The sequence below is a fragment of the Curtobacterium sp. ISL-83 genome (genome assembly GCF_018613895.1).
Lineage (GTDB): Bacteria > Actinomycetota > Actinomycetes > Actinomycetales > Microbacteriaceae > Curtobacterium.
In genome coordinates this window covers 56,544-112,107 of the sequence record NZ_JAGGPH010000006.1, presented here as the reverse complement: position 1 = coordinate 112,107, position 55,564 = coordinate 56,544, and the positions used below count along the sequence as shown (strand labels likewise).

Annotated in this window: 57 protein-coding genes and 1 pseudogene (2 of these 58 only partly in view); 24 read left to right on the top strand and 34 right to left on the bottom strand. The window is 70.6% G+C overall.

Going from position 1 to position 55,564, the window contains the following annotated elements; all coding sequences use genetic code 11:
• The 4 genes from J7E22_RS04375 to J7E22_RS04360 all read right to left on the bottom strand — a co-directional run.
• Positions 1 to 510: the 5' portion of an ABC transporter ATP-binding protein gene (locus J7E22_RS04375; RefSeq protein ID WP_214979314.1), read on the bottom strand. 372 nt of this gene lie to the left of the window's left edge; 510 of the gene's 882 nt are visible here — the first part of the coding sequence; it begins with the start codon at positions 508 to 510; the stop codon falls past the left edge of the window.
• 203 nt (positions 511 to 713) lie between these two features.
• A complete protein-coding gene (locus J7E22_RS04370) occupies positions 714 to 1,400 on the bottom strand; it encodes a response regulator transcription factor (RefSeq protein ID WP_214979312.1) in 687 nt (228 codons plus the stop codon).
• Entirely contained in the window at positions 1,382 to 2,662 is a 1,281-nt protein-coding gene (locus J7E22_RS04365; RefSeq protein WP_251008715.1) for a sensor histidine kinase, read from the bottom strand. Before J7E22_RS04365 ends, J7E22_RS04370 begins: the two co-directional genes overlap by 19 nt.
• A 49-nt stretch (positions 2,663 to 2,711) precedes the next feature.
• The gene (locus J7E22_RS04360; protein WP_214979310.1) at positions 2,712 to 3,230 is read right to left on the bottom strand and encodes a MarR family winged helix-turn-helix transcriptional regulator; all 519 of its coding nucleotides are present in this window, start codon (positions 3,228 to 3,230) and stop codon (positions 2,712 to 2,714) included.
• A gap of 120 nt (positions 3,231 to 3,350) precedes the next feature.
• On the opposite strand from J7E22_RS04360, the gene J7E22_RS04355 reads away from it, so the two are divergent.
• Positions 3,351 to 4,142, top strand: a complete 792-nt coding sequence (locus tag J7E22_RS04355; protein WP_214979308.1) for an SDR family NAD(P)-dependent oxidoreductase — start codon at positions 3,351 to 3,353, stop codon at positions 4,140 to 4,142.
• 63 nt (positions 4,143 to 4,205) lie between these two features.
• Here the strand turns inward: J7E22_RS04355 and J7E22_RS04350 are convergent, their stop codons facing one another.
• Both J7E22_RS04350 and J7E22_RS04345 read right to left on the bottom strand, forming a co-directional pair.
• On the bottom strand, positions 4,206 to 4,817 hold the full coding sequence (locus J7E22_RS04350) for a hypothetical protein (RefSeq protein ID WP_214979306.1): 612 nt from the start codon (positions 4,815 to 4,817) through the stop codon (positions 4,206 to 4,208).
• A 147-nt stretch (positions 4,818 to 4,964) separates the two neighbouring features.
• A complete protein-coding gene (locus J7E22_RS04345; protein ID WP_214979305.1) occupies positions 4,965 to 6,248 on the bottom strand; it encodes an MFS transporter in 1,284 nt (427 codons plus the stop codon).
• 197 nt (positions 6,249 to 6,445) lie between these two features.
• Between J7E22_RS04345 and J7E22_RS04340 the strand changes: the two genes are divergently transcribed.
• Complete coding sequence (locus tag J7E22_RS04340) at positions 6,446 to 6,784, top strand: YciI family protein (RefSeq protein WP_214979303.1); 339 nt, start codon at positions 6,446 to 6,448, stop codon at positions 6,782 to 6,784.
• 27 nt (positions 6,785 to 6,811) lie between these two features.
• Here the strand turns inward: J7E22_RS04340 and J7E22_RS04335 are convergent, their stop codons facing one another.
• Positions 6,812 to 7,993, bottom strand: a complete 1,182-nt coding sequence (locus J7E22_RS04335; protein ID WP_214979301.1) for an MFS transporter — start codon at positions 7,991 to 7,993, stop codon at positions 6,812 to 6,814.
• A 29-nt stretch (positions 7,994 to 8,022) separates the two neighbouring features.
• Between J7E22_RS04335 and J7E22_RS04330 the strand changes: the two genes are divergently transcribed.
• Positions 8,023 to 8,571, top strand: a complete 549-nt coding sequence (locus tag J7E22_RS04330; RefSeq protein ID WP_251008730.1) for a TetR/AcrR family transcriptional regulator — start codon at positions 8,023 to 8,025, stop codon at positions 8,569 to 8,571.
• A gap of 67 nt (positions 8,572 to 8,638) precedes the next feature.
• Complete coding sequence (locus J7E22_RS18110) at positions 8,639 to 9,532, top strand: alpha/beta hydrolase-fold protein (RefSeq protein WP_214979297.1); 894 nt, start codon at positions 8,639 to 8,641, stop codon at positions 9,530 to 9,532.
• A 75-nt stretch (positions 9,533 to 9,607) separates the two neighbouring features.
• Here J7E22_RS18110 and J7E22_RS04320 read toward each other — a convergent pair whose 3' ends face one another.
• Positions 9,608 to 10,090 carry a RimK/LysX family protein gene (locus J7E22_RS04320; RefSeq protein WP_214979295.1) on the bottom strand — a complete coding sequence of 161 codons (483 nt, stop codon included), beginning with the start codon at positions 10,088 to 10,090 and terminating at the stop codon, positions 9,608 to 9,610.
• A gap of 79 nt (positions 10,091 to 10,169) precedes the next feature.
• Between J7E22_RS04320 and rimK the strand changes: the two genes are divergently transcribed.
• Genes rimK through J7E22_RS04300 form a run of 4 tightly spaced genes read left to right on the top strand, consistent with a single transcriptional unit; the run spans position 10,170 to position 16,162 of the window.
• Positions 10,170 to 11,348 carry a 30S ribosomal protein S6--L-glutamate ligase gene (gene rimK, locus J7E22_RS04315; RefSeq protein WP_214979293.1) on the top strand — a complete coding sequence of 393 codons (1,179 nt, stop codon included), beginning with the start codon at positions 10,170 to 10,172 and terminating at the stop codon, positions 11,346 to 11,348.
• Between the two features lie 58 nt (positions 11,349 to 11,406).
• Complete coding sequence (locus tag J7E22_RS04310; protein WP_308159149.1) at positions 11,407 to 12,489, top strand: 3-oxoacyl-ACP synthase III; 1,083 nt, start codon at positions 11,407 to 11,409, stop codon at positions 12,487 to 12,489.
• The gene (locus J7E22_RS04305; protein WP_214979291.1) at positions 12,486 to 15,191 is read left to right on the top strand and encodes an alpha/beta fold hydrolase; all 2,706 of its coding nucleotides are present in this window, start codon (positions 12,486 to 12,488) and stop codon (positions 15,189 to 15,191) included. The genes J7E22_RS04310 and J7E22_RS04305 overlap by 4 nt, the downstream gene beginning before the upstream one ends.
• Complete coding sequence (locus J7E22_RS04300) at positions 15,188 to 16,162, top strand: NAD(P)-dependent oxidoreductase (protein WP_214979289.1); 975 nt, start codon at positions 15,188 to 15,190, stop codon at positions 16,160 to 16,162. The genes J7E22_RS04305 and J7E22_RS04300 overlap by 4 nt, the downstream gene beginning before the upstream one ends.
• A 206-nt stretch (positions 16,163 to 16,368) precedes the next feature.
• Here the strand turns inward: J7E22_RS04300 and J7E22_RS04295 are convergent, their stop codons facing one another.
• From J7E22_RS04295 to J7E22_RS04260, 8 genes are all read right to left on the bottom strand, one after another.
• The gene (locus tag J7E22_RS04295) at positions 16,369 to 17,208 is read right to left on the bottom strand and encodes a hypothetical protein (protein ID WP_214979286.1); all 840 of its coding nucleotides are present in this window, start codon (positions 17,206 to 17,208) and stop codon (positions 16,369 to 16,371) included.
• A complete protein-coding gene (locus J7E22_RS04290) occupies positions 17,198 to 17,740 on the bottom strand; it encodes a sigma-70 family RNA polymerase sigma factor (protein WP_308159148.1) in 543 nt (180 codons plus the stop codon). Before J7E22_RS04290 ends, J7E22_RS04295 begins: the two co-directional genes overlap by 11 nt.
• A gap of 211 nt (positions 17,741 to 17,951) precedes the next feature.
• A complete protein-coding gene (locus tag J7E22_RS04285; RefSeq protein WP_214979284.1) occupies positions 17,952 to 18,125 on the bottom strand; it encodes a CsbD family protein in 174 nt (57 codons plus the stop codon).
• An 87-nt stretch (positions 18,126 to 18,212) separates the two neighbouring features.
• A complete protein-coding gene (locus J7E22_RS04280; protein ID WP_214979282.1) occupies positions 18,213 to 18,776 on the bottom strand; it encodes a hypothetical protein in 564 nt (187 codons plus the stop codon).
• Complete coding sequence (locus J7E22_RS04275; RefSeq protein ID WP_214979280.1) at positions 18,773 to 19,348, bottom strand: DUF6286 domain-containing protein; 576 nt, start codon at positions 19,346 to 19,348, stop codon at positions 18,773 to 18,775. The genes J7E22_RS04280 and J7E22_RS04275 overlap by 4 nt, the downstream gene beginning before the upstream one ends.
• A 9-nt stretch (positions 19,349 to 19,357) precedes the next feature.
• Positions 19,358 to 19,672, bottom strand: coding sequence for a hypothetical protein (locus J7E22_RS04270; protein ID WP_214979278.1), 315 nt, complete (start codon positions 19,670 to 19,672; stop codon positions 19,358 to 19,360).
• Positions 19,669 to 19,860: a DUF2273 domain-containing protein gene (locus tag J7E22_RS04265; RefSeq protein ID WP_214979276.1), complete on the bottom strand. Its 192-nt coding sequence runs from the start codon at positions 19,858 to 19,860 to the stop codon at positions 19,669 to 19,671. The genes J7E22_RS04270 and J7E22_RS04265 overlap by 4 nt, the downstream gene beginning before the upstream one ends.
• Entirely contained in the window at positions 19,857 to 20,297 is a 441-nt protein-coding gene (locus tag J7E22_RS04260) for an Asp23/Gls24 family envelope stress response protein (protein ID WP_214979274.1), read from the bottom strand. Before J7E22_RS04260 ends, J7E22_RS04265 begins: the two co-directional genes overlap by 4 nt.
• 168 nt (positions 20,298 to 20,465) lie before the next feature.
• On the opposite strand from J7E22_RS04260, the gene J7E22_RS04255 reads away from it, so the two are divergent.
• The 4 genes from J7E22_RS04255 to pgi all read left to right on the top strand — a co-directional run bounded on the left by J7E22_RS04255 (position 20,466) and on the right by pgi (position 25,271).
• Positions 20,466 to 20,768, top strand: coding sequence for a metal-sensitive transcriptional regulator (locus tag J7E22_RS04255; RefSeq protein WP_214979353.1), 303 nt, complete (start codon positions 20,466 to 20,468; stop codon positions 20,766 to 20,768).
• Between the two features lie 32 nt (positions 20,769 to 20,800).
• A complete protein-coding gene (locus J7E22_RS04250; protein ID WP_214979272.1) occupies positions 20,801 to 21,019 on the top strand; it encodes a heavy-metal-associated domain-containing protein in 219 nt (72 codons plus the stop codon).
• The gene (locus tag J7E22_RS04245; RefSeq protein WP_214979271.1) at positions 21,016 to 23,256 is read left to right on the top strand and encodes a cation-translocating P-type ATPase; all 2,241 of its coding nucleotides are present in this window, start codon (positions 21,016 to 21,018) and stop codon (positions 23,254 to 23,256) included. The genes J7E22_RS04250 and J7E22_RS04245 overlap by 4 nt, the downstream gene beginning before the upstream one ends.
• Before the next feature lie 308 nt (positions 23,257 to 23,564).
• Positions 23,565 to 25,271: a glucose-6-phosphate isomerase gene (pgi, locus tag J7E22_RS04240; protein WP_214979269.1), complete on the top strand. Its 1,707-nt coding sequence runs from the start codon at positions 23,565 to 23,567 to the stop codon at positions 25,269 to 25,271.
• 105 nt (positions 25,272 to 25,376) lie between these two features.
• Here pgi and J7E22_RS04235 read toward each other — a convergent pair whose 3' ends face one another.
• Positions 25,377 to 26,303, bottom strand: coding sequence for a LysM domain-containing protein (locus J7E22_RS04235; protein ID WP_214979267.1), 927 nt, complete (start codon positions 26,301 to 26,303; stop codon positions 25,377 to 25,379).
• A gap of 118 nt (positions 26,304 to 26,421) precedes the next feature.
• On the opposite strand from J7E22_RS04235, the gene J7E22_RS04230 reads away from it, so the two are divergent.
• Positions 26,422 to 26,937 carry a hypothetical protein gene (locus J7E22_RS04230; RefSeq protein WP_214979265.1) on the top strand — a complete coding sequence of 172 codons (516 nt, stop codon included), beginning with the start codon at positions 26,422 to 26,424 and terminating at the stop codon, positions 26,935 to 26,937.
• Between the two features lie 121 nt (positions 26,938 to 27,058).
• Positions 27,059 to 28,519: a sugar porter family MFS transporter gene (locus J7E22_RS04225; protein WP_214979263.1), complete on the top strand. Its 1,461-nt coding sequence runs from the start codon at positions 27,059 to 27,061 to the stop codon at positions 28,517 to 28,519.
• A gap of 69 nt (positions 28,520 to 28,588) precedes the next feature.
• On the opposite strand, the gene J7E22_RS04220 is transcribed toward J7E22_RS04225, so the two are convergent.
• The 5 genes from J7E22_RS04220 to J7E22_RS04200 form a co-directional block, all read right to left on the bottom strand.
• Entirely contained in the window at positions 28,589 to 29,563 is a 975-nt protein-coding gene (locus tag J7E22_RS04220) for a zinc-binding dehydrogenase (RefSeq protein WP_214979351.1), read from the bottom strand.
• A gap of 27 nt (positions 29,564 to 29,590) precedes the next feature.
• Positions 29,591 to 30,013, bottom strand: a complete 423-nt coding sequence (locus tag J7E22_RS04215) for an organic hydroperoxide resistance protein (RefSeq protein WP_065962896.1) — start codon at positions 30,011 to 30,013, stop codon at positions 29,591 to 29,593.
• A gap of 155 nt (positions 30,014 to 30,168) precedes the next feature.
• Positions 30,169 to 30,633, bottom strand: coding sequence for a MarR family winged helix-turn-helix transcriptional regulator (locus J7E22_RS04210; RefSeq protein ID WP_214979261.1), 465 nt, complete (start codon positions 30,631 to 30,633; stop codon positions 30,169 to 30,171).
• A 36-nt stretch (positions 30,634 to 30,669) separates the two neighbouring features.
• Positions 30,670 to 32,232, bottom strand: coding sequence for a Mur ligase family protein (locus J7E22_RS04205; protein ID WP_214979259.1), 1,563 nt, complete (start codon positions 32,230 to 32,232; stop codon positions 30,670 to 30,672).
• Between the two features lie 271 nt (positions 32,233 to 32,503).
• Positions 32,504 to 34,117, bottom strand: coding sequence for a DHA2 family efflux MFS transporter permease subunit (locus J7E22_RS04200; protein WP_214979257.1), 1,614 nt, complete (start codon positions 34,115 to 34,117; stop codon positions 32,504 to 32,506).
• Positions 34,118 to 34,257: 140 nt separating this feature from the next.
• Here J7E22_RS04200 and mvk point away from each other — a divergent pair, with 140 nt between their 5' ends.
• Genes mvk through J7E22_RS04175 form a run of 5 tightly spaced genes read left to right on the top strand, consistent with a single transcriptional unit; the run spans position 34,258 to position 39,571 of the window.
• Positions 34,258 to 35,235 carry a mevalonate kinase gene (mvk, locus tag J7E22_RS04195; RefSeq protein WP_214979255.1) on the top strand — a complete coding sequence of 326 codons (978 nt, stop codon included), beginning with the start codon at positions 34,258 to 34,260 and terminating at the stop codon, positions 35,233 to 35,235.
• Positions 35,232 to 36,260, top strand: coding sequence for a diphosphomevalonate decarboxylase (mvaD, locus tag J7E22_RS04190; RefSeq protein WP_214979252.1), 1,029 nt, complete (start codon positions 35,232 to 35,234; stop codon positions 36,258 to 36,260). Before mvk ends, mvaD begins: the two co-directional genes overlap by 4 nt.
• A complete protein-coding gene (locus J7E22_RS04185) occupies positions 36,257 to 37,351 on the top strand; it encodes a phosphomevalonate kinase (RefSeq protein WP_214979250.1) in 1,095 nt (364 codons plus the stop codon). Before mvaD ends, J7E22_RS04185 begins: the two co-directional genes overlap by 4 nt.
• Entirely contained in the window at positions 37,344 to 38,408 is a 1,065-nt protein-coding gene (locus J7E22_RS04180; protein WP_214979248.1) for a hydroxymethylglutaryl-CoA reductase, read from the top strand. Before J7E22_RS04185 ends, J7E22_RS04180 begins: the two co-directional genes overlap by 8 nt.
• Positions 38,405 to 39,571, top strand: coding sequence for a hydroxymethylglutaryl-CoA synthase (locus J7E22_RS04175; protein WP_214979246.1), 1,167 nt, complete (start codon positions 38,405 to 38,407; stop codon positions 39,569 to 39,571). Before J7E22_RS04180 ends, J7E22_RS04175 begins: the two co-directional genes overlap by 4 nt.
• Before the next feature lie 75 nt (positions 39,572 to 39,646).
• Here J7E22_RS04175 and J7E22_RS04170 read toward each other — a convergent pair whose 3' ends face one another.
• Both J7E22_RS04170 and J7E22_RS04165 read right to left on the bottom strand, forming a co-directional pair.
• The gene (locus J7E22_RS04170) at positions 39,647 to 40,633 is read right to left on the bottom strand and encodes an SRPBCC family protein (protein WP_214979244.1); all 987 of its coding nucleotides are present in this window, start codon (positions 40,631 to 40,633) and stop codon (positions 39,647 to 39,649) included.
• A gap of 32 nt (positions 40,634 to 40,665) precedes the next feature.
• Positions 40,666 to 41,079: a helix-turn-helix transcriptional regulator gene (locus J7E22_RS04165; protein ID WP_214979242.1), complete on the bottom strand. Its 414-nt coding sequence runs from the start codon at positions 41,077 to 41,079 to the stop codon at positions 40,666 to 40,668.
• 563 nt (positions 41,080 to 41,642) lie between these two features.
• On the opposite strand from J7E22_RS04165, the gene J7E22_RS04160 reads away from it, so the two are divergent.
• A complete protein-coding gene (locus tag J7E22_RS04160; protein ID WP_214979240.1) occupies positions 41,643 to 41,816 on the top strand; it encodes a hypothetical protein in 174 nt (57 codons plus the stop codon).
• Positions 41,817 to 42,128: 312 nt separating this feature from the next.
• Here J7E22_RS04160 and J7E22_RS04155 read toward each other — a convergent pair whose 3' ends face one another.
• Genes J7E22_RS04155 through J7E22_RS04140 form a run of 4 tightly spaced genes read right to left on the bottom strand, consistent with a single transcriptional unit; the run spans position 42,129 to position 45,745 of the window.
• Positions 42,129 to 43,265: a Gfo/Idh/MocA family protein gene (locus J7E22_RS04155; RefSeq protein ID WP_251008712.1), complete on the bottom strand. Its 1,137-nt coding sequence runs from the start codon at positions 43,263 to 43,265 to the stop codon at positions 42,129 to 42,131.
• A complete protein-coding gene (locus tag J7E22_RS04150; RefSeq protein ID WP_214979238.1) occupies positions 43,258 to 44,220 on the bottom strand; it encodes a PD40 domain-containing protein in 963 nt (320 codons plus the stop codon). Before J7E22_RS04150 ends, J7E22_RS04155 begins: the two co-directional genes overlap by 8 nt.
• Positions 44,217 to 44,690, bottom strand: a complete 474-nt coding sequence (locus J7E22_RS04145) for a heme-degrading domain-containing protein (RefSeq protein WP_214979237.1) — start codon at positions 44,688 to 44,690, stop codon at positions 44,217 to 44,219. The genes J7E22_RS04150 and J7E22_RS04145 overlap by 4 nt, the downstream gene beginning before the upstream one ends.
• 11 nt (positions 44,691 to 44,701) lie before the next feature.
• A complete protein-coding gene (locus tag J7E22_RS04140) occupies positions 44,702 to 45,745 on the bottom strand; it encodes a Gfo/Idh/MocA family protein (RefSeq protein WP_214979235.1) in 1,044 nt (347 codons plus the stop codon).
• 123 nt (positions 45,746 to 45,868) lie between these two features.
• Here J7E22_RS04140 and J7E22_RS04135 point away from each other — a divergent pair, with 123 nt between their 5' ends.
• A complete protein-coding gene (locus J7E22_RS04135) occupies positions 45,869 to 47,134 on the top strand; it encodes an MFS transporter (protein WP_214979233.1) in 1,266 nt (421 codons plus the stop codon).
• Positions 47,135 to 47,168: 34 nt separating this feature from the next.
• Here the strand turns inward: J7E22_RS04135 and J7E22_RS04130 are convergent, their stop codons facing one another.
• The 3 genes and pseudogenes from J7E22_RS04130 to J7E22_RS04125 all read right to left on the bottom strand — a co-directional run bounded on the left by J7E22_RS04130 (position 47,169) and on the right by J7E22_RS04125 (position 48,957).
• Positions 47,169 to 47,969, bottom strand: a complete 801-nt coding sequence (locus J7E22_RS04130; RefSeq protein ID WP_308159147.1) for a substrate-binding domain-containing protein — start codon at positions 47,967 to 47,969, stop codon at positions 47,169 to 47,171.
• A 60-nt stretch (positions 47,970 to 48,029) separates the two neighbouring features.
• Positions 48,030 to 48,152 (bottom strand): annotated as a pseudogene (locus J7E22_RS18390) (helix-turn-helix domain-containing protein); the annotation flags it as partial.
• Positions 48,153 to 48,288: 136 nt separating this feature from the next.
• Positions 48,289 to 48,957: a TetR/AcrR family transcriptional regulator gene (locus J7E22_RS04125; RefSeq protein WP_214979229.1), complete on the bottom strand. Its 669-nt coding sequence runs from the start codon at positions 48,955 to 48,957 to the stop codon at positions 48,289 to 48,291.
• 110 nt (positions 48,958 to 49,067) lie between these two features.
• Between J7E22_RS04125 and J7E22_RS04120 the strand changes: the two genes are divergently transcribed.
• The 3 genes from J7E22_RS04120 to J7E22_RS04110 all read left to right on the top strand — a co-directional run bounded on the left by J7E22_RS04120 (position 49,068) and on the right by J7E22_RS04110 (position 53,579).
• The gene (locus J7E22_RS04120) at positions 49,068 to 50,357 is read left to right on the top strand and encodes an MFS transporter (protein ID WP_214979227.1); all 1,290 of its coding nucleotides are present in this window, start codon (positions 49,068 to 49,070) and stop codon (positions 50,355 to 50,357) included.
• Between the two features lie 42 nt (positions 50,358 to 50,399).
• Positions 50,400 to 52,637, top strand: a complete 2,238-nt coding sequence (locus tag J7E22_RS04115; protein WP_308159146.1) for a glycoside hydrolase family 3 C-terminal domain-containing protein — start codon at positions 50,400 to 50,402, stop codon at positions 52,635 to 52,637.
• Between the two features lie 201 nt (positions 52,638 to 52,838).
• A complete protein-coding gene (locus J7E22_RS04110) occupies positions 52,839 to 53,579 on the top strand; it encodes an SDR family NAD(P)-dependent oxidoreductase (RefSeq protein ID WP_214979225.1) in 741 nt (246 codons plus the stop codon).
• 91 nt (positions 53,580 to 53,670) lie between these two features.
• Here J7E22_RS04110 and J7E22_RS04105 read toward each other — a convergent pair whose 3' ends face one another.
• The 3 genes from J7E22_RS04105 to J7E22_RS04095 all read right to left on the bottom strand — a co-directional run.
• Entirely contained in the window at positions 53,671 to 54,114 is a 444-nt protein-coding gene (locus J7E22_RS04105) for a nuclear transport factor 2 family protein (protein WP_214979223.1), read from the bottom strand.
• A 65-nt stretch (positions 54,115 to 54,179) separates the two neighbouring features.
• Entirely contained in the window at positions 54,180 to 55,196 is a 1,017-nt protein-coding gene (locus J7E22_RS04100; protein ID WP_214979221.1) for an aldo/keto reductase, read from the bottom strand.
• Between the two features lie 12 nt (positions 55,197 to 55,208).
• A protein-coding gene (locus J7E22_RS04095) for a helix-turn-helix transcriptional regulator (RefSeq protein WP_214979219.1) crosses the window boundary here: on the bottom strand, positions 55,209 to 55,564 show its final stretch. It continues 535 nt past the right edge of the window; only the last 356 of its 891 coding nucleotides appear in the window; the start codon falls outside the window, past its right edge; the stop codon is at positions 55,209 to 55,211.

The window sequence follows — 55,564 nt, the reverse complement described above, 5'->3', positions numbered from 1 at the left end:
CGTCAGCACGGTGTCGACCGCCATCGGGTCGAGCCCCGAGAACGGTTCGTCGAGCACCAGGACCTCCGGCTCGTGGGCGAGCGCCGCGGCGATCTGCACGCGCTGCTGGTTGCCGAGCGACAGCTTCTCGACCGCGTCGTCCGCGTGTGCGGTCAGCTCCAGCCGTTCGAGCAGCGCGGCCGTCCGGTCGACCGCCGCCCGCTTGCCGACGCCGTGCAGCCGCGCCAGGTACGTGATCTGCTCGGCGACCGGCATCTTCGGGTAGAGCCCGCGTTCCTCGGGCATGTAGCCGAAGCGCCGCCGGTCCGCCGGGCCCACCGCGGTGCCGTCGATCGACACCGTCCCCGCGTCCGCCTGCAGCACCCCGAGCATGATCCGCATCGTGGTCGTCTTGCCGGCACCGTTGCCGCCGACGAACCCCGTGAGCCGGCCGCTGCCGACCGTGAACCCCACGTCGTCGAGCACCAGGCGCTCGCCGAAGTGCTTCGTCACCCCGTCGATGGTGAGCATCGCTGTCCCCTCTGCCGACGTGCTTCGCCGGCACTGGTGACGCTATTGCGGCAGGCGGGGTGGGCGCCTCCGCCGGAGGGCGGGTCAGCGGCTCCGCCGGGTGGGGGAGCGGCGGAGGTCGACCGCGTGCGACGGGCTGTCCGTCAGCCGGCGACGCCGTGCGTCAGCCGGCGACGCCGTGCGTCAGCCGGCGATGCCGTGCGTCAGCCGGCGACGCCGTGCTCGAACGCCCACACCACGGCTTGGATGCGGTCACGGAGCGCGAGCTTCTGCAGCACGTTCGACACGTGGGTCTTCACGGTGGCCTCGCCCACGAACAGCTCGGCGGCGATCTCCGCGTTGCTCAGCCCCCTGGCGAGCAGCCGCAGCACCTCGGTCTCGCGGTCGGTCAGTCCGACCCGGGCGATCGCCGCTGCGGGGTCGTGCGTCGGCGCCCCCGTTCCCGGCCCGGCTGCCGGTGTCGCCGTCGCACGGCGGATCACCCGACGTGTCACGTCGGGGGCGAGCAACGCATCCCCGGCCGCGAGGGTCCGCACGGCGTCGATCAGCCGTTCGGGGGAGGCGTTCTTCAGCAGGAACCCGCTCGCCCCGGCCTCGAGCGCCTGGAACAGGGCGTCGTCGTGGTCGAACGTCGTCAGGACGAGCACCGCGGGCGGGTCGTCGAGGGCCGAGATCCGCCGCGCGGCCTCGAGCCCGTCGACCCCGGGCATCTGGACGTCCAGGCACACGACGTCGGGTCGGTACTGCCGGACCGCCTCCACCGCCCGGGCGCCGTCCGCCGCCTCGCCGACGACGCGGAAGCCCGGTTCGGACTCCAGGATCACCTTGAAGCCGGCGCGGACGAGCTCTTGGTCGTCCGCGAGCACGATGGTCACGTCGTCGGCAGCCATGCCCGCACCAGGTACCCTCCCCGGGCGCGCGGCCCGATCTCGATCCGGCCGTCCACCGCGGCGACCCGTTCCCGCATCCCGACGTGCCCGAGCCCGCTGCCCGTCGTGTCGCGCGTACCGCCACGTCCGTCATCGGTGACCTCCACCTCGATGGCGTCCGGCAGGTAGCGCAGGCGCACGTCAGCGCGTGCGCCGGGGCCGGCGTGCTTCAGGACGTTCGTCACGGCCTCCTGCACGACCCGGTACGCGACGGTGGCGACGGTCGGGGGCACCGGCCGTTCGGTGCCGACCACGACGTACTCGGTCGGGTGCCCGGCGGCGCTCGCGGAGTCCGCGAGCGCCGCGATGCGGGTGACGCCCTCGGTGCTCGGTGCATCCGCGGTCGTGACGGAGTTGCCCGTGGCGGTCGAGGTCCCGTCGTCGACGGAGCGCAGCGTGCCGAGCATCCGTCGGAGTTCCTCCACCGCCGTCCTGGCGCTCTCTTCCACGACGCCGAGCGACACGACCGCCTGCGCGGGGTCGCGGTCGATCACCCTCCGGGCTGCTCCGGCCTGCACGCCCATCAGCGAGACGTGGTGCGCGACCACGTCGTGCAGCTCACGTGCGATCCGGACCCGTTCGAGCGTGACGGCCTGCGCGGCACTGCGCTCCCGTTCCGCTGCGAGCTCCGCGGTGCGCTCGTCGAGTTCGTGCTTCGCCACGGCCGAGGCCCACGCGCGGTTGCCGGCGTACCAGGCCGCGCCGAAGTACAGCACGTTGATGACGACGTTGAGCAGCGAGTACGCGATGTACGGCGGGATGAGGGCGTGCCGACCGTTCGGCAGCGCACTCGGCACCGCCCAGCCGAACACGATCGCCAGGAACACCCAGGCGAACATGCCGCCGATCACCACCCAGCGGACCACCTCGGCGCGCACCCGGTCCGAGCACCACGCCCCGACCGTGTACAGCCCGATGAACAGCGTGAAGTTGACGAGGAACACCTCAGGGACGTGCAGGAGCTGCGTCGCTGCGAACGCCAGCGCCGAGACCACGGCGACGGTCATCGGGAATCGCCGACGGAACGCGATCGGCCCGGCGTTCGCGACGATCATCAGGGCCGAGACCCACCACGGTGCTTGGTGGTCGCCGTACGTCCCGGCGGAGGTGTACAGCGTGGTCGTGACGACCAGGCCGCCAGCGAGCACGAGAGCGAGCAGGGCGTCCTGCCGGTACTCGCGGCGCCCCACCGGCAGCCGCGACCAGTCCCCGGTCGTCGCCATGGCGACAACGGTAGCGGGTGTGATCAGCGGGCGGCCCGGACGGATCCGGTCAGGGTCGGGACGCGTTCTCGGGCGTCGTCGCCTCCGGCGGTCGCCAGGCCGGCGCGGCGTCGATCGCCTCGCCGATCCGCCGACTGACGACGCCCAACTGGTGCGCCTGGGCCTCGGTGAGCGCGCCGAAGACGAGGCGGTCCACGAGTGCGTGATGGCGCGGCGTGGCCTCCTCGACCATCGCGTGGCCCTCCGGCGTGAGCACCGCCAACGTGAATCGGCCGTCACTCGGGTCGGGCTCACGCCGGAGCAGGCGCTTGGCCTCCAGTCGGCTCGCGGCGCGGGACAGTCGCGAGAGTGTGGAGCTCGCGTACCCGGCGAGCGTGCTCATCCGCAGGCGACGATCCGGAGCACGGTCGAGCGCGTAGAGCAAGCCGTGCTCGAAGTGGGTCAGGCCGCTGTCACGTTGCAGCTGCGCATCGAGCGCTGCCGGCAACCGTTCGAGCAGCGTCGCGACGGACGCCCAGATCTCGAGGTGCTCCGGGCTCAACTCCACTGACTCCGGTCGGGCTGGCATGGGGGAAGGGTATGCCACGCTCCACCGTGCCGATTACTTGCTCAGGAAAGTCATCTGCTACGTTGTGACTTGCCTGGGCAAGTGACCTCGGCGGACAGCTCACTCCGTGGAGGGGACATCGTGGACCGACAGCTCGAAGGACGACGTGCGTTCGTCAGTGGCTCGACGCAGGGCATCGGGTACGCGACCGCTCGCGCCCTCACGGCCGCGGGTGCTGACGTGACGGTGAGCGGACGTGATCGAGGACGGGTGGACGCCGCCGTCGAGGGTCTCCGCGCGGAGTACCCGGCGTCGAACCCGTCCGGCGTGGTCGTCGACTTCGCCCGGCCGACGGACGTGGCTTCCCTCGTCGGTTCGCTCGGTGAGATCGACGTCCTCGTCAACAACGTCGGACGCTTCGGCCTCGCGGAGTTCGACGCGATCACGGACGACGAGTGGCTCGAGTACTTCCAGGTGAACGTGATGAGCGGTGTGCGGCTCTCCCGCCACGTCCTGTCCGGGATGCTCGACCGCGGCTGGGGACGGGTCGTGTTCATCAGCAGCGAGTCGGGGGTGAACGTTCCGGTCGACATGGTGCACTACGGCGTCACGAAGGCGGCGGTGATCGCGCTCGCCAACGGTCTCGCCAAGCGCACCCGCGGAACGGCGGTCACCGTCAACACCGTCCTGGGCGGTCCGACGTACTCGGACGGTGTCGCGGCGACCGTGGAGTCGATCGCCGCTGACCAACAGGTCCCCGCCGCGGTGCTGCAGGAGTCGATCATCGGGCAGAACCGCACGACACTCCTCGCACGGTTCATCCGGCCGGACGAGATCGCGAACCTCGTCGCCTACCTCGCGAGCCCGTTGTCGTCCGCGACGAACGGTGCGGCGATCCGTGCGGACGGGGGTGTCCTGACGGGGATGCTGTAGTCCGCCTGGCGTCGCTTGGCGGGACCTGCGAACGGACTGGAGGCGCGGTGGGGCGGCGGACCGCTAGCTCGCGTCGGGTGCCCGGTCCGCCGGGGGTGGGAGCGTCCAGGACGCACCGGGTGTCGGCTGCGACGTCCGTGCAACCGATCCATCCGACAGGGCGACAGGCCGGTGGCCGAGTTCCGTCAACGCGCTGGCGAGATTGCGCAGGGCGCGCCGGGTTTCCCACACCGCGTACGCGCCGAGCGCGGCGAACAGCACGAGGAACAGCCACCAGATCGGGCTCAGTGAGAATGCCAAGAGGACGCACAGGACCGCGAAGATCCCGAACATGACAGGAAGTGCCCATCGATTTCGACGGTACCGAACCTGGTACCGCTCGAGTTCGCGCAACCAGGTCGGGGTGTCGACTGCCGCCGGTACATCGCCGGTACGAATGGTCCGCTGCATCGCGGTGACCGCGTCGGCGCCGCCTGCCTTCCGCCGGCGGATCGCGATCATCACGCCGAAGAACACCGTCATCACGAGCGCGTAGAAGAGCGAGCCGAGCAGGCGCGCGAGGACGTCGATCCGCGAGGGGTTCCCGAGCAGTCCCAACAGGAAGTAGAGGCCGCCGACGACCACGAACACGATCGGGAGGAGCGCCGGGAGCGGAAGGCGCCGAAGTCTGTCCATATGAGTTCTCCTCGGTCTTCTGCAGTCTGCTCGTCCCTGCCGGAGTCTGCCTGACAATGGGCTGACGGTGGCAGTACAGCCTGACGACGGGTACGGAGCCGGGCACACTGGTCTCTCAGCCGAGCGCAATCCGGACCAGCACTGCGATCACACGTCCGCGTCGGCCGCCGTCGCGACCCGCACGTCCTCCGGCAGTGCGGAGACCGCCGCTCGCCAGACCCACGCGGCGGCCGCGAACACCGCCGCCGTCAGGACCCAGAGCAGCCACGGCACGTCAGTGTCGAGGAGTCCGATGCCGAGCGGGAAGAGCGCCATCCCGACCGACCCGGCCGTCTGGAACACGCCGATCGCGCGACCGCGGACCTCCGGGTGGGGCGCTTCGGCCATCACCGCGTTCGCGGCCGGCAGGCTGATCATGTCGGCGGCCGCGAGCACCACGGCGATCACCACGGCGAACCCCCACGCGGCCGCTCCGCTGAGCGGTGGGAGCACCACGAGCGGCAGGACGGCGAGACCGGTGAGCCCGGCACCGATCGCGACCAGCATCCCGCGGTCGACGCCGGCGACCCACCGGGTGACCGAGGTCTGCAGGCAGGCCGCCAACCCCGTCGCGACGGCGAACTGCACGGGAGCCACCGCGGCGGGAAGGTGCCACCGCTCCACGAACAGCACGCTCAGCGCGACGTTCGGCAGGACCATCGCCGGACCGAGCAGGAACTGCCCGAGCGTGATGAGACGCATCGAGCGGTCGGCGGCGAAGGCCCGGAGCGAGCCGTCGCGCTGCGCGGCGGACCCTGCGTCAGGGGTGACGTGCACGTGGACCACGCGCGGTCGTGGACGACCGGTGCGCTGCGTCGCGAACACCGCCGCCGCCGCGACGCTCGTCACGACGTTCGCGACGACCAGCCAGCGGAGGCCGTCGGTGCCGCCGCCAGCCAACGTCACGGCGGCGACGATCGCTCCGGCACCGAGCGCGGCGGCCTTCGTCGCCTCGAGGAACGCGAACCAGCGCTCGAAGGGACGGCCGTCGGACAGGTCGTGCACGTAGGCCGTCCAGGACGTCCAGTAGAGGCGCTCCGACGCGTTCGCCAGGAACACCGCGGCGAACACCAGCACGGGGTCGTGCGCGACGAGGTACAGCGTGAACCCGGCGGCGGACAGCAGGTTGTTCGTGATCATCGACCACTTCGCCCCGAAACGGTCCGTGAGCACCCCGCCGACCAGCCCGATCGGCAGGGCGAGCAGGGACGCGGCGGTCGACAGCGCGCCGACCGCCGCGAGCGACAGGTGGGTGGTGAGCGTGAAGTAGACGATCGTCAGCGGCAGGGTGAGGCCGGCGCCGATCGTGTCGACGAGCACGGCGAACGTGACGAAGCGGTGTTCGGCGAGCGTGGAGAACGAGGCCCGGAAGCGGGCGCGGATGGAGAACACGGTGTCCCTCGGAGTCGTCGCACGGCGTCGTCGCCGTGCGGGCAGTCAGAAGCGCGCGGACGGTGCGTCCGCGTGGAGACGGCCGGCTCGTGTGCCGGCTCAGCGCTTCGTTGCCATGACTCCGTGTCGTTCTCGGGGGAAGGTCGACGTCACGCTACCGCGGGAGTACGGTTCGTGCCACCGACCAAGGAGGCTCGATGCGGTTCCTCGTCAACGTCATCGACGACGGTCAGGCGGCAGCGGCCGGGCGCGTCGATTCGGCGACCGATGCGGAGATGGCCGCGGTCGAGCGGTTCAACGCCGGGCTGGGTGATGCGATCCTCCTGGCGGCGGGCGTCTCGGCGCCGACGGACGCAACCGTGGTGGACGCTCGGGCTGGACGGTCCTCCGTCACACCGGGGCTGGTCTCGACGCAGCCGGAGTACGTCGCCGGCTTCTGGGTGCTCGAGCTGCCGGACGCCGAGACCGCGTTGCGGGTCGCCACCGAGGCGTCCGCTGCGTGCAACCGGACGATCGAGCTGCGGCCGCTGCTCTGACGAGCTACCAAGCGGAGTCGGGAGCGGTCACGCCGGCCGCTCGCGTGCACGGCGGAGTACTCGGCCCGGCAGGCCCAGCATCCCGACCGCCCCCAGCGCGGTGACGGTTGCCGCGACGACGAAGGTCGGTGCGGCGCCGACGGGTCCGAGCATGCCGCCGAACACCGCTGCGCCCACGGCCTGGCCGAGCACGAGCACCACGAACAGCATCGACGTCCCGGCGGCGGCGTGGTCCGGGGCGACCTCCACCGTCCGCGCGATGAGGGCACCCGTTCCCGCGGTGTAGCCCCAGCCGAACACGACGCAGGCGCCGAGCGCCGCCACCGTCGACGTCGGCAGGAGCCCGATCGCGAGCACCGCCACCGCGACCGGGGCCGTCGTCAGGGCCCAGAGCGGACGGGCCGCGAGCCGACTCGTCCATCGAGCAGTGACGACGACGGCCGTGCCGCCGAGTCCGATCGCGATCCACGCCGCGACGGACACCGTGGTCGAGGCGCCGGCGTCGACGAGCACCGCCCGGCCCGAGGTCCACACCGCAGCCGTTCCCGCACCGAACAGCAGCGCGACGACGAGCGCGCCGAGGTGCGCGCGGAACCACGGCCTCCCCGGCAAGGACTGCAGTGCAACGACGCGTCCGGCCCCGGGCGCTGACCGTCCCCTGGTCGCGACGAGCAGGAGCGCACCCACGACGATGGTGAACACCCCCGACCACGCCCACGCAGTCCGCCAGTCCGGCAGCAGCACGAGCGCCAGCACGCCCGCGCCGACCAGCCCGGGCCCCGTCCCGGAGTTCACGACGGCCTGGGCGCGAGCGCGCGCCGGTTCGGCAACGCCCGCATCGACCAGCCGCACGAGCGCCGGGGAGGCCACCCCTGCACCGATCGAACCGATGATCGACCAGGCTGCGAACCACCCCGTGTCCGGGCTCGCGGCCATCCCGATCGCCCCCGACCCGGCGGTGACGACGGCCAGGACGACGAGCAGCCGTGCGTGCTGTGCAGCGAGCACGAACCCGGCGATGGCACCGATGCAGTAGGCCACGGACGACGCAGACGAGATCCGTCCGGCGACGACCGCACCGAAGCCCAGGTCGTGTTCGATGTCGGGCAGGAACAGGCCGAACGCGAGCCGGACGAGTCCGTACGTCGCGGCGATGAGCCCGAGTCCGCTGGTCGCGAGGGCGGAAGCAGACGAAAACGATCGTTTCACTCCACGGAGCCTAGGCTGCCGGTGTGGCGATGCGCACAGGGACGGAGCAGAAGCTCCTCGATGCCGCCGAGGAGCTCTTCTTCTCGCGTGGCATCGCCGCGACGCCCGTCGACGCCGTGCTCGAGCGTGCTGGGGTGTCCTCCGCGACGCTCTACCGCAGGTGGCCCAGCAAGGAGGCCCTGGTCGCCGCCGCCTTGGAACGCCGCCACGACGACTGGCTCGCCACCTGGGACCGTGCGATCGAACGGGCGCACGACGACCGCGGTCGTCTGCTGGCGGTGTTCGACGCGCTCGACGAGTACCGCGCCACCCCGGCCGGCTCCCGGTGGTGCGCGTTCCTCGGCACCTCCGCCGAGTACGTCGACGCGCCCGAGCCGCTCCGTACCGTGCTCGACCGCGAGACCGAGACGCTCCGGCGACGTCTGACCGAGGCCGCCGTGCCACTGGCCGACGATCGGGCACCGGCGCTCGCCGAACAGCTCCTGCTCGTGGTCTCCGGGTCCCTCGCGATGCGCCTCCGGGACCCTGGGGCGGGAACGGACACCGCCCGCGCCGTGGCACGGGCGCTGCTCTCCTGAACGGTTCCCCGGGTTCCGGGGTGCCGATCCACAGCCGCGCCCCGAGCAGCACACGCCACGATGAGCCGTGCCCAGAACCCGAGCCGCAGTCATCACCCGTCGCGCCCTGCTCATCGGCGGCGCCGGGGTCGTCGTCGCCGGAGCCGCCGGCGAGGCCGTGAACCTGCGCCTGCTGCCCGGACGCTCGACCATGTACCGGGTGCTCGGCCTGGACGGCCCCGCCGGGGCGGTGCCCGACGTGCAGCCCGTGCCGAGCGTCTCCGGCTCGTTCACCTCGACGGCGCGCCGAGGCCGCGAGGTCGGCTGGACCATCGCCGCACCGGCCTCCGCCCACCCCCTGCCGGTCGCCGTGGCGTTGCACGGGTACGCCGGCAGCCATCGCAGCTTCTCGGGGAACGCGCTCGGCTACGACCGGTTCCTCGCCGCCCACGTCCGGGCCGGTGGTGCACCCTTCGCGATCGCGTCCGTGGACGGCGGCAACGGGTACTGGCACCGCCGCGCCGACGGGGACGACCCGGGCGCGATGGTCACCCGCGAGTTCCTGCCGCTGCTCGGCGCCCACGGGTTGGACACCACCCGCCTGGCGTTCACGGGCTACTCGATGGGCGGCTACGGGGCGCTGCACCTCGGCGGTCTGCTCGGATCGTCACGGGTGCGTGCCGTCGCGGCGCTCAGCCCCGCCGTGTGGATGACGGCCGGGGACACCCCGCGGGGAGCGTTCGACGACGCCGATGACTTCCGCGCCAACACGGTGCTCGGCCGGCAGCGCGCGCTCGACGGCGTCGCGGTCCGGGTCGACTGCGGCACCGGCGACGGGTTCGAGCCGGCCGTGCGGTCGTACGTCGACGGGTTCGGGACACGGCCCGGAGGCGGGTTCGAGGCCGGTGGGCACGACAGCGCCTACTGGCGCCGCATGGCCCCGGCACAGATCGCGTTCCTGGGACAGCACCTGTCCGCCTGACCCGTCCGACCGACGGGAGGCGCGGCAGGCCCCGTCACGGCCGTCACGTCCGCCGGGTGGCGCGAGCAGGACGCGTCAGGCGCGACCGCGGTTGCGCCGGCGGATCTCCTTCGGCGCGCGCCCGGCCACGAAGGACCGCGCGGGGTCGACGAGGAACCCCTGCCGCAGGGCTTCACGGCCGACGAGCATCCGGAAGCCCATCTGGTCGCGGTTGCTCAGCGTGACCTCGGCCTCGATCGTCTCGCCCGCCAGGGTCAGGGTCGTCAGCACGACGATGCGCTCCTGGGTGTGTCCGGTCGAACTGCGGATCGTCCGGCGGTCGTGGATCGGGCGCTCGATGGTGACCGCGTCCGCGTCGGTCTCCTGCCACGGGTGCACGGAGAACCGGACCCGGTCGCCCGGCAGTTCCTGCAGGTCGAACGCGTGCAGCGCGGAGCTCCGGGCCCCGGTGTCGAGCTTGACCTTGATCCACGGCAGACCGAGGTCCGGCAGCCCCGCCCACTCCCGCCAGCCCGCGACGAGCGGACCGCCGCGCGGGGACTTCGGATCTCGGGCCATGCACCCATCCTGGCGCATGCTTGGATGGACCGTCGCCGCCCGCCACCACCACCGACCCGGACCCCTCGGAGCCCCACCGATGAAACTCGCCATCCTGTCGCGCGCCCCGCGGGCCTACTCGACCGAGCGGCTGCGCGCCGCTGCGATCGACCGCGGGCACGAGGTCAAGGTGCTCAACACGCTCCGGTTCGCGATCGACCTGTCCGGCGAGGACCCGGACCTGCTCTACCGCGGCAAGCTGCTGAGCGACTACGACGCCGTCCTGCCGCGGATCGGCAACTCGATCACCTACTACGGCACCGCGGTCGTGCGGCAGTTCGAGCAGATGGACGTCTACACGCCGAACACCGCGACGGGCATCACGAACTCCCGCGACAAGCTCCGGGCGAACCAGATCCTGTCCCGGCACCACATCGGGATGCCGGCGACCACCTTCGTGAACAGCCGGGCCGACGTCCGCGGAGCCATCGAGCGGGTCGGGGGCGCGCCCGTCGTCATCAAGCTGCTCGAGGGGACGCAGGGCATCGGCGTGATCCTGGCGCCGGAGGAGAAGGTCGCCGAGTCGATCGTCGAGACCCTGCACTCCACCAAGCAGAACGTGCTCATCCAGTCGTTCATCTCGGAGAGCCGCGGCCGTGACATCCGTGCCCTCGTCGTCGGCGACCGGGTCGTCGCCGCGATGCGTCGGAGCGCCTCCGGGGACGAGTTCCGCTCGAACGTGCACCGGGGCGGCACGGTCGAGAAGGTCACGCTGACCCCCGCGTACGAAGAGGCGGCGGTCCGCTCGGCGCAGATCATGGGCCTGCGGGTGGCGGGCGTCGACATGCTCGAGGGCAACGACGGTCCCCTCGTGATGGAGGTCAACTCGTCGCCCGGTCTCGAGGGGATCGAGCGTGCTACCGGCCTCGACGTCGCCGGCGCCATCATCGACTTCATCGGCAACCAGGTCGCGTTCCCCGAGATCGACGTCCGTCAGCGCCTCACGGTCTCGACCGGCTACGGCGTCGCGGAGCTGCTCGTGCACACGAACGCCGACCTGGTCGGCAAGACCATCAAGGAGTCCGGGCTCTGGGACCGCGACATCACGGTCCTGACCCTGCACCGTGGCGCGACGGTGATCCCGAACCCCCGGAGCGGCGTCGTCCTGCAGCCCAGCGACCGGCTCCTCTGCTTCGGAAAACTCGAGGAGATGCGGTCGATGGTACCGGACCGTCGACGCCGTCGCAGCAAGGTCCGGAAGCTCCCGAAGGAGGCGTGAGCGGTGCGCACAGCGGACCCGGACGTCGCACACAGGCAGAATGCGGAAGTATGTATCGGTGACAATCCTCGCTGACCGCCCCGTCGACCCGAACGCCAACGGCGATGCGGAGCGTCCGGGCAACGCCACCGTGAAGCACGAGAACGTGTCGTTGCTCGCCGTCGCCACGACCACTGCCGAGCGGGTGACCTCCTCCGCTGACATCGAGGACAAGCTCCGTGGCGTGCTCCGACGCCTCCGCCTGCCCATGGGCCTGCTCGAACGCGTCGCCGGCGTGACCGAACGACGCAACTGGGGCGAGAACCAGACCTTCCAGGACGCCGCGATCGACGCCGGCCGTCGCGCGATGGCCGAGGCCGGTGTGCGCCCCGAGGACATCGGACTGCTCATCAACACCTCGGTGACCCGTCCGCACCTCGAGCCCTCGGTCGCCGTGCGCCTGCACCACGGGCTCGGACTGCCGACCTCGGCGATCAACTTCGACATCGCGAACGCGTGCCTCGGGTTCGTCAACGCGATGAGCGTCGCCGCGGGCATGATCGACTCCGGCCAGATCAAGTACGCGCTCGTGGTCGACGGCGAGGACGCCGACCAGGTGCAGCTCAACACGATCGCCCGCCTGAACCAGGGCGGCCGGAACCGCAAGGACTTCATGAGCGAGTTCGCCAGCCTGACCCTCGGGTCCGGCGCGGCGGCCGCGGTGCTCGGCCCGTCCGACCTGCACCCGGAGGGCCACCGGATCATCGGCGGGGTCACCCGTGCGGCGACGCAGTGGTACGACCTGTGCGTCGGCAGCGTCGACGGGATGTTCACGGACGCGAAGATGCTGCTCAAGGGCGGCATGGAACTCGTCGTCGCGGCGTGGAACGAAGCCCGTGCGCACTTCGACTGGACCGACATGGACCGGTACGTGCTGCACCAGGTCTCCGACGTGCACACGAACGCCTTCGTCGAGGCCATCGGCGTCCCGCGCTCGAAGGTCCCGACGACCTACCAGCGCTTCGGCAACGTCGGCCCGGCGTCGATCCCGATCACCCTCGCCGACGAGGTCGCCCGCGGTGGCATCCGTCGCGGCGACCGCGTCTTCCTCGGTGGCGTCGGATCCGGCATCAACACGGCGATGATGGAACTGCACTGGTGAGCTCGCGGCTTCCCCGCATCGCCGCTGCTGCGGCTCCGGCGACGCTCCCGCCGCCCCTGCCCGGTCTCGACCCGGCCTGGTCGCGCCTGGTCACGGTTCCGGGCGTGTCCGACCAGCCTGGAGGCGCGGCTCACCCCACGCGGACGTGGCACCTCCTCGACACGGCCGGTTCCCTCGCCGAGCTCGGTGTGGAGCCCGTCGGCACGATCCTCTGCGTGCACGGCAACCCGACGTGGTCGTACCTGTGGCGGTCCGTGGCCGCGCGTTCCCTCGAGGTCGCCCGTGACGGCGGACCCGTCTGGCGCGTGGTCGCCGTCGACCAGCTCGACATGGGCTTCTCGGAGCGCACCGGGATCGAGCGGGGGCTTCCGCAGCGCGTCGCGGACCTCGGCGCCCTGACCGACGAGCTCGGACTCACCGGCCCCGTGGTCACGCTCGGGCACGACTGGGGCGGGGTCGTCTCCCTCGGCTGGGCGGTCGACCACCCGGACCTCGTGGTGGCCGTCGCGACGTGCAACACCGCGGTGCACCAGCCCGACGACGCCCCGATCCCGGCGCCCCTCCGACTGGCGCTGCGTCCCGGGCTCCTCGGTCGGGTGACCGTGCTGACGCCCGCGTTCCTCGAGACCACGCTGGCGATCGCACACCCGAAGCTCGAGCGCCCCGTCGCCGACGCCTTCCGCGCGCCCTACCGTGGTGCAGCGCGACGGGGTGGCATCGGCGGCTTCGTCGCGGACATCCCCGTCGGCGCCTCGCACCCGAGCGCCCCGGAACTCGACCGCATCGCCGCCGGCGTCGCCGCGCTCGACGTCCCCGCGCTCCTGCTCTGGGGACCGCGCGACCCGGTGTTCCTGGAGCGGTACCTCGACGACCTGTCCGAACGCCTCCCGCAGGCGGACGTGCACCGCTTCGAGGGGGCCGGCCACCTGCTGCCCGAGGACGCCGACGTCGCCGGCGCGGTGTTCGAGTGGCTCGGTGACCGCCTGCCGGACGGTGTCCCGACCACCCGGGCCGCTCAGGGCCTCCCGTCCGACGGAACCGGCGAGCAGGCGGAGGTGAGCCGCCCGCTCTGGGCGACCCTGGACGTCCTGCGCGACAGCCGTGACCCCGCGCTCGTCGAGATGGCGGCGTCCGCGGGACCCCGGACCATCTCGTGGCGGGTGCTCGCTCGCCGGGTCGAGGAGATCGCCGCCGGACTCGTCGACCTCGGCGTGCGGAGTGGCGACCGTGTGTCGCTGCTCGTCACACCGGGTGCCGACCTGACCGCTGTCCTGTACGCGAGCATCCGGATCGGTGCGGTCGTCGTCGTGGCGGACGCGGGCCTCGGCCTGCGTGGACTGACCCGGGCGGTGCGGGGCGCCCGGCCGGACTGGATCATCGGTGCGTTGCCCGGCCTCGGGGTCGCACGCGCCCTCGGCTGGCCCGGGCGTCGGATCGCGACGGTCTCGCTGCCCACCGCCGCACGTCGGGCACTGCGCGTCGAGCACTCCCTGGTCGAGGTCGCCCGTCGCGGTGCTGACCGGGTGGCGTCCGGTGCGACGCTGCCGGCCGCCCCCGCGTCGACCGCTCCCGCCGCCGTGCTGTTCACATCGGGCTCGACGGGTCCGGCGAAGGGCGTCGTCTACACGCACGGGCAGCTCGGTGCCGTGCGTGATGCCCTCGCGACCCAGTACGACATCGGTGTCGGCACCGGCCTCGTCGCCGGGTTCGCGCCCTTCGCGCTGCTCGGCCCCGCGCTCGGTGCCCGCTCGGTCGCCCCCGACATGGACGTCACCGCGCCGCGCACCCTGACCGCCCGCGCCGTGGCGGAGTCGGTCGCGGCAGCGGACGCGACCGTGGTGTTCCTGTCGCCGGCCGCCCTCGCGAACGTCGTCGCCACCGCCGGTGACCTGTCGGACGCCCAGCGCGGCGCGCTCGGCCGGGTCCGCCTGTTCCTGTCGGCGGGTGCTCCGGTGTCGGTGTCCCTGCTCGAGGCCGCGACCGCGCTCATGCCGAACGCCTCCGCGCACACGCCCTACGGGATGACCGAGGGGCTGCTGATGACCGACGTCGACCTCGACGGCGTGCGTGCTGCCGCGGGCACCGACGAGGGCATCTGCGTCGGACGACCGGCCGCGAACGTCCGCGTGCGGATCGCTCCGCTCGACCACGACGGTCGGGCCACGGGGACGTTGACGGACGCCGCGGGCATCACCGGCGAGATCGTGGTCGCGGCACCGCACGTGCGCGACCGGTACGACCGGCTGTGGCGGACGAACCGGGTGTCGCGGCTCGGGGTCGACGACCCCCGAGGGCACCGCACCGGAGACGTCGGGCACCTCGACGCCGAGGGCCGCGTGTGGGTCGAAGGTCGGTTGCAGCACGTCGTGACCACGCCCGACGGCGTCGTCACCCCCGTCGGCCCGGAGCAGCGCATCGAGCGCGTGGCCGGAGTCGGCCGCGTCGGGGTGACCGGGATCGGGCCGTCCGGGACGCAGCAGGTCGTCGCCGTCGTGGAGACCGTGCCGAGCCGACGGCGTCCGGGGCTGGCCTCGCCCGAGCTCACCGCAGCCGTCCGAGCAGCGGCCGGTGTTCCCCTCGCCGCGGTCCTGACGGTGCCGGTGCTGCCGACGGACATCCGGCACAACTCCAAGGTCGACCGCACGCGGTTGTCCCGGTGGGCGACCTCGGTGCTCGCGGGTGGACGGATGGTGCGGCCGTGAAGGTGCTCGTCACCGGTGCCAGCGGGTTCCTCGGTCGCGCGACCGCTGCCGCCGTGCGGGACGCCGGGCACGAGGCCCGGACCTTCCAACGCCGCCCGTCCGGCGTGGTCGGCGTCGAGGACGTCGCCGGCACCATGACCGACACGGGTGCCCTGGCGCGTGCCGTCGCCGGTGTCGACGCCGTCGTGCACCTCGCCGCGAAGGTGTCGCTCGCGGGTGACCCGGCCGACTTCGTCCGGGTGAACGTGGACGGCACGCGGGCCCTGGTCGACGCAGCCCGCACCGCAGGGGTCAGCCGGTTCGTGTTCGTGTCGTCGCCCTCCGTGGCGCACACCGGGTCGTCGTTGGCCGGTGCCGGGGCTGGTCCCGCCGAACCGGAACGTGCCCGGGGGGACTACGCCCGCACGAAGGCCGCGGCCGAACTGATCGCCCTGGACGCCGACGAGCCGGGCTTCGCGGTCGTCGCGATCCGACCGCACCTGGTGTGGGGACCCGGGGACACGCAGCTCATCGGCCGGATCGTCGAGCGGGCACGAGCGGGTCGACTGCCGCTGCTCGACTCCGGCGCCGCGCTCATCGACACGCTCTACGTCGACAACGCGGCTTCGGCGATGGTGGCGGCGCTCGACCACGCGGCGGACGCCGGCGTGCACGGAACCGCCTACGTCGTGACGAACGGCGAGCCCCGACCGGTGGCCGACATGCTCGCCGGGATCTGCGCGGCTGCGGGCGTCCCGGTGCCGCGCGTGCACGTCCCCGCCGCGGTGGCCCGTGTCGCCGGTTCCGTCGTCGAGGCCGTCTGGCGGGTCCGCCCCGGCGTAGATGAACCGCCGATGACGCGGTTCCTCGCCGAACAACTCTCGACCGCGCACTGGTTCGACCAGCGTCGGACCCGGCGGGACCTCGGGTGGGCGCCGGCCGTGTCGATCGACGATGGCCTCGCCCGGCTGCGCGCCGCGGCCGGACGCTGAGCGCGCGAACCCCGCGCGCACCCTGCCTTTCCGCGCGTACCCGGCGCTTTCGCGCGTACCCGGGCCAACTGTTCCCACGGGTACGCGCGATTCCACTTGCCATCGCACCCGTTCTGGGAAGGAACGCGCTGAGGTGCTGAGCGCTACCGCCGTTCGCCTGACGCGTCGAGCCGGAGGCCAGACGCACCGGGGCCGGCGGCCACCGCTCAGCAGTACTCGTCCGGCGGGTTCGGGTCGGTCACGCTCACCCACATGCTCGCAACCCGGTCCTGACCCACCGGGATGAGGAACGTGACCGTCGCGCCGTTCATGGCGGTGACGTAGCCGCCGTACGGGTTGTCGACGGTCGGACCATCGGCACCCGCGCGCGAGAAGTGCAGGTCGGGGTAGGCCGCCCGCAGTTGTTCGAGCGTGCTCCCGATGCCGAGCCCCTCCGGCGTGGTCGGTCCCGCTACCTGCGTCTGCCCGAGCGGCATGGAGAAGCCGATGTCGACGCTCTGCACGGTGCCGTCCGTGCCCACCACGACCAGGTTCGTCCCCTGCTCGTCGTGGAGGAACACGGCGTTCGGGTTCGGGCACGTCTGTTCGGGGCCCAAGGTCGAGAACGGGCCCGCCAGGTCGTCGATCTCGGCTTCGCGGTTCCCGCCGAGGGCGATCGGACCCACCTCGGTTCCCGAGACCGTCCAGGTGGACGGGTCGTCGAGCGCGTACGCCGGCCGGGTCGGCGTGGGGGTCCCGGTGGGGGTCGGGGTCGCCGTCGGGGTGGGACGGTCGATGACCGGGTCCCCGGACGGGGTCTCCGTCACCGCGGGCTCCTGGCTGTGGGTCGCGGAGGGGGCGGGTGCGGCGGCGAGCCTGGTCGGGATGAGCCCGAGCGCGACGCTGCCGCCGGCAGCGCCGAGCAGGAGGACCCCGACGACGCCGATCGCGATGCCCGTGCGGTGACGCCGTCGCTTGGGTCGTGGGGTGGCTCGCTCGAGGACGTTCTGCTTCATCGAGACGAGCATGCGGTGCAGGTCGTCTCCCTCGGGGGGTTCAGTGTTCATCGTGCGTCACCGCCTTCTTGAGTCGTCGGCGGGACCGGGCGACCCGCTGGGTGACCGCGCCGACGCTCAACCCGAGCAGCTGCGCGGCCTCCGCGTAGGAGTACCCCTGCAGCAGGCACAGTTCGCAGATCCGCCGGTCCGTGTCGGGCAACGCCGCGATCTCGGCGCGCACCCACCGCAACTGCTCAGCGGCGTCGGTGTGGTCACCGGGTGCGGGGACCTGGTCGGGGAGTTCGTCGCCGGCGTGCTTGGTGTTGCGGCGGGCGAGGTTCTTGGCGTGGTTGCGGCACACGACCAGCAGCCACGGCAGCAGCATCCCGGTCGGCAGCTGCAGCCCGTCGGCTTTCTGCCAGAGGGTCAGCATGGTGTCCTGGACGAGTTCCTCGACGTCCTGCCGGGACCCCGCGATCGCCCACGCGTACCGCGTCAGCGTCGGCGCGAACCGATCGAACGCCGATGCCAACGCAGCACGATCGCCCATGGCGAGTCGGCGGATCAGGCCTGCGTCGTCGTCTTCGGTGTTGTCGTCCACGGTGCCCCCTTCACCTTGACAATGTCGACGCCGCGGCGATCCTGACAGGTGACGTGCGACGAATCCGGAATTCGTGATCGCGGCGTGATGTGGGCGGCCCGACGACATGACGAACGGGAGGCACAGTGCCAACCGGCACCGCGCCTCCCGTCCGTTCTTCGACCGTGGCGGACACGCGTTCGGGTCACGCGCCCGCCACGGAACCGTCGTCCTACTTCTTGAAGACGTCCTTGACGTCCTCACCGGTCTGCTTGACGCTGGCCGCGGCCTGGTCCTTCTTGCCCTCGGCGACCTTCTGGTCGTCGTTGGTGAGGTTGCCGACCGTCTCCTTCGCCTTGCCGGCGAGGTCCTGCGCAGCATTCTTGATCTTGTCGTCGAGTCCCATGGGGGGTTCCTTCCAGGTGGTGGGCGTGTGCCCGGTGGGTGGTTGGTCGTTCGGCCGGGAGGGCCGGGGTGCGTCCGCCGATCGGCGTCAGTGGACGCGGGTCGCCTTGGTCAGTGCCGGGCGGGTCCCGCCGGTCAGGTGCACGAGCACCGGGACCTGACGGCCGAGGGTCCGATCGAGCGTCGCGACCGCGCGGTCGACGGCGTCGAGGACGGTCACGGCGTCACCGCCCCGTCGGACGGCCACGCGGATGCGGGCAGCACGCTGGCGGCGGACGATGTACGTGTCGACCCGGGAGCCGACGACGTCACGGACGCCGGACAGCTCGTGGTCGATCAGGTCGCGCACCAGTGCGACGTTCACCGTCACGGCGTCGTCGCCGGAGCGCTCCCGGACGGCGACGGCCGTGCCGCCCCCGCCCCGGGTGACCACCCAGAGCAGCGCGAGGACGATGACGACGGCGCATGCTCCGGCCACGATCCACAGCGACGCGGCGGGGATGCCCACGTGCCGGGGGAACGTCACGTACGGACGCATCGCGTCGCGGACCGCGGGCAGGATGCCCGCCCCGATCGCGAGCCCGACGACGACGGAGACGACTCCGAGGACGAACAGGATGATCCGGTTGAGGGTGCGGTTGCTCTTCGTCATGCGAGCGTTCCCTTCTCCTCGACGTGGACCCGGACCCGGCGGCCGAAGCGCTCGTCGAGCGCGCTGAGCCGCTGCTGGACGGCTTCGCGGACGACGGACTGGTCGACCGGGACCCCGGTGAGCGGGACGACCCGGACCTCGGTGCTGCGACCCCGGGCGGTCGCGGAGGTGTTGCCCTCCGGGACGCCCGCGGCCAGGCCTGCGGCGTTCGCAGCGGTCGAGGCGAGGATGCGGCTGTCGATGACGACCGCGCCCCGCTCGTGCTGCACGGCCGAGCGGTGGTGCCGTCCGGGCGTCACTGCGAGGACGACCATGACCACCCCGACGACCACGAGGAGCGCTGCCACGAGCTCGGCGATGGTCAGGAACGCCGGGTCGGGACGGAGCGCGGCGTCGACGACCGTCTGCGGGGCGGCGAGGAGCGGCGCCGCCCCGACCGCACGGAGCACCGACTCGGTGCCGATCCACGCGGCGACCACGGCGAGCACCACGAGGGCGATGGACACGGCGGTGGAACGGGAACGGTGCTCGCTCCGGCGCCGGATTCGTCGTTCGACGGAAACGTTGCGCATCGTGGCCTCCTAGTGGACCCGGGTCTCGTGCGTCCGCACGATCCCGGTGAGTTCGATGTGGGCACGTCCGACGTGCCGACCGGTCAGCTCGCTCACGCGACCGCGGATCTGTTCCGCGGCGTGGGTGGCCTCGGTGACGAGGTCGTCGCCGGCCGCCATCGGTCCGGTGATGTCGAGCGCGAGTGCTCCGGACGCGTCGCCGAGACCGACCCGCACCCGGCGGGCAGGCGCGCCGAGCCGTTCGGCTGCGACCGCCCGCGCCAGCGAGGTCAGTGCACGAGCGGTGATCTCGACCCGGCCCGGGATGACCGGGTCGCCGCTCACCGGGAGCTCCGGCGTCCGGTCAGCACGTCGGTGAGGGCACCGCGGTCGATCCGGCCCGTGGCGATGGCGGCCACGAGGGCCCCGATCGCCCCGAACAGGACGACGAGCACGAAGCCCCAGAACCCGAACTGCAGTGCGACGACGGCCAGGACGGCGCCGATCAGGGCGCCGATCAGTGTGGTGCTCATTCGACGCGGGTCTCCTTCTTGTCCTCGTCCTCGTCGTCGCCGGGGATGAAGACGTCCTGGACGGTGACGTTGACCTCGGCGACGTCCATGCCGACGATCTGCTCGATGGCGCCGGCCACCGCGGAGCGGACGCCCTCGGCGACGTCCTGCAGGGCGACGGGGTACTCGGCGACGATGACGATGTCGGCGGCGACCTGCTTCTCGCCGACCTCGACCTTCACGCCCTGGGCGAGGTCGCGCTGTCCGATCGCGCCCCGGATCGCGCCGATGGCACGGGCCGCGCCCGAGCCGAGGGAGTGCACGCCGGCGACGTCGCGGGCGGCGATCCCGGCGACCTTCGCGACGACGGTGTCGTCGATCACCGTCGTGCCGGTCGTGACGGTCGTGCCCGTGTGGGCGGGGGTGCGGGTGGCGGGGGTGGTGATGGTGTCAGCCATGGGTGCTCCTTCCGATGACCGCCGGGTGTTCCCAGCGGTTGCTGTTCACGGATGAGACGAGTGGCAGACGGGATTCGTCACACATGACTTCGGGAAGTCCGGCCGGAGGGCGGTGACGGTCGGCAGACTGGACAGTAGATACCCTAGGGGGGTACCGTACAGAGCATGATGGACGACACCGTGCACGAACACGTCGGGTACATCGGCGACAAGGACGACCTGCTCAAGCGACTCCGTCGCGCCGAGGGCCAGGTGCGCGGCATCGCCCGCATGGTCGAGGACGAGACGTACTGCATCGACGTCCTCACGCAGATCTCGGCAGCGAACCGCGCGCTCGAACGGGTCGCGCTCTCCCTGCTCGAGGACCACCTGCGGCACTGCGTCGCCGAGGCGGTCGCCGAGGGCGGCGACGCTGCGGACGCGAAGGTGCGCGAAGCGAGCGATGCGATCGTCCGCCTCGTCCGCTCCTGACCCCATCCGACGAACACCACGAAGGGACCACCATGACCACCGAGACACTGCTCGTCACCGGGATGACCTGCGAGCACTGCGTGATGAGCGTGACCGAGGAGCTGTCGGAGGTCGACGGGGTCGCGGCCGTCGCCGTCGAACTCGTCCCCGGGGGGTCGTCCGCGGTCACCGTCACGTCGGACGTGCCGGTGGACGCCGAGACGTTGCGGAACGCCGTCACCGAGGCCGGGTACGAGGTGGTGCGCGCATGACCGACGGCGTCGTCGAGCTCGACATCACCGGGATGACCTGCGCGTCGTGCGCGAACCGCATCGAACGGAAGCTCGGCAAGCTCCCCGGGGTGACGGCGACGGTGAACTACGCCACCGAGAAGGCGCAGGTGCGACTCGACGACGCCACGGACACCGACCCCGCGGTGCTCATCGCCGCGGTGGAGTCCGCCGGGTACGGCGCATCGCTGCCCGCGCCCCCGGTCCCCGACGCGCCTCCTGGCGACGACCCCGACCCGACCGCGGCACTGCGTCGTCGGCTCGTCGTGTCCGCGGTGCTCGCACTGCCGGTCGTCGTCCTGTCGATGGTGCCCGTCCTGCAGTTCCCGAACTGGCAGTGGCTCGCCCTGACCCTCGCCGCGCCCGTCGCGGTCTGGGGTGCCCTGCCGTTCCACCGTGCCGCGTGGGTGAACGCGCGCCACGGCGCCGCGACCATGGACACCCTGGTGAGCGTCGGGGTCCTCGCCGCGTTCGGTTGGTCGTTGTACGCCCTGTTCCTCGGGGACGCCGGGATGCGCGGCATGCACATGGCGTTCGCGTGGCTGGCCACCGACCCGGAAGCCTCCGACCTGTACCTCGAGGTGGCGTCGGCCGTCACGGTGTTCATCCTCGCTGGTCGGTACATGGAAGCCCGCGCGAAGCAGCAGTCCGGCGCCGCGCTCCGTGCCCTGCTCGAGCTCGGTGCGAAGGACGCCGCGGTCCTGCGCGACGGGGGAGCAGAGGTCCGCGTGCCGGTCGCGTCGCTCGTCGTGGGTGACGTGGTCGTCGTGCGACCGGGGGAGCGGATCCCGAGCGACGGACTCGTCCGCGAGGGATCGTCCGCGGTCGACCTCAGCATGCTGACCGGTGAAGCGGTGCCGGTCGAGGTCGGGGCGGGTGACCGGGTCACGGGCGCCACCGTCAACGTCGGGGGCCGACTCGTCGTCGAGGTCACCCGCGTCGGTTCCGACACCGAACTCGCGCGGATGGGGCGACTCGTCGAGGACGCCCAGACCGGCAAGGCCGACGTCCAGCGTCTGGCCGACCGGGTGTCCGGCGTGTTCGTCCCGATCGTCATCGGCCTCGCCGTGCTCGCGTTCGTCGGGTGGCTGGTGTTCGGCGGTTCCGTCACGGCTGCCTTCACCGCTGCCGTCGCGACCCTGATCATCGCCTGCCCGTGCGCCCTCGGTCTCGCGACCCCCACGGCGCTCCTCGTGGGCACCGGGCGAGGGTCCCAGCTCGGGATCCTGATCGGCGGCCCGCAGGCACTCGAGCAGACCAGGGGCGTCGACACGATCGTGCTCGACAAGACGGGCACGGTCACGACGGGCGAGATGACGCTGCGCTCGGTCCTCCCCGCAGATTGCTCGACGCACACCGCCGACGACCTGCTCCGGATGGCCGCTGCGGTCGAGGACGGCTCGGAGCACCCTGTCGCTCGGGCCATCGTCCGCGCGGCGGTCTCCCACGGGGTGGTGGTGCCCACCGCGACCCAGTTCGCGAACACCGCCGGCTCCGGGGTGCAGGCGGTCGTGGACGGCGAGGTCGTCCTGGTCGGCGGCGTTCGCTGGCTGACCGATTCCTGGTCCGTCAGCGTGCCGGACGACGTCTCGGCTGCGATCGCCGCCGCCGAGTCCGACGGTGGCACGGCCGTCGCCGTCGCGCAGGGGGGCATCGCCCTCGGGGTCCTGGTGGTCGGTGACACCGTGAAGGCCGAGGCCGCCGAGGCGATCGCGCGCTTCCGGGCGCTCGGTCTCCACCCGGTGCTGCTCACCGGTGACAACGACGGTGCCGCCCGTGCCGTCGCGGAGCAGGTCGGCATCGACGAGGTGCACGCCCGGGCGACCCCGGCGTCGAAGTTGGACACCGTCCGACGGCTGCAGGCCGAGGGACACCGCGTGGCGATGGTCGGCGACGGGGTGAACGACGCCGCCGCGCTCGCTGCGGCCGATCTCGGCATCGCGATGGGTGCCGGCACCGACGCGGCGATCGCTGCGAGTGACATCACCGTGGTGAGCGGCCGGCTGACCGTGGTGGCGGACGCGATCCGACTGTCGCGGGTGACCCTCGGCACGATCAAGGGCAACCTGTTCTGGGCGTTCGCGTACAACGTCGCGGCAATCCCGCTCGCGATGGCGGGGCTGCTCAACCCCGTGCTGGCGGGCGCGGCCATGGCGTTCTCGTCGGTGTTCGTCGTCACGAACAGCCTGCGCCTGCGTCGGTTCGCGCCGCGTCCCTAGCGCCGAGCCCCGAGCGTTCCTTCCCACAACAGGCGCAATGGGAAGCGGAACCGCGCGTACCCGGTCCGACCGCAGGACCGGGTACGCGCGATTCCGGCCGGTACGCCCGATTCCGCTCGGTACGCGCGATTCGGGCAGGGACGCGCGATTCCGGGCCGCAGCACAGGGTGCGGGGGCGACCCGTGCCTCCCGGCTGACCGACTGTGCGCGGTCGCACCGCGACGGCACTACGCTCGGGAGTGGTCCGCGACGCAGTGCTGCGGTGACCTGCGGGCTGTACGTCTTGAAGGTGATCCAGGAGGACCTCTGTGACCGAATCCGCTCCCGTCGACCCCACATCGACCGACGGCTGGAAGACGCTCGCCGGCATCGCCGACGGCTTCACCCCGGACCTGCGAGGGTGGTTCGACAGCGACCCCGGTCGTGCCGAGCAGTACACGTTCCAGGCAGCCGACCTCACCGTCGACCTGTCGAAGGGCCTGGTGACCGAGGAGATCCTCACCGCCCTGCTGCAGGTCGCGAAGGACACCGGCGTCGCCGAGCGCTTCCAGGCGATGCTCGCCGGTGAGCACATCAACGTGACCGAGGACCGCGCCGTCCTGCACACCGCGCTCCGCCGTCCGAAGGGCATCACGCCGGCGCTCGTCGTCGACGGCCAGGACGTCGACGCCGACGTGCACGCCACGCTCGACAAGGTCTACGCGTTCGCCGAGCAGGTGCGGAGCGGTGCGTGGACCGGTGTCACGGGCAAGCGCATCGAGACCGTCGTGAACATCGGCATCGGCGGATCGGACCTCGGCCCGGTCATGGTCTACGAGGCCCTGAAGCCGTACGTGCAGCCCGGCCTCGAAGCCCGCTTCGTGTCGAACATCGACCCCGCGGACATCTACGAGAAGACCGCGGACCTCGACCCCGAGACCACGCTGTTCATCGTCGCGTCGAAGACGTTCGGCACCCTCGAGACCCTCACGAACGCGCGCCTGGCTCGCCAGTGGCTGTGGGAGGAGCTCGGCCTCGCCGACGCGACCGACGACGAGAAGTCGAACGCCGTCGCGAAGCACTTCGTGGCCGTCTCGACCGCGCTCGACAAGGTCGCCGCGTTCGGCATCGACCCCGAGAACGCGTTCGGGTTCTGGGACTGGGTGGGCGGCCGGTACTCGGTCGACTCCGCCATCGGCACGAGCGTCGTCATCGCGATCGGCGCGGAGAACTGGGAGCAGTTCCTCTCGGGGTTCCACGCCATCGACGAGCACGTCCGCACCACGCCGCTCGAGCAGAACGTCCCCGTCCTGATGGGCCTGCTCAACGTCTGGTACACGAACTTCCTCGGCGCGCAGAGCCACGCGGTCCTGCCGTACACGCAGTACCTGCACCGCTTCGCCGCGTACCTGCAGCAGCTCACGATGGAGTCGAACGGCAAGCGCGTCCGCTGGGACGGCTCCCCGGTCGTCACCGACACCGGCGAGGTCTTCTGGGGCGAGCCCGGCACGAACGGCCAGCACGCGTTCTACCAGCTCATCCACCAGGGCACGCGGCTCATCCCGGCGGACTTCATCACCATCGCCAACCCGGCACGTCCGCTCCAGGACGAGACCGGCGACGGCAAGGGCGTCGCGCCCGGCACCGACGTTCACACGCTCTTCCTGGCGAACTTCTTCGCACAGACGAAGGCGCTGGCGTTCGGCAGGAGCGCCGACGAGGTCCGTGCCGAGGGCACGACCGACGAGGGGATCGTCGCGGCCCGCACGTTCCCGGGCAACAAGCCGACGACGTCGATCCTGGCGCCGGAGCTCACCCCGAGCGTGCTCGGCCAGCTCATCGCGCTGTACGAGCACATCGTGTTCACCGAGGGCACCATCTGGGGCATCGACTCGTTCGACCAGTGGGGCGTCGAGCTCGGCAAGCAGCTGGCACTGCAGGTCACGCCGGCCGTCGAGGGCGACCAGGCTGCGCTCGACGCGCAGGACCCGTCGACCAAGGCACTCATCGCGAAGTACCTGGAGCTGCGCAAGTAGCGAGACAGGACCGACCGACGGACGGGAGGCGCGGTGCCAGCTGGCACCGCGCCTCCCCTTTGCGTGTGGTCGCGCTCGCGGCTCCTGGGCTCACGGCCGGGCGCGTCAGCGGCCGAGCGGGTCCAGGTTGAGCGTCGTGCCCTCGTACAGGTACTGGTCGTCGCCGAAGACCTGGACGCCCTCGTTCAGCCACACCAGGTCACGGACACTGATGCCGAACCGTCGAGCGACGTCCCCGATCAGGTCGTTCGGCGCGACGACGTACGACTTCGGTGCGCCCGCCGCGGTGGTCGCCGTCAACCGACCGGCCGCGTTGGCGACGCTCCCGTGGTCCACCGGGTGCACGTTCGTCTGCCGCACGGGCACCGACCAGCGCACGCCGGCGACCGCGAGCACCTTGTCGGCGGCGATCTCGACCGGGACGGACTGCCCCGGGGCGGCTGCCGAGTAGACGACGAGCGTGCCGAGGTGCGACGGGTCCACGCCGGACCCGGTCAGGGGGACGGACACCGCGAGCGGAGTCGTCGTCGGGCCGCCGAGGTTCCGGTCGCCGACCCCGTGGTAGGTCAGGCCGTCGCCGACCCGGCGCGCCACGTCGAAGAGCCCGACCCCGATGGGGACGGGGAGCGTCGACGTGACGTTGGAGTACTGCGCGGTGAAGGTGTCGTCGCCGTTCGCGACCACGCGGAAGGAGAAGTGGACGCTCCCCTTCGGCGAGGCGACGGACCCCTGCGCCAGGACGGTGCCGGCCGGGATCGGCGTGAGCACCGGTGCTGGGGCTGCGGCCTCGGACGGCACAGGTGTCGGCGTGTGCGGGTTCGCGGACGCCTCGAGCAGGTCGGACGCCGACTGTCCGGTCGGTGTTGGTGTGGGTGTGGGCGTCGGGGTCGGTGTCGCCTCGGCGGTGTGCGTCCGCGCGGACGGCGTCGGCACCTCGCCGGTCGGCCCGCGGAGCAGTGAACAGCCGGTCAGCGCGGCGAGGACCGCGACGGTGGCCCCGGCTGTCGCCAGAGCCCTCCTCGGTGCATGCATCGGATTCCCCTCCGCGGTGATCGTAGCGGCAGCGGGTCCTCCATCACGAGCGGCCCGGTCGGCGATGTGTCCGCGGACCCAGCGTGTGGTGTCGGCGCGAGCGACTACCGTCGTGTGCATGGACCGCTCGGAGATCATCGCCGCCGCTGCTGCTGCCCACGCCGCTCGCATCGCCGAAGCCGGTGGCGACGACACCGCCGCGCGCGAGCGTGCCGAGCGGGTCCGCGAGCGGGTCGAGGCCGGTGAGGGCACGGCGGACCGGGACGCCGAACGGCGGACGGATCGCCGTCGTGTGGACGAGGCCGACCGTGCCGCATCCCGCACCGAGGGGGCGTTGTCCGACTGGCACCGCATGGGTACCCGGCGTGGTGTGACCCCGGACGACCAACTCCGGAGCGCGTGGACCGTCGCCGGTGTCCCGGAACAGGGCGAGGCGCGAGCGCTCGCGAACGTCCTCCTCTCCACCGCCGGTCATGCCGGGCGCGTGGCCGATGCCGCTCGCCGGAACCCCCGACTGTCGGGTGCGGCCAGTGCTGCGGCGCGACGAACGATCCGTCGGTACACCGACCACGGAGCCGACATGGCCTCGCTCGGCGACATCATGGACGACCAGGTCGGTCCGACCGCCAGCTGAACGGCATCCACGGAAGGTGTCCAGAACGTGCGACCTCGCGCATGTGAGGTTGACAGGACATAGTCACGAGATACGATCGGTGGACGCACCGCTGCGCGATCACCGACGAAGGAGTCACCGCATGGTCGACATCAAGCCGGCATCCTCGAATGCCACGCTCCCGCCACTCGGCACCGGAGCCCATCGCCGTCGCCTGGGGGTCCTGGCGCTCGTCGCCACGTTCGGCGGTCTGCTCTTCGGCTACGACACCGGTGTGATCAACGGCGCGCTCCTGCCGATGAAGAACGAGCTCGGCCTGACGAACCTCACCGAGGGCGTCGTCACGAGCTCGCTGCTCTTCGGTGCGGCGATCGGCGCGATGCTCGGCGGCCGCATCGCGGACGGGTGGGGTCGCCGCAAGACGATCATCGCCCTCGCCGTGGTCTTCTTCGTCGGGACGCTCACCTGCGTGTTCGCGCCGGCCTTCGGGGTGATCGTGGTCGGCCGCGTGCTCCTCGGTCTCGCGGTGGGTGGTGCGTCAACCGTCGTCCCGGTGTTCCTCGCCGAGCTGGCACCGTTCGAGATCCGTGGGTCGCTGTCCGGCCGCAACGAGCTCATGATCGTCATCGGACAGCTCGCGGCGTACGTCGTGAACGTGGTCATCGCCGCGCTGTGGGGCGAGGGCCACGGCGTCTGGCGCGTCATGCTCGCCGTGTGCGCGCTGCCGGCGATCGCGCTGTTCGTCGGGATGCTCCGGATGCCGGAGTCGCCCCGGTGGCTCGCGTCGAAGGGCCGCACGGACGAGGCACTCGCGGTCCTCGGGCAGATCCGCACGCGGGAGCGCGCCGTCGCCGAGCTGCAGGACATCGAGCGCACCAACGACCTCGAGGCGAAGCTCCAGCAGCAGAGCGGCTGGCGCACCCTGCTCGGCAACAAGTGGCTCATCCGGATCGTGCTGATCGGCGCGGGCATCGGCGTGGCCCAGCAGCTCACCGGGATCAACTCGATCATGTACTACGGGCAGAGCGTGCTGATCCAGTCGGGCTTCGAGCAGTCGGCTGCCCTGATCGCCAGCATCGCGCCAGGGGTCATCGCCGTGGTGGGTGGCGTCATCGCGATCATGAACATGGAGCGGATCAACCGTCGGACGACCCTGATCCTCGGCTACTCGCTCACCACGCTGTGCCACTTCCTGATCGGCATCGCGTCGGTCACGCTCCCGCTGGGCAACCCCGCACGTCCGTGGGTGATCCTGTTCCTGGTCGTCGCGTTCGTCGGCTCGATGCAGACGTTCCTCAACATCGCGACGTGGGTGATCCTGTCGGAGATCTTCCCGACCCAGATCCGGGCCCTCGGCATGGGCATCGCGGTGTTCTGCCTCTGGATCGCGAACGCATTCCTCGGGCTGTACTTCCCGACGATCGTGGCGGCGACCGGCATCACGGGCACCTTCTTCGGGTTCGGGATCGTCGGCTTGCTGGCGCTGTTCTTCATCTGGAAGTTCGTGCCGGAGTCCCGCGGCCGCACCCTCGAAGAGGTGGAAGAGGGCGTCACGACCGGCAACATCTTCACCGTCCCGGCCAAGCAGGCCGCGCGCCGCTGACGCGACGACAGACGGACGGGAGGCCCGTGGCGGATCCGCCACGGGCCTCCTGTCACAGCCTGGTTGCGCCTACGGGCGCAGGAGCACCTTGCCGATGCGACCGGCGGTGTCGCTCGCGCGCACCGCGTCGCGGACGTCCTCGAAGGCGAACGTCTCGGCGACCGGCAGGGTCAGCGACCCGTCGAGCACGCGGGTGATCAGCTCACCGAACAGCTGCTGCTTCGTCTCGCCGGGCATGGTCTTGCTGACGACGCTGCCCCAGAAGCCCTTGATGGTGACCTGCTTGAAGATCACGGCTCCGGACGGGATCGACATCATCGGGGAGGCCATCGCACCGAACACCACGAGCGTGGCGTTGTCGCCGAGCGTCGACACGATGTCCGCGGCGGCCTGGCCGCCCACGGACTCGACACCCGCGACGATCGGTGCGCCACCGGTGATCGCGGTGACCTGGTCCTGCCAGTCGTCCGCGTCGGTGGCGACGATGCGCTCGATGCCCTGGCTGCGGAGTTCCTCGACGCCGGCGGCACGGCGGACGAGCCCGACGACGTTGATGCCCCGCGCGGCGGCGAGCTGCGCGACCATGCGGCCGACGGCACCGTTCGCGGCGTTCTGGATCATCCAGTCGCCCTCGTGCAGGTCGAGCGAGTGCAGCAGGCTGATCGCACTGAACGGCATCGAGACGAGCTGCGCGGCGGCCTCGTCGGTCATGGCGTCCGGCACGGGGATGAGCCCCGCGGCGTCGGCCACGTAGAACTCGGCCCAGACGCCGAAGGTGCCACCGGCGACGCGCTGGCCGACGGTCAGGTTCGTGACGCCGTCGCCGAGTGCCTCGACGACGCCGAGCGCCTCGGTGCCGGACTGCGCGGGCAGCTCGGGCTTGAAGCCGTAGGTGCCGCGGACGGTCCACAGGTCGTGGTTGTGGATGGGGGAGAGCACCGTGCGGACGAGCACCTGACCGGGGCCTGGCTGCGGGACGGGGCGCTCGGCGACGGTCAGGACCTCGGCGGGCTCGGCGAAGGTCTCGTGGACGACGGCGCGCATCGTGGTGGGGGTGGTGTCGCTCATGGGTCAGTCCTCCGAGACGGTGATGGTGACGTCGATGTTGCCACGCGTCGCGTTCGAGTACGGGCAGACCTGGTGGGCGGCGTCGGCGAGGGCCTGCGCCTGGTCGTGGTCCATGCCGGGGATGACGACCTCGAGCATGACGGCGAGCTGGTAGCCGCCCTGACCGTTCGGGCCGATCTGCACGCGACCGCCGACGGACGAGTCGGTGATCTTGACCTTCTGCGCGCGGGCGACGCCTTGCAGCGCGGAGTGGAAGCAGGCGCTGTAGCCGGCGGCGAACAGCTGCTCGGGGTTCGCGCCGTTGCCGGAGCCGCCCATCTCCTTCGGGATCGCGAGGTCGAAGTCGACCGTGCCGTCGCTGGTGGTGACGTGGCCGTTCCGGCCTTCGCCGGTGGCGAGGGCTTCTGCGGTGTAGAGGACGTCCATGGGGGTCCTTCCTTCCTTCGTGGGGTTCAGTGGGTCGGCCGGGTGGTCGGCCGCTGGCTGGCCGAGCGGCCGGGCGGCCGGGCCGTGCCGGGTGGCGGTGGCCGGGACTCGGGCTGCGCGACGGATCACGCGCTCCGAGCCGCGAGCGGTGTCGCTCAGGCCGGGTCTCGGGCCGGGGTGGGCACGGCCGGGGTGGCCGCGGCGTGCATGGTCTCGGTGAGGCGCTGCAGGGTCGCGATGAGCTCGCTCGCCGCCTGCTGGTCGGGCAGGCCCGTGCCGCCGGCGATCCGCGCGGGGATGTGCGCGAGCTCCGGTCGCAGGGCGGTCCCACGCGCACCGATCGTCACGGTGACGACGCGTTCGTCGGCGCTCCGGCGCTCACGCCGCACGAGCCCGGCCTGCTCCATCCGGCGGAGGAGCGGCGACAGCGTGCCCGAGTCGAGCTGCAGGTGCTCCCCGAGACTCGAGACGGTCTGGTCGCCCTCGATCCACAGGGTCACGAGCACGAGGTACTGCGGGTACGTCAGGCCCCACGGCTCGAGGAGCGTCCGGTACGCCTGCGTGGTGGCACGGGACGCCGCGTAGAGCGAGAAGCACACCATCTCATCGGTCACGGGCATGTCATCAGCATTGCACGCAACCGAGTTGTGCACAACCTAACCGTTCGAGGCGCCGGACTCCTCACGGGCGACGGGGAGCACGGTCCCGTACCCGGCCTCTCGGAGTGCCGCCCGGGCGTCCCGGAACGACGAGTAGGGCACGTGCACCCCGGCGACGTCCCGGTAGTCCGTCAGACCGGGGCCGGCCCAGTACACGACCCCGTCCGGGCCGACCTCGGCGACGGCCCGGCGGATCGCCCGTGCGGGATCGGGTTCCTCGAGCACGAGTGCACTGGCCGCCGCAGTCCGCGTCCCGCCGAGGATCGACGCCCGGATCGGCGCCGGGTCCTCGAACCGGGGATGGTGGTCCGTGATGACGACCACGTCCGCACCCGCCGCGGCCACCGCACCCATCACCGGACGCTTGCTCGGGTCCCGGTCGCCGTCCGCGCCGACGACGATCGCCACGCGGCCGGTGGCGAACGCACGGACCGCTTCGAGGCTCTTCTCGAACGCGTCCGGCGTGTGCGCGAAGTCGACGAACACCCGAGGACCACTGCCGAGGGACGCATCCGACATCCGGCCCGGGACGACGACGTCCAACGGTTCCTGGGTCGCGGCGACCAGGTCCGGCAGCGGAACACCCGACACCGCGAGCATCGCCAGGGCGAGTCCCGCGTTCGCCGCCATGTGCTCGCCGAGGAGGGGCGAGTCGACCGTCAGGACCGTCCCGCCGGGTGTCGTGACCGTGGAGCGGGTCCCCTCCGGCCCCTGCTCCAGCACCCGGACGATCCAGTCGGCAGCCACGCCCGGGACGGCGCTCACGGTCGTGATCGGGACCGTCGCGCCCCGGACGATCCGTCGACCGGCGGCTGAGTCGAGGGAGGCCACCCCGGCGCGGGATCGCTCCGCGGTGAACAGCAGTGCCTTCGCCGCCAGGTACGCGTCCATGTCCACGTAGTCGTCGAGGTGGTCGTGGGAGAGGTTCGTGAAACCCGCGACGTCCACCACCACGCCGTCCATGCGGTTCCGGCTGAGTCCCTGCGCGCTCACCTCGAGGGCAGCTCCCTGCACGCTGCGTTCGACCGCGCGTGCGAGGAACGCGTGGAGCTCCGGGGCCTCGGGCGTCGTCAGCACGCTGGGTGCGGACTCGCCGGCCACGCGGCGCTCGACGGTCGAACTGAGTGCCGTCACCCGGCCGAGGCGCCGCTGCAGCGCGTCGAGCAGGTGCACCGTGGAGGTCTTGCCGTTCGTGCCGGTGACGCCGAACAGCGGGAACGGCAGGTGCTCGGTGCCGGCGATCAACTGCGCGATGCGGCCGAGTCGCTGTCGGGGAGCGTCGACCACCAGGACCGGGAGCCCACTGCGTCGCGCGTCGGTTGCGCCGTCCGGGTCGGTGAGGATCGCGGCAGCACCCACGGCCCGCGCCGCGGAGCTGTACCGCGCGCCGTGTCCGGTGCGCCCGGGGAGCGCCGCGAAGAGGGCGCCAGGTCGGACGTCGGCGGTCGAGATGGCGAGGCCGCTGATCGACTCCGAGCCGGACCACGGCACGCCGAGTTCCCGAGCGACGGTCGCGAGCAGGACGGGGGTCGGGTGGTGCGGATCGATCGCGTGCGCCACGTCGGCTCCTCGGGTGGGTGGGACCACGATGCTCCGCCGCGGTCCCGGTGCACCGACCCAGGCGTCGCCTGCTGGACGTACCCCTGCGCTCGGCTGGGTCGCGACCCGCCGTCGGACGGGAGGCGCGGTGCCGGCCTGCCCCGCACCTCCCGTCCGGCGCCGCGCACCTTGCGCGCGGTGCGCCGTTGGCGGCGTGGTGCCGGGTTGTTGCGGCGCTCGGGGCGATCAACCTCGCACCGAGCGGCGCGCGGGCGCGACGGGCGCGGCGGCGTCAGCGGCCGGCCGCGCCCTCCTCGTCGACGGGGCGCGCCCGCAACCGCAGCGTCGCGGCCAGTCCGAGCACCAGGAACCCGGCGGCCGACCAGGCGGCGGCGCGGGTGCCGTCGCTGAAGGACGCGGCGGCGGCGTCCGCGGTGGCGGGGGACTGACTCCGCAGCCCCGCGATCGCCCCACCCGAGGACGCGACGACGGCGTCCGCGACGTGGGATGCCGCGGCCGGGGGTGCTCCGGCGTCCTCCAGGCGGTGCTGCAGCAGCGTCCCGGTGGAGGTGAACAGCACGGTCCCGAGCACCGCGATCCCGAGCGCCGAACCGATCTGCCGCGCCGTGCTCTGCGCCCCGGAGGCCTCACCACTCCGCTCGACCGGCACGTCCCGCAGCACCACGCTCGTCAGCTGTGCGGTGGCGAGCCCGACGCCGAAGCCGTAGACGAACAGGCACGGCACGATCGCCCACCACGGGGTCGACGCCGACACCACGAACCCGATCGCGGCCACGCCGACGATCTCCGCCGCGATGCCGATCCGCACGATCGGGAGCGGCCCGATGCGCTGCCCGGTGGTCGCGGCGAACCCGCTCGCCACGAACGACCCGATCGCCAGGGCCAGCAGGACGAACCCGGTCTGCAGTGCCGAGTAGCCCAGCACGTTCTGCAGCCAGAGCGGGAGCGACAGGATGATGCCGAACTCCCCGAGCGAGACGATCAGGGCTGCGATCGACCCGTTCCGGAACGACGCGATGCCGAACAGGTCGAGGGCGATGAGCGTCGAGCGACCGGTGCGCTGCCGCCGCCGGGTCCACAGGACGAACCCCACGCCCGCGAGGACGGTGACCACGAACGCGACCGGGACGGGCGAGCTCGACGCCGGCCACTCGAGGCTGCCGATGCGGAAGCGCTCCGCCGGGGTCCACCACCCGTACGTCCTCCCCTCGATCAGGCCGAACACCAGCGTCGCGCTCGTGACCACGCTGAGCACGGCGCCGACGACGTCGATCCGGCCGGCGTGGACGGTGTCCCGGGATTCCCGGACGGTCAGGAACGCGCCGACGACGATCGCGATGCCGAGCGGGATGTTGATGCCGAACGCCCAGCGCCACGAGAAGTCCGTCGTGAGCCACCCGCCGAGCAGCGGCCCGACGGCGACCATCCCGCCGATCGTCGAGCCCCAGACCGCGAAGGCGATCCCGCGCTCCCGCCCGGTGAACGTCGCGTTGACGAGGGACAGCGTCGTCGGCAGCACCATCGCGCCGCCGATGCCCTGCAGGATCCGGGCGCCGACGAGCAGGTCGCCGTTCGGGGCGAGTGCCGCGAGCGCGGAGGCGGCGGCGAAGACCGAGACACCGATGACGAGCAGGCGGCGACGGCCGTACCGGTCGGCCAGGGACCCGAAGACGAGCAGGAGTGCGGCGAACACGAGCGTGTAGCTCTCCTGCACCCACTGCACCTGCGTCGAGCTGATGTCGAGCTCACCGACGATGCTCGGGATCGCGACGTTCACGATCGTGGAGTCGACGATGATCAGGGACACGGCGACGCTGATGACGACCAGGCCGGCCCAGCGTCGCCGGTCGGTGTGCGTGTCGCCGGTGTTCGCGGTGGTGCTCACGGGTGACCTCCTCAGGTAGTCAGCATGCTGATGGTCACCGTACTGCGTGGACCGGCACCCGTCACGGCTGGCGTTCGGGTGGGGTACGGCCCACGCCGAGCGGGCGCATGGTCTCGGCGGTTAGGCTGGCCGGACCCACGATGACCAGCAGCGACCTCCACAGCACCACGACCCCCCGCACCGGGACGGCGTCGTCCCACGGCAAGACGATCCTGATCGGGGAGCACGCCGTGGTCTACGGCGCACCCGCGATCGTGCTCCCGGTGCTCGACGCCGTGGTGACGGCCACCGTGACGCCGATCCCCGGCGGCGCGAGCGGGCACACGCTGACGTCGTCCGTGCACACCGGCCCGCTCGACCTCGCACCCGCCGCCGTGATGCCGACCGTGACGGCCGTCACCGCGACCCTCGCCCACTTCGGCGTGACCGACCAGGGGTTCCACGTGCGGGTCGACAGCGCGGTCCCGACCGCCCGGGGGATGGGCTCGAGCGCAGCCGTCGCCGCGGCCGTGACCGCGGCGGTCGCCGACGCCCTCGGCGAGGTGCTCGACCCGGAGACGCACCACGCGCTCATCCAGACGTGCGAGCGCGTCGCGCACGGTCGTCCGTCCGGACTCGATGCCCGCGGCGTCGTGACCGACGTGCCGATCTGGTTCGAGGCGGACGGCATCCTGCCCGTCGACCCCGGTGCGCCCGTCGCCTTCGTCGTGGCGGACAGCGGTGTCCTCGGGCACACCCGCGACGCCGTCGCCGCCGTGCGGGCCCAGCACGACCGGTCACCCGAGACGGTCGACGCGATCGTGGCACGCATCGGTGGACTCGCGGGGCGTGCACGGGAGACACTGGTCGACGGCGATGCCCGGTCGCTCGGTGCCACGATGGACGCCGCGCACGACCTGCTCGCCGCACTCGACGTCTCGAGCACGGACCTCGACCGCCTGGTCGCGGCCGCGCGCGACGCGGGTGCGCTCGGCGCGAAACTGACCGGCGGCGGTCGCGGGGGCTGCGTCCTCGCGCTCGCTCGGGACGCCGACGACGCGGACCGCATCGCGACGGTGCTGCGTGCCGCCGGTGCCACCGCCACCTGGACCACCACGATCGGAGACCGCGCTCGATGACCACCGCCACCGCAGTCGCGCACCCCAACATCGCCCTCGTCAAGTACTGGGGCAAGGCCGACGCGCGCCTCGCGCTCCCCGCGACCGGCAGCGTGTCGATGGGGCTGGACGTCTACCCGACGACGACGACCGTCACCGTCGGTGGCCGACACGAGGCCCCGAGTGCGTCCGGCGACGCGTTCACCCTCAACGGTCGCGTCGTCGAGGACGGCGCACTGGTCCGGGTCCAGCAGTTCCTGGACCTCGTGCGGGAACTCGCCGGGTCCGACGAGCGGGCCGACGTCGTGTCCGAGAACACGGTGCCGACGGGCGCCGGACTCGCCTCGAGCGCGTCGGGCTTCGCCGCCCTCGCGACCGCGGCCGCCGCGGCCTACGGCCTCGACCTGTCCGAGCGCGACCTGTCGCGCCTGGCACGGCGCGGGTCCGGGTCGGCCACGCGGTCGATCCCCGGCGGGGTGTCCGTGTGGCACGCGGGCGACGACCACGGGTCCTACGCCGAGCGCATCCCCGCGCCGCCGCTGGCCATGGTCGTGGTCACGATCGATTCCGGCCCGAAGGCGATCGGCTCCCGCGAGGCGATGCGCCGCACGATCGCGACGTCGCCGTTCTACCCCGCGTGGGTCACGTCGACCGCCGAGACCGTCGGCGACATGCTCACCGCCTGCGCCGCCGGTGACTTCACCCGCATCGGGGAGCTCACCGAGAGCAACGCCCTGCGGATGCACGCCACCATCGAGGGCGCCTTCCCGCCCATCCGCTACCTCACCGCCCGCAGCGTCGGGGTCTTCGACGCGGTCGCGGAGCTCCGCGCCGCCGGAGTCGAGGCCTACGCCACCGCCGATGCCGGCCCGAACGTCGTCGTGCTCACGAAGCCCGAGGACCGCGCCACGGTCGCCACCGCGCTCGCCGGTCACGGGACGGTCATCGAGTCCGGCACCGGACCAGCCGCGCGTCTCGTCGGCTCCGAAGGAACCGGGACGCCCGCACCCGCGGGCGCCGGACCCGCCCCGGAAGGTGTCGCGTGATCGAGTTCCGTGCCCACGGCAAGCTCTTCGTGGCGGGCGAGTACGCCGTCGTCGAGCCGGGCCAGCCGTCCGTGCTCATCGCGCTCGACCGCGCCATCACGGCCCGGGTCAGCGAAGGGCACGGGTCGGGCAGCGTCCACTCCGAGGAGTACGGCCACCTGCCGCTGACCTGGACCCGCGCCGCCGACGGGATCGCCCTCGACCGTGAGCACCACCCGTACGACTACGTGATGGCCACGATCGACCTCGTCGAGAAGCTCCGCGCCGAGCAGGGCATCGCACCGCGCTTCCACGACCTCCGCATCGAGAGCCAGCTCGACGACGCGAGCGGCCGGAAGTTCGGGCTCGGGTCCTCCGCCGCGGTCACCGTCGCGACCGTCGGGGCCCTCGACCGCTTCTACGGCCTCGGGCTGACGCAGCGGAAGCGCTTCCAGGTCGCCCTGCTCGCGACCATCCGCGTCAACCCCCGTGCCTCCGGTGGCGACCTCGCAGCGAGCACCTTCGGCGGGTGGCTCCGCTACAGTGCGCCGGACCGCGAACGGCTCGCCGCGCAGCTCGACACCCGGAGCGTCTCGGCGATCCTCGGCGACACCGACCCCGACGGCGGCGCGTGGGCCGGGTTCGACGTGCAGCGCCTCCCCGCGCCCGAGAACCTCGCGCTCCTCGTCGGGTGGACCGGGTCCCCGGCGTCCACGACGAAGCTCGTCGACGTGGTGCGTCGGCACCGCGGTGGCGGGTACCCGGCGTTCCTCGACGAGAGCCGGGCCTGCGTCGACGACCTGACCACGGGCCTCCAGACCGGCGACGCCGACCGCACGCTCGACGCGCTCCGCCGCGCCCGGGGGCTGCTGCAGCGCCTCGGCGCCTCCGTCGGCTCGCAGATCGAGACCGAACGGCTCACCACCCTGTGCGACGTCGTCGAAGCTGCCGGCGGGGCGGCCAAGCCGTCCGGTGCCGGTGGCGGCGACTGCGGCATCGCGCTCGTCCCCACGGACACCGACCTCACCGCCATCCACCGCGCCTGGGAGGCGCACGACATCAGACACCTCAGCGTCGCGGTGCAAGCGCCCGAAGGGAGCGTCGATGACTGACCTGCTGACCCCGATCCCCACGAAGTGGGTGGGGCCGATCCGCATCAGCGGCAACGCCGTGCAGGGGGAGCATGAGGTACCCCTCGCCACCTACGAGTCGCCGCTCTGGCCGTCCGTCGGTCGCGGAGCCAAGATCTCGCGTCTGGTCGAGGACGGCATCGTCGCGACCGTCGTCGACGAGCGCATGACCCGTTCCGTGGTCGTCCGTGCCGACAGTGCCGCCGCGGCCCACGTCGCCGCGGGGCAGATCCTCGCCCGCCAGGCCGAGCTCGAGGCGATCGTCGCCGGGCAGAGCCGGTTCGCGAAGCTGATCGAGGTGCACCCGGAGATCGTCGGAGACCTGCTGTTCCTGCGCTTCGCGTTCACGACGGGCGATGCCTCCGGGCACAACATGGTGACGCAGGCGGCGGACCGGTTGCTGCCCGCGATCCTCGAGTGGCAGCCGGGCCTCCGCTACGTGTCGGTGTCGGGCAACTTCTGCTCCGACAAGAAGGCGACCGCGGTGAACGGCATCCGCGGGCGTGGGCGCAACACCATCGCCGAGATCGTGATCCCGGGCGAGATCGTCGAGAAGCGGCTCCGCAGCTCGACCGAGCGCATCGTGGAGCTCAACATCGCGAAGAACCTGATCGGGTCGACGATCGCCGGGGCGCTGCGTTCCGCGAACGCCCACTACGCGAACATGCTGCTCGGTTTCTACCTGGCCACCGGGCAGGACGCGGCGAACATCGTCGAGGGCTCCCAGGGCATCACCACCGCGTCGGCCCGGGGCGACGACCTGTACTTCTCGACGTCGCTGCCGAACCTGATCGTCGGGACGGTCGGCAACGGCAAGGGCGGCGACCTGCCGGTCGTCGAGGACGCCCTGGTGCGGCTCGGCTGCCGGGAGGAGCGTGCGCCCGGTGCGAACGCCCGTCGGCTCGCTGCGCTCTGCGCCGCCACCGTGCTGTGCGGCGAGCTCTCCTTGCTCGCCGCGCAGACCAACCCGGGGGAGCTGATGGCGGCGCACGTCGCCATGGAACGTCGCGGGTCCCGGCCCGCAGGAGGTGCAGCATGACCACGCAGGGACCGCTCTCGGTGGGCATCCACGACATCGCGATCGCCACCGGGCACCACGTGCTCGAGCTCGACGACCTGGCCGAGCGGCTGGGCGTCGACCCCGCGAAGTACCACGTCGGCATCGGGCAGGACGCGTTCAGCGTGCCCGCGCCGGACGAGGACATCGTCACGATGGGAGCCGCCGCCGCGAAGGAGGTCATCGACCGGCACGGCGTCGAGGGGATCCGCACCGTGCTGTTCGCGACCGAGTCCGGCGTCGACCAGTCGAAGGCCGCGGGCGTGTTCGTGCACGGCCTCCTCGGGCTGCCGAAGAACGTCCGCGTGGTCGAGCTCAAGCAGGCCTGCTACGGCGGGACCGCCGCGGTGCAGCTCGCCCTCGGCATCGTCGCGCGCGCACCGCACGAGCGCGTGCTCGTGATCGCGGCCGACGTCGCCCGGTACGACGTCGACACCGCGGCGGAGCCCACGCAGGGCGCCGGTGCCGCGGCGATGCTCATCTCCGCGGACCCCGACATCCTGGCCATCGAGCCCGCGGCGGGCGTCTTCACCGCGGACGTCGACGACTTCTGGCGTCCGAACGACCGCTCGACCGCGCTCGTCGACGGCCGGCTGTCGGTCAGCGCCTACGTGGACGCCTTCGTCGGCGCCTGGGACGACCTCGCCGAGCAGGGTGGTCCGGCGTACCAGGACATCGTGCGGTTCGTGCACCACCAGCCGTTCACGAAGATGGCGCTGAAGGCGCACCGGAAGCTCACGCAGCACGTCGGCGTGCCCTTCGACGAGTCCGAGCTCGCGATCGGCTTCACGTACAACCGGCAGACCGGCAACACGTACACGGCATCGCTCTGGATCGGGCTGGCGGCGTTGCTCGACCTGGACGACGACCTCGCGGGGGAGCGCATCGCGCTGTTCAGCTACGGCTCAGGGAGCGTCGGCGAGCTCATCACCGGCATCGTGCAGCCCGACTACCGGTCGCACCGCCGGGTCGGTCGCGTCCGCGAGATGCTCGATGCACGGGTCCCGCTCACGGTCGACGATTACCGGGAGCTGCACGCGACCGGTGCGGCGACGAGCGACGACGTCGAGCGTCCGCGCGTCACGGCCGGGCCGTTCCGCTTCGCCGGGGTGCGCGGCGGGGCCCGCCACTACGAGGCGTCCTGACGGACCGAGCACCGGACTGGAGGCTCCGCACCGGACCTGTGGGGAGCCTCCAGTCCGTCAGGCGGTCGCGGTCCGTCACGTGGTGGCGCTGAGCAGCTCCGTCTCCATGCGCTGGTAGCTCGCCTCCATGCCGTCGGTCATGCCGGTGGCCAGGACCATGTCCCGCTGCACCTGGTCCGGGTAGGTGATCAGGAGCGTGACCAGGGTGACGCCGTCGGCCTCGTCGAACCCGAGGTCGTTCACGTTCGCCGGGAACGGTGCACCCGTCATGCGCTCGGTCGTCACGATCCGGCGCTCCGGGTCGATCACGAGGTTCTCACCCTCGAACCCGAACGGCTGCCCCTCGGTGTCCCCGACCGGCGCCCAGGCGCTGCGGTACGAGCCACCGACCACCAGGTCGTTCTCGCAGACCGTCATCTCCCACCCGTCCGGTCCGAGCAGCCAGCGCCGCATGAGCTCCGGCTCCGTGTGCGCCCGCCAGAGCAGGTGCCGGGGTGCTGCGAACCCGCGGGTGATGCGGACGTGGGTGTCGTCGACGACCTCGGTGACCGTGCCCTTCCCGAGCGCGTACTCGCGCAGGTCGGCGAGCACCCGGTCCAGCTGTGCGAACGCCTGCGTGTAGCCCTGCTCCATGCCCATCGCCAGCATCGTCTCGAGTGCTTCGGGCGTGGGGAACGTCGTGACGACGGTCACCCGGGACCCGGCGTCGGTGCCCTCGAAGGACAGGACCGTGCTGCTCGGCGGCTGGGAGGCGTCGACCTCGCCCGCCTCGTCGGCGAACAGGTCGTCGAACGCGATCCGGTGGGGCTCGTGGACCTCGGTGACGAGCCAGACGGAGCGGTACTGCTCGCCCTCCGGGCCGGTCATCGTGTAGTGCACGCGGCCGCCGGGGCGGAGGTCGAAGTCGGTGAACGTCGCGGGGAAGCCGGGCGGGCCCCAGAAGCGCTCGAGCTGACGGGCGTCGGTGAACGCGCCCCAGAGTCGTCGGACCGGGACGGGGAAGTCGGCGACGAGCGTGGTGGCGAGGGCCTCGGGGTCGGTGTGGACGGAGGTGATGGACATCGGTGTCTCCTCGGGCTGCGGTGTGGTGGTCGTCAGTGGCTGGGGCGGTCATCGGGTGGGGTGGCCGCTCCGGTGGGCGTGCCGTTCACCGTCGGTCTGGCCGTGGTGGGGTCGTCGTCGGTGAGCAGGGCGTCGAGCCGGTCGAGTCGTCCGCGCCACGTGGCCGCGAACGCGTCGAGCTGGTCGCGGACGCGTTCGATCCGGTCCGGGTCCGCGCGCACGATGCGCGTACGCCCGCGCGCTTCCTTGCGCACGAGTCCGGCTCCTTCGAGGACGGCGACGTGTTTCTGGACGGCGGCGAACGACATCGCGTAGGCCTCCGCCAGCTCGGTCACGGTGGCCTCGCCGACCAGGGTCCGACGCACGATGTCGCGCCGGGTGGCATCGGCGAGTGCGTGGAACAACCGGTCGACCTCGGTGTCGCTCAGTTCGATTCGTACAACCATTTGGTTGCACGTTACGCCGGTGTCGGCATGGGCGCAAGGCTCCCGTGTCGAGCCGCAAGGCTTGTTGTCAGTAATCCACGCATCGTGTCAGTGGATCGAGTGCAGCTTGCACCCGAACCGCGCACGGGGGGGCGGCGCTGGGATCTGCCCGGCCGGCCGCCTCTCGCTCCTCCAGGAAGCGTCCGACGTCGGCTCGTCGAGGCACGAGCGTGTGCACCGGTGAGATTGACCGGCGCTGCGCTACGACGAGATCTTGCGGATGAACACCATCGTGGTGGCGTTCCACGGGATGTTCTCGCGGTTCGCCGATGCCAGCAGGGCGGCCCGTTGTCGCTGTGACTGTTCACCAAAACGGTCGCCTGCTCACGAAGGGCGTCGCTTAGCGCATCAGACGACGGATTCTCTGAGCAGCACATCTCCACGGTGGCAGTCAGGTGCTAGCACATGTGCGACGCGGAGCCACAGGAGCTGCGCCGCCCGAGGGACTTGCATGGGTACGAACTTGCTCCAGCGACACCGCGGCATCCGTTGCTCGCAGCGGTTAGGGGGCCTAGTGTCCGCGCATGGACGTGAACGCCGGCCTCCCATCTGCAGAGCAACGCAGCAACCAGCGCGACGACAAGGCTGTGGTGGGACAACACATGCTCAGGCTCGGCCATCGATTCCTGTGCGAGCTACAGTTGCTGAATACGAGTGAAGGGACGGGCCTGACTCTGTACGGCGGTTCTCCTGATTGAACTCCCGCGGTGCGGCAACTGATGGATGCGAGCTGCCTGGCTGCAGCTAGCTCGGACGAGTCGTGCTCACCACGCGAGATTCTGGCGCACTTCCGTTGTCCAGGACCGTTGCCTGGAAGACCTGATCGGTACCGCCATCCTCGGCGGTGTCTTCCAGCTGATCCTCGGTGCCGTCGGCACCACGAAGCTGATGCGGTTCGTCCCCCAATCCATGACGAGCGGATTCGTCACCGCACTCGCGATGCTTATCTTCGAACAGATCACACAGCTACGCCGCTGCGCCGGTGGTTCAATTCATCTGAGTCGGGACACTCAGATCACTGGTGTCTGTATGCCGTCTCGAGCGCTCGTGACGACGGCGTCGATGATCCGCGCAGCTCGTGCTCCGTCGGCGAACGTTGGCAGTCCGTCGGGTGCGACACCTGTTCGGACGGCTGTGTACGTGTCGGCGACGAACGCCGCGAACGCGTCGAGGTACCCCTGTGGATGGCCGGCGGCAACGAGGGCGAGCCGCCGTTGGTCAGCGGAACCGTGCGCGGGGTTCCGGATGGCTATCTCTGCGCCGGTCGCGGTGCCGAACCATGCCGACTCCGGGTTCTCTTGGTCGAAGACGGCGGACTTCCGTGAGCCGTCCACTTCGAACCACAGCCGGCTCTTCCGGCCTGCTGCGACCTGGGACACGATCACGTTGACGAGTCTGCCCGACGTGGTCCGGAATGTCGCGGCCGCGGTGTCTTCCGTGGTGACGCGGACCTGTGGGTCTGAAGCCTCGCCTCCCGGCCGTCGAGCAGCGAAGGCTGGGCCGCTGGCGGTCGGACGCCACTCGTGCACGATGTCTGTGGACGCGGCCACGGAGGCCAGCCGTTCACCTGTGACGAACTCGACGATGTCGCACCAGTGCGAGCCGATGTCGGCGAAAGCGCGCGATGGGCCGCCCGCTGCGGCGTCGATCCGCCAATTCGAGGCGTGCTCGTCAAGCATCCAGTCCTGCAGGTACGACCCGTGGACCGCCAGCACGCGGCCGAGGTCGCCCTCTGTAATCCGCGCGCGGATCTCCCGCACCATCGGGTGGAACCGGTAGACGAACGGCACTGTTGCGACGACGCCTGCTGCAGACGCGGCGTCCACGAGTTCGTCGGCTTGTGCTGCACCGATCGCGAGTGGCTTCTCACAGATCACATGCACGCCGGCGTTGATGACCGCGAGGGACTGCGCGTGGTGCTGGTCGTTCGGACTGCAGATGTGCACGACGCCTGGCCGGTCTGCGATCAGGTCTTTGAGGTTTGCGTAGCCGCGGGGGACATCGAGCGCTGCGGCAGCTTGCTCGGAACGCTCCTGGTTGCGGCCGAGGATCCCGACGACGTCAGCTCCGGCGGCCCTCGCCGCCCGGACGTGCACGGCGGCGATCATCCCGGTGCCGACGATCGCGACGCGCAGTCGTTCAGTCATCGTTGCGTCCGATCGGGTACTCGACGAAGGCGAACGCCGATCCGTCGGGTGACCAGCTCGGAACGTTGATGGTGCCCTGGCCGCCGTTAAACGCGGCGATGGTGGTCGGTTCCGTCCACGTGCCGACCGTGATCAGACGGAGTTCGACCGCTTTGTCGGCCGGGTGCCCTTCGGTTCCCGGCGGGAAGGACAGGTAGGCGACGACTTCGCCGTCTGGAGACACGTGCGGGAACCAGTTCACCCGCTCGTCGAAGGTGAGCTGTTCGAGGTCGCTGCCGTCCGGGCGGATCCTCGCGAGCTGCGCATGGCCGGGAGCGTCCTCGAACTGCTCGGTGTTGAAGAGGATCCATTCGCCGTCCGGTGTCCACTCCGGACCGTCTGCTGGCCCGGGATGCGTGGTCACTGCGGTGTCGTCGCTGCCGTCGACGCCGATGGTGTGCACCGTGGCCGAGGCCCACCAGTTGTCACCCTCGGGTTCGAGGCGCACGTACGCCAAGCGTGCGCCGTCAGGACTGACGCCGTGCAGGAAGTGCAACGACCCGTCCTCTGGCGTGATCCGGTGCGGCTCGCCGGCGGCGAGTGCCACCGACCAGATGTGGAAGTCGTTCGCTGACGCGTAGACGGTCGCTCCGTCCGGGGACAAGACGTGGTCGTTGTTGACCGCAGGGAGGCCCGATGTCGGGACGACGATCGGGTCGCCGCCGTCGACGGGGAGGGTCCAGAGCAGGCCGTCACCGTTCAGGACCAGGCGTCCGTCCGGGGTCCAGTTCGGTGCCTCGAAGATGCATTCAGTGGTCTCGAACACCGTCCGGATCGTGCCGGTGGCGCGATCCCAGATGCGGACACGGGTTGACTGACCGGGCAGGGGGACGCGCGCTGGTATCTCGCTACCATCAGGCACGCCGACTCTGCTGATTCCGGTGCTGGGCGCGGCCGGCTTGTTGGTCTCGGTCATGCGTTCGTCTCCTCGAGGAGGTGTGCGCGGATTCCACGGACGATAAGGTCGTGGTCGTCCTCGGAGCTCAGCCCGGACGCAGTGACGGCCGCGACGACACCGACGCCGCGCACACGGATCGGGAACGAGCCCCCGGTGATCGCGTACGAGTCGGAGGGCAGCCAGCCGAACGATGCCGCGTCGATCCCCGCGGCCCGGTGTCGTGCTTCGACGAGTGCCCCGCTGGACTCCATCCGGAGCACCAACGCGGCTTTCTTCTCGATCCACTCCTCTTGGTCGGGAGCAGTTCCGGGGAGCATCGCGCGGAAGAGCACCTGATTCGCCCGTCGGATGTCGATACCGACGCCGAAGCCTTCACGGAAGGCGATGTCCACGATCCGCGCACCAAGACGCCAGGCGTCTTCGAGGTCGAAGCGGCGGAGGACGAGTTCTTGTTCTTGAAGTTCGAGTGCGGTGATGCGATCAGACAACGGAACCTCCTTCAGACTTTGGCAGACGCGGGCAGCTGCGCCCGTGCCTGGTCGATGGTGGCGAGGATCGAGACCGTCTCCCGCAGGGGATGTACCGGGGATTCGGTTCGGGCTTCGCCGACGAAGCGGGCGAAGGCATTCGCCTCCCACGACAACCCGTCGAACCACTCGAGGCCGTAGTCGTCTGACCAGGACAGGGTCTCGCTCCCGTAGTCAGCGCCCGCCAACGTGAACGACGTCGGCCGGTAGAACGCAGAGTCGAAGGTGATGGTGCCGGCGCTCCCGGCAATCGATGCCGTCGTGGGCGTGCGGCCCAAGATGCTCGTCGTCAGCGTCGCCTGTGCTGCGCCGGCGTACTCCAGCACGAGGGTGGATTGCGCGTCCACTCCGGTCTCGGTGAGCGAACCGACCGCCGTCACCGAGACCGGTTCGCCGAGGACGGACGATGCGAACTGCACTGGGTAGATGCCGAGGTCGAGCAGCGCCCCGCCGCCGAGTTCCGGACGGAAGAGACGGTGCTCCGGCCCAGCCGCGACACGCTGTCCGTGGTCGGCGTGTACGGCCGTGATGTCTCCGAGGACCCCGTCGGCGAGCAGCTGCCGAAGGACACTTGCCTGCGGCAGGTACCGGGACCACATCGCTTCCATCACCAGCACGCCCGCCGAGCGGCCAGCGTCAGCCAGTCGTTGCGCCTCGGCGGCATTCAAGGCGATCGGTTTCTCGATGAGCACATGCTTGCCTGCGCTGATCGCCGCCAGGCCACTTGCCAAGTGGTCGTTCTGCGGGGTCGCGATGTACACGGCGTCGACGTCGGGGCGTGAGGCGAGTTCTTCCGCCGATCCAACGACGGTCTCTATGCCGTGGGCCGCGGCGAAGGTGCTACCGCGTTCGGCCGAACGGGACGCGACGGCGACGAAGCGCTGCGCGGTGTGCCGATGCACCGCCCCCACGAACTCACCGCCGATCCACCCGGGGCCGACGATTCCCCACCGCAGTGCGGGCTCACCGTCGCCAGCGCGGTAGAGCTGCGGGTCGGGCAGGCGGTTCGGAAGCATCGTCACTCCTGGTGGTTCGGTCGAATGTCCGTTAGGGCTAGCGGAAGGGTTTAGCACGAGATAACCTCTCGCATCTGCGAGGTTAGCACGAGCCAAACCCCAACCCGACTCAAGGAGGCGTCGATGACGACGAGAATCCCCGCTCACCCGTTCACCACGGCGGTCGCGACCGCACGTGTCAGCAACTGGTACATCGCCGCCATCGGCCTTGCCCAGTTCGGCATTTTCATCGCGATCCTGTCACCGGTGATGGTCAGCATGCAGCTCAAAGCGCAAGTGCTGAACCCCGACAACCCGGCGGCCGTCCTTGCCGTCGTCCTCCCGATCGGCACCATCGGCGCTGTGATCGGAAACCCCCTCTGGGGCATGCTCAGTGACCGAACGCGGACCCGCTGGGGCCGGCGCCGGCCGTGGCTGCTCGGCGGCAGCATCGTGCTGGCTCTCGGTCTCGCATGGGTGTCCGTCGCGCCGGATGTGACCACGCTGGCAATCGCATGGCTTGTCTGTCAGCTCGGCTCCAACGCCGCGTTCGCAGCCCTCGTCGCGAACTTCGCCGACAACGTTCCCGAGCACCAGCGCGGCAAAGCATCGAGCGTCCTCGGCCTGGCGCAGAACGTGTCGATCCTCGCCGGCACCTACGTCGCCGCGTGGTTCGCGTGGAGCCTTCCGCTGGTGTTCATCCTGCCCGGCCTCTTCGGCGTGCTGTGCGTCGTCGTCTACGTCATCGTCACCCCGGACCGCCTGCCCGAGAACAGGCCGAAGCCGTTCCGGTTCACGACGCTCGTGAGCACGTTCTGGACGAACCCGATCCGGAACCCCGACTTCGGGTTCGCTTGGTGGTCACGGTTCCTCATCACGCTCGCATCGTTCCTGTTCACGACGTTCCGCCTCCTGTACATGGAGGACCACCTCAAGCTGCCGACGTCCGCTGCCGTCCCGGCCGTCGCAACCGGTGTCCTGATCTACACGATCGCCCTGTTCGTCGCCATTGCCTTCTCCGGCTGGCTCTCCGACAAGCTCAACCGCCGGAAGGTCTTCGTGGCGGGGTCGACGCTGCTGTTCGGCGTCGGGCTCGTCGTTCTGGCCTTCGCGAACGACGTCGGCCACTTCTACGTCGCGGAGGGCATCATGGGCTTCGCGTTCGGGATCTACGTCGCCGTCGACAACGCTCTGATCGTCGATGTCCTGCCCGATCCGGAGAAGCCCGGCAAGGACCTCGGCGTGATCAACATCGCCAACTCCCTCCCGCAGTCCTTCGGTGCCGCGATCGGCCTGTTCTTCCTCAGTATCGGCGGCGGGACGCAGAACTACCCTGCGCTGCTCTGGGCGGCCGGCATCATCGCGCTCATCGGGGCCGTGGTGGTCCTCCCCATCAAGAAGGTGCGCTGACACCACCATCCCCCTGTGACGACGGGCGCGCCGGTCATCGAACCGGCGCGCCCGTCGTCGTGCGGACCACGAGCCGCGTCGAGGTGGCGATCCGTTGCACCGGAGCGTCCTCTCCGGACAGCCGAGCCAGGACACAACCCATCGTTGCCTCGACAGTTGCTCCGACATCCTGATGCACGGACGTCAGCTGCTGATAGGAGAGGGAGGCCAAGTAACTGTCGTCGAAGCCGATAACGGACACATCACGGGGCACTGACACGCGCGATCGCGCGAACACCGCCAGCACTCCGGTTGCACACTGATCGCCACAGCAGATCAACGCCGTGGGACGGTCGTCGCTCATCGTGAGGACTGATCGAGCGGCGTCCGCGCCGCTCTCTTCACTGAAGTCGCTCGGAATGATGACGGCTCGTTCCCTGCGACCAAATGCGCTCATCGCCGCGCGGTACGCCTCGGCACGCTGCGGCCCCAAGTCGGCGCCGATTCCGCCGACGTATGCGATGCGGGTGTGGCCGAGTGTGACCAGGTGTTCCACCGCCTGGAGGAGCCCTCGCTCTTCGTCGACGTGCACGTTGTCCACTGCGCTCAGTCTTGCCCACTCGCCGAGCAGCACGACCGGCATGCGGTCGATTGCCTCACGTAATACCGAGGACCCCTGGTCCGGGTTGAAGGCAATGATCGCCTCGACCCGCTGCTCCATGAGTTCGGCGACGACGGTGTCCGTCGTGCGGTCGTCCGTGACGGGCTCCAGAGCAAGACCGTACCCGGCCGCGGAGGCCCGAACGAGAAGCTCCTCGACGAAGCGACCCTGGAAGGGATTCCGGATCTGGAACACGACTCCGATGAGCTTCGTACGATCTCTCTTGAGCAACCGGGCGCTTGCGTTCGGCCGGTACCCGAGTTCACGCGCTGCGGTGAGGATCCGCTCCCGAGACTCAGCGCTCGGTCCATCGACACCGCGGAGAACCATCGACACGAGTTGGCGGGAGACTCCGAGGTGATCCGCGACATCTCGCATCGTGGGGATCGGTGTGGTCGCCCGCGACGGTCGTGACCCCCGAAGCTCCGTCATCCTGACAGTCTCCCACCCCGACGCGCTCTCCATCGATGTCACGGGCGCGACCACGCTGACGCTATCCGCCTTGCCGAGCGGCTTACGGTCGGGTCGTGCTCCAGGACTCCTTGATCATGTCGACGAATAGCTGCACCTGTGGTGCCAACTGGAACGGTGATCCGCTGGCTCGTGGCTGCTCCTCGGCGGGGTTCGCTTGAACAGCCGTGAGCTGACTGAGCCACAGCACCTGGATGCCGTCCGAAAGGGCGACGAGTGATCGCGCGAGCGCCACAGAAGGGGCATCAGCGCGGATGTACCCTCGGCGTTTGCCCTCGTCGAACCCGTCGACGAGGAGCGCAACCGATCGATCAAGGTGTTCGTGCATCCAGGTGCGAGCAGGGTGATCCGGGTTGATCACGCTCGGCAACAACGATGTATACAGCGCGATGGTCCCGGCTCGCTCTTGGTTGCGCACGGCGAGCTCGACCCACGAGTCGATGAAGTCCCAGGGCTCGTCACTCGGCACCCATTGCGCTCTGTTCTCCTCTTCCCACCGCTCGAGGACCGCGGTGTAGAGCCCGCTCTTCGAACCGAAATGGTGCAGGAGCCCGGCCTTCGAGATCTGCGACCGCTCGGCGATGGTCGTCAGCGACGCCGCCTCGTAGCCGTCCACGGCGAACACTTTCGAAGCCTCAGACAGGATGCGCTGGCGCTTGTCCTCGCCGCCCGCCACGGGCCGCCCCACTCCTCGATGCTTCACGATCGCCATGGCGCCAGTGTACTGAGCCAGATTCTAATTGACTGGTCGGTTAAATCATGCTTATCATCGCAGAGCTTCGGGCGCCCGCCCGGCAACGACGCCATCAGGAGTGCAGACCCATGACGCAACCCCCAGCCTTCGACGAGATCACTCCGCCGGGAGCGGCGACGACCTCGATCCGTTCCGTACCGACCACGCGAGCTGGGGTGGTGCGGTACTTCATCGGTTTCGCGCTCCTCGGATTCCTCTGGGTCGCCGGCTTCATGGTGATCGCGGCAGTCGTTCTGCCGCAGCACCTGACGGATCTCGGCATCTCGAACCCCGCGGGAGTCCTCGGCGCCGTCAACGCCTTCGGAGCGGTCTGCGCCCTCGTCGCCAACTTCGTCGTCGGAAATCTCTCCGACCGAACCCGGAGTCGCTTTGGACGACGCACGCCGTGGATCCTCGTCGGAACGATCACGGCAGGCGGGTGCCTCATGCTCATCGGCGTCCTCAGCACGCCGATCGCCATCATCCTGACCTTCTGCGGTTTCCAGGTCGCCGTCAGCCTCTTGCTCGCTCCCGCCGTTGCCGTCCTGTCCGACCGCATCCCCCAGAAGGTTCGCGGTACAGCCTCCGCGTTCTACGGCGGCGGCGTGACGATCGGCGTCCCGATGGGCTCCCTCATCGGTGCAGCCTTCCTCGGGAACACGCTCGTCGGCTTCGTCCTCGGCGGCGGTTTCGTCGTGATCAGCGGTCTCATCGCCCTCACCGTCTGGCCTCGCGAACCCTCCACGAAGCACCTGCCACGAGCGCAACAGACGCTCCGGGAGACCATCCGTTCGTTCCGTCCTCCTCGGAACGCACCGGACTTCTACTGGGCGTTCGGACAGCGCTTCTTCATGCTCATCAGCTACCAGATGGTGATGGCGTACCAGCTCTACATTGTGCAGAAGTACGTTGGCCAGACCGTCGCGGAATCAGCGAAGACGATCGCGACCATGGCCGTCATCACCCTCGTCGTCTCCGTGATCGGGTCTTTGGGCGCTGGCCCGCTCTCCGACCTGCTCAAGCGACGGAAACTGCCGGTGGTGCTCGCCAGCCTGCTCTTCGCTGTCGGGATCGCCATGCCCTGGGTCTTCCCGTCCACCATGGGCATGTTCCTGTTCGCCGGCATCGCCGGATTCGGGTACGGCGTGTACACCTCCGTGGACCAGGCGCTGCTGGTCGACGTGCTGCCCGACCCCGAACGAGCTGGGAAGGACCTCGGATTGCTCAACCTCTCGACCACCGGCGGCCAAACGCTGGGACCGGTCATCACGTCGAGCATCGTCACCCTGACCGGTTCCTACGCGTTGATCTTCCCTGTGTCGATCGCCTCGGCGCTGATCGGCCTGATCTTCGTCGTTCGCATCAAGCACGTTCGCTGACTGCGTCCCCTCCGGCTCCCACACCCTGAAAGAAGCGCCATCGTGTACGACACCTCAGAGCTCACACTCGAAGAGAAGGCATCGCTGACCAGCGGCGGCGGGTTCTGGACGACGGCGTCCGTCGGTCGTGCAGGCGTGCCGTCCATCACGGTCGCTGACGGCCCGCACGGGGTCCGCTTGCAAGCGGGAGAAGCCGACCATCTGGCGATCGCCGAGAGCCTCCCCGCGACGTGCTTCCCGCCGGCCGTCGCACTGGGCTCGTCGTGGGATCCGGATCTTGCGGAGCGCGTCGGCGCGGCCCTGGGCACCGAAGCGTCGGCGATGGGGGTGTCGGTGCTCCTTGGCCCCGGTGTCAACATCAAACGGTCGCCCCTCTGCGGGCGGAACTTCGAGTACCTAGCCGAGGACCCCGTCGTCTCCGGAGCGCTCGGTGCCGCTCTGGTTCGAGGGATCCAGTCGAAGGGTGTCGGAGCATCCCTCAAACACTTCGCCGCGAACAACCAGGAAACCGACCGTCTCCGTGTGTCGAGCGACGTGGACCCTCGAACCCTCAGGGAGATCTATCTCCGCGCCTTCGAGCGGGTCGTCAAGGACGCAGCACCGTGGACCGTGATGGCGTCCTACAACCGAATCAACGGCGTGTACGCATCTGAGAACCGCTGGCTCCTCACGGAGGTTCTCCGCGAGGAGTGGGGATTCGATGGCCTGGTCATGTCCGACTGGGGTGCGGTGAGCGATCGCGTCGGCGGCGTCCGAGCCGGGCTCGATCTCGAGATGCCGGCGAGCGGCGGGCGCACCGACGCCCGCATCGTGCAGGCGATCCGCGACGGGTTGCTCGGCGAAGACGAACTCGACGCCGTGACCCGCCGAGTCCTCGACCTCGTCGAACGCGCGACCGCCGCCGATCGGCCATCGGCTCCCGGTATCGATCAGGAGGCGCACCATGCGCTCGCCAGGGAAGCTGCCGCGCGGAGCATCGTGCTGCTCAAGAACGACGAGGGCCTGCTTCCCCTGCGGCGGGACGCTGACGTCGCCGTGATCGGCGAGTTCGCTCGGACTCCTCGATTCCAGGGCGGAGGTTCGTCTCAGGTCAACCCGACCAAAATCGACGCGCCGCTGGACGCGATCCGCGCCGCTGCTGCCGGCAAGGTCTCGTTCGCACCGGGCTTCACGCTGGACGGGTCAGCGGACGACGCGCGTCTGCGCGATGAGGCGGTCGCGGCAGCCGCGTATGCCGAGGTCGTCGTCCTGTTCCTCGGGTTGCCGGTGACGGAGGAGTCGGAGGGCTTCGACCGCACCCATCTCAACCTCCCAGCCGTACAGCTTGAGCTCGTCGATGCGGTCAGAGCGGTGAACCCCAGGACCGTGGTCGTGCTGTCCAACGGCGGCGTCGTCGTCCTTCCCTTCGCGGAGGACGTCGCAGCCATCGTCGAAGGATGGCTGCTCGGACAGGCAGGCGGCTCCGCGGTAGCGGATGTCCTCTACGGGAGCGTGAATCCGTCCGGCCGCCTGGCTGAGACCATCCCCTGGCGGCTCGAGGACAGCCCCTCGTTCGGCAACTTCCCCGGCGAGTTGCAGCACGTCCGGTACGGCGAGGGGATGTTCGTCGGGTACCGCGGTTACGACGCTCGCGATTCGAGCGTCGCCTACCCGTTCGGCCACGGCCTGTCCTACACGACGTTCTCACACGACGACCTCCGTGTGGTGGCGGCAGGCAACGGTGACCTTGAGGTGACCGTCAACGTGACGAACACGGGCTCCGTCGCGGGACGCGAGGTGGTGCAGGTCTACACGTCCCTCAGGCACTCCATCGTGCAGCGGCCCCCGCGCGAACTCAAGGGGTTCGCGCTCGCCAGCCTGGAACCCGGCGAGACCCGCGCTGTCACCGTCACTGTGCGCCGGCGTGACCTGGCCTACTGGGATGTGCGCGTCGACCGGTGGGTCCTGGAACCGGGCACGTACCGGATCGAGGTCGGAGCCTCGAGCCGTGACATCCGGCTCAGCACTGACGTCGACCTTGCCGGCGAGAGGGTGGAGGTCGAGCTCTCGCTCGAGTCCGGATCCGATGAGATCCTCGCGGATCCGATTGCCGGCCCCCTCTTCCTCGAAGCCCTGGTCGAGCACGGCATGGCAACAGATGACCAGGCGCTCCGCGTCCTCGGGATGTTCCCGATCGGGCGCATGGACGGGTTTCCACTGCCGCACGACACTGCCGTGGAGCTCATCGCCCGCTACCGCGCTGCGAAGAACGCAGGCGCGCCGACGCCGACGCCAGCATGACGGTCTCACGTTCGTGATCGCACTGCGACCCCTCGTCCGGGTATGACTTCCGGACCCATGCACAGCTGGCCCTGCCATTCGCCGGCACGCCCGGTTTGACTGGCCGGAGTGCTCGACAACAGTGGTGAAGGACGGTCATTGTCGCCGCAGCATCGGAACGGCAAACTCCGAAGATCCAACCACTCACGAAGGAATCTCCACATGAGTCGAATCCTCGTCACTGGCTCAGCGGACGGCCTCGGCCGAGCTGCCGCTGAGACGCTCATCGACGCCGGACATGACGTCCTCATCCACGCCCGTACGACCTCCCGGTTGGACACGCTCGGGGATCTGCGTAACCGAGCAGCTGGGGCTGTGGTCGCTGATTTCTCGGACGCTGACGCGATCGTCGGCGCCGCCGAGGAATTGAACCGGGATGCACCGCTGGATGCGGTGATCCACAACGCCGGCGTGGTGGACGGGGCGCCCCTGATGGTTGTGAACGTCGTGGCTCCGTACCTGTTGACCGCGCTCCTGCCCGATGTGTCGCGGCACGTCTACATCAGCAGCGGCATGCACCGCGGTGGGAGCCCTGCAGCCCTCGACGCCGTGGACTGGTCCGGGACGCGATCGTCCGGCAGCTACTCGGACAGCAAGCTGTTCGTGACGGCGCTGTCGCTCGCCGTGGCCCGACTTCGGCCCGAGTCCTCGGTGAATGCGGTCGACCCCGGTTGGGTGCCCACGAAGATGGGCGGTCCGGGTGCGTCAGACGACCTCGAAGCGGGACACCGGACGCAGGAGTGGCTCGCCACGAGCGACGACCCGGAAGCGCGCACCACCGGGGGCTACTGGTTCCACCGGCAGCGGCAGCAGCCGCACAAGGCCGCGATGGATGTTGCGTTCCAGAACCGGGTGCTGGACGCCCTCCAGGCGGCGACAGGCGTGCACTTCGACCAGCGCTGACCAGACGACCAACGGCAGCGGCCCGACGGTGGAAACCGTCGGGCCGCTGCCGTTTACCGCCGGGCCCGATGGCGCCCGAGGAGAGCGAATGTCAGGCCTTGTGGTGCGCGCTCATGTCGCCCGCTCCGTCGGCGTCGACGATCCGCTCGTCGAATCGCCATGCGCCGTTCTCGAAGACGAACGTGTCCAGGTACCGCCCCTGGAAGATCAGCTGCAGCGGGAACTCCGCCGTGACCTGGATGGAATCGACGTAGGACACGCTCTTGGCCGAGAGGCCGTCCTCGGCGATGTCGATGAGCAGGTTGCTGACGACGTGCCGCGTGCCGAGGCGGTCCCCGTACACACGGATGACCTGCAGCGCGTCGAGGTGTTCCGCTGATCCCTGGCAGATGACGTCAGGGGACAACTGCCAACGCGCGTGCTCGAACAGGGCAGCAGCGCCGGCCAGGTCGGCACCGTCGAGTCGGTGGCAGTACGTGTAGATGAGGCGGGTGATCGCCGATTCGGCGTCGCGGGTCTCAGTAGAGGTGAGCATGATGTTCCTTCGATGTGTTGTGGTGGTCGTGGGTGGGAAGCGCTGCGCGCGCTTCGGATGGTGGCTCAGCGTCGACGCTTTGCCGGTGCCAACTCGACATCGCCGTAGTTGGTGTCCTGGGGGTTGATCGTCATCCCGGGAGTGGTGATCTCGTCGATGCGGTTGAGGACATCGTCGGAGAGCACGACGTCGGCGGCCGGGAGCTGCGATTCGAGCTGTTCCATGGTGCGCGGGCCGATGATCGCGGAGGTGACGCCTGGGTGGCGGAGCACGAACCCGATCGAGAGCTCGATCATGCTCAGACCGGCTTCATCCGCGAGTGCACCGAGCTGCTCGACGACTTCGAGCTTTCGCTGGTTCTCGGGGAGGCTCATGTCGAACCGCCCCTCCATTCGCTTGCGTGCCGGAGAGGTCGGCGAGGAGTCCTTGTTCCACGATCCGGACAGCCACCCTGCGGCGAGGGGTGAGTACGTCAGGGTCCCCATCCCGTACCGCTGCGTGGTCGGGAGGACGTCCACCTCGATCTCGCGGGCGAGAATCGAGTAGGACGGCTGCTCGGCGACGAACCGCTCAAGGTTTCTGCGCTCGGAGACCCACTGCGATTCAACGATCTCGCTGCCGGACAGTGTGGATGCTCCGATGTAGCGGACCTTGCCCTGTCGAACCAGATCGGTGAGCGCGCTGAGGGTCTCCTCGATGTGCGTGTCCGCGTGCGGACGGTGCATCTGGTACAGATCGATGTGGTCGGTGCGGAGACGACGCAGGGAGTTCTCGACCTCCTGCATGATCCAGCGGCGTGAGGTGCCCCGGTGGTTCGGGTCGTCGCCCATCGGCATCGAGAACTTCGTCGCGAGGACGATGTCCTCTCGTCGGTCGTGGATGGCTTCCCCGACGATCTCCTCGGACTCGCCTGCGGCGTAGATGTCCGCGGTGTCGATGAAGTTGATTCCGGAATCGAGCGCGCGGTGGATGATCTTCACCGAGTCGGCATGGTCCTGGTTGCCCCAGGCGCCGAACATCATCGCCCCGAGGGCGAGGGGGCTGACGGAGACACCGGTGGTCCCGAGGATTCGCTGCTGCATGGTCGTGTCCTTTCAGTACTTCGTGGTGCGGCACCGTTCGGATGCTGCGTTGTGGGGCTGGTGTGCGTCGCGGCCGAGTAGTCGCACCGCGTCGACGGTCCGGGGGTCCGCTGGGGTGTAGAAGACGACGGTGTGGAGGGCGACGGCGTGGGTCGGTCCAGCCTTCACGGCCATCGCGGTCCGCTCGAAAGCGAGGTCCCCGAGTCGCGGGTGGTGCACCCGCAAGAGGCCCGATCGGCCGCGGCGTGATGACGGTGGTGCTGCCCACATCTGCCGGAACACTGTGCTCTTCGTCCCGAGCTCATCAAGCAACACGGCCAGTTGGTCGTCATCTGGCATTGCCTCGGCCGAGTCACGGAGTGTTGCGA

Bases quoted from the DNA above. Each gene is read 5' to 3' on its own strand.
- J7E22_RS04370 (WP_214979312.1), bottom strand. From the start codon at position 1,400: ATGGCTGCCGACGACGTGACCATCGTGCTCGCGGACGACCAAGAGCTC.
- J7E22_RS04365 (WP_251008715.1), bottom strand. From the start codon at position 2,662: ATGGCGACGACCGGGGACTGGTCGCGGCTGCCGGTGGGGCGCCGCGAG.
- J7E22_RS04360 (WP_214979310.1), bottom strand. From the start codon at position 3,230: ATGCCAGCCCGACCGGAGTCAGTGGAGTTGAGCCCGGAGCACCTCGAG.
- J7E22_RS04350 (WP_214979306.1), bottom strand. From the start codon at position 4,817: ATGGACAGACTTCGGCGCCTTCCGCTCCCGGCGCTCCTCCCGATCGTG.
- J7E22_RS04340 (WP_214979303.1), top strand. From the start codon at position 6,446: ATGCGGTTCCTCGTCAACGTCATCGACGACGGTCAGGCGGCAGCGGCC.
- J7E22_RS04330 (WP_251008730.1), top strand. From the start codon at position 8,023: ATGCGCACAGGGACGGAGCAGAAGCTCCTCGATGCCGCCGAGGAGCTC.
- J7E22_RS04320 (WP_214979295.1), bottom strand. From the start codon at position 10,090: ATGGCCCGAGATCCGAAGTCCCCGCGCGGCGGTCCGCTCGTCGCGGGC.
- rimK (WP_214979293.1), top strand. From the start codon at position 10,170: ATGAAACTCGCCATCCTGTCGCGCGCCCCGCGGGCCTACTCGACCGAG.
- J7E22_RS04295 (WP_214979286.1), bottom strand. From the start codon at position 17,208: ATGAACACTGAACCCCCCGAGGGAGACGACCTGCACCGCATGCTCGTC.
- J7E22_RS04285 (WP_214979284.1), bottom strand. From the start codon at position 18,125: ATGGGACTCGACGACAAGATCAAGAATGCTGCGCAGGACCTCGCCGGC.
- J7E22_RS04280 (WP_214979282.1), bottom strand. From the start codon at position 18,776: ATGACGAAGAGCAACCGCACCCTCAACCGGATCATCCTGTTCGTCCTC.
- J7E22_RS04275 (WP_214979280.1), bottom strand. From the start codon at position 19,348: ATGCGCAACGTTTCCGTCGAACGACGAATCCGGCGCCGGAGCGAGCAC.
- J7E22_RS04265 (WP_214979276.1), bottom strand. From the start codon at position 19,860: ATGAGCACCACACTGATCGGCGCCCTGATCGGCGCCGTCCTGGCCGTC.
- J7E22_RS04260 (WP_214979274.1), bottom strand. From the start codon at position 20,297: ATGGCTGACACCATCACCACCCCCGCCACCCGCACCCCCGCCCACACG.
- J7E22_RS04255 (WP_214979353.1), top strand. From the start codon at position 20,466: ATGGACGACACCGTGCACGAACACGTCGGGTACATCGGCGACAAGGAC.
- J7E22_RS04250 (WP_214979272.1), top strand. From the start codon at position 20,801: ATGACCACCGAGACACTGCTCGTCACCGGGATGACCTGCGAGCACTGC.
- J7E22_RS04245 (WP_214979271.1), top strand. From the start codon at position 21,016: ATGACCGACGGCGTCGTCGAGCTCGACATCACCGGGATGACCTGCGCG.
- J7E22_RS04235 (WP_214979267.1), bottom strand. From the start codon at position 26,303: ATGCATGCACCGAGGAGGGCTCTGGCGACAGCCGGGGCCACCGTCGCG.
- J7E22_RS04230 (WP_214979265.1), top strand. From the start codon at position 26,422: ATGGACCGCTCGGAGATCATCGCCGCCGCTGCTGCTGCCCACGCCGCT.
- J7E22_RS04225 (WP_214979263.1), top strand. From the start codon at position 27,059: ATGGTCGACATCAAGCCGGCATCCTCGAATGCCACGCTCCCGCCACTC.
- J7E22_RS04220 (WP_214979351.1), bottom strand. From the start codon at position 29,563: ATGCGCGCCGTCGTCCACGAGACCTTCGCCGAGCCCGCCGAGGTCCTG.
- J7E22_RS04215 (WP_065962896.1), bottom strand. From the start codon at position 30,013: ATGGACGTCCTCTACACCGCAGAAGCCCTCGCCACCGGCGAAGGCCGG.
- J7E22_RS04210 (WP_214979261.1), bottom strand. From the start codon at position 30,633: ATGCCCGTGACCGATGAGATGGTGTGCTTCTCGCTCTACGCGGCGTCC.
- mvk (WP_214979255.1), top strand. From the start codon at position 34,258: ATGACCAGCAGCGACCTCCACAGCACCACGACCCCCCGCACCGGGACG.
- mvaD (WP_214979252.1), top strand. From the start codon at position 35,232: ATGACCACCGCCACCGCAGTCGCGCACCCCAACATCGCCCTCGTCAAG.
- J7E22_RS04180 (WP_214979248.1), top strand. From the start codon at position 37,344: ATGACTGACCTGCTGACCCCGATCCCCACGAAGTGGGTGGGGCCGATC.
- J7E22_RS04175 (WP_214979246.1), top strand. From the start codon at position 38,405: ATGACCACGCAGGGACCGCTCTCGGTGGGCATCCACGACATCGCGATC.
- J7E22_RS04170 (WP_214979244.1), bottom strand. From the start codon at position 40,633: ATGTCCATCACCTCCGTCCACACCGACCCCGAGGCCCTCGCCACCACG.
- J7E22_RS04165 (WP_214979242.1), bottom strand. From the start codon at position 41,079: ATGGTTGTACGAATCGAACTGAGCGACACCGAGGTCGACCGGTTGTTC.
- J7E22_RS04160 (WP_214979240.1), top strand. From the start codon at position 41,643: ATGGACGTGAACGCCGGCCTCCCATCTGCAGAGCAACGCAGCAACCAG.
- J7E22_RS04155 (WP_251008712.1), bottom strand. From the start codon at position 43,265: ATGACTGAACGACTGCGCGTCGCGATCGTCGGCACCGGGATGATCGCC.
- J7E22_RS04150 (WP_214979238.1), bottom strand. From the start codon at position 44,220: ATGACCGAGACCAACAAGCCGGCCGCGCCCAGCACCGGAATCAGCAGA.
- J7E22_RS04140 (WP_214979235.1), bottom strand. From the start codon at position 45,745: ATGCTTCCGAACCGCCTGCCCGACCCGCAGCTCTACCGCGCTGGCGAC.
- J7E22_RS04135 (WP_214979233.1), top strand. From the start codon at position 45,869: ATGACGACGAGAATCCCCGCTCACCCGTTCACCACGGCGGTCGCGACC.
- J7E22_RS04125 (WP_214979229.1), bottom strand. From the start codon at position 48,957: ATGGCGATCGTGAAGCATCGAGGAGTGGGGCGGCCCGTGGCGGGCGGC.
- J7E22_RS04120 (WP_214979227.1), top strand. From the start codon at position 49,068: ATGACGCAACCCCCAGCCTTCGACGAGATCACTCCGCCGGGAGCGGCG.
- J7E22_RS04110 (WP_214979225.1), top strand. From the start codon at position 52,839: ATGAGTCGAATCCTCGTCACTGGCTCAGCGGACGGCCTCGGCCGAGCT.
- J7E22_RS04105 (WP_214979223.1), bottom strand. From the start codon at position 54,114: ATGCTCACCTCTACTGAGACCCGCGACGCCGAATCGGCGATCACCCGC.
- J7E22_RS04100 (WP_214979221.1), bottom strand. From the start codon at position 55,196: ATGCAGCAGCGAATCCTCGGGACCACCGGTGTCTCCGTCAGCCCCCTC.